Source organism: Nitrosomonas mobilis (assembly GCF_900103035.1).
Taxonomy (GTDB): domain Bacteria; phylum Pseudomonadota; class Gammaproteobacteria; order Burkholderiales; family Nitrosomonadaceae; genus Nitrosomonas; species Nitrosomonas mobilis.
Genome location: NZ_FMWO01000057.1, coordinates 1 through 56,590, shown reverse-complemented (window position 1 = coordinate 56,590; position 56,590 = coordinate 1). Strand labels below are relative to the sequence as shown.

Here is a 56,590-nt window from a genome sequence, read left to right as displayed (position 1 = left end):
TAGCGATCTGGCGCCCGGCATGTTACTCGAAGGGGTGGTCACCAATGTCACCAACTTCGGCGCCTTCGTCGATGTGGGCGTGCATCAGGACGGACTGGTGCATGTGTCCGCGCTTGCCGAGCGCTTCGTCAAGGATCCGCATGCCATCGTCAGCGCGGGCGATGTGGTCAAGGTGAAGGTGCTGGAGGTGGACGTTCAGCGAAAACGCGTGGCGCTCACTATGCGACTCGGCGACACGCCAGCCAAGTGCGTCGAAGGCGGGAACCGCCCGTCGGCCCCTCCACGCCGCGCGCCGCAGAAGCAGAAGCTGGCCCACAAATCCAGTGAATCGGGCAAAACCGGTTCGCTTGGCGATGCGCTGACGCGCGCGCTGAAAAAGTGAGGCATAACATGATCCGCATCTATGGCATTCGCAACTGCGACAGCATGAAAAAGGCGTTTGCGTGGCTGGACGCACATGATGTGACGTATGAATTTCATGATTACAAGAAACACGGCATTGAGCCAGCGACACTGACTCGATGGCTCACACGCGCCGCGCGCAGCGAACTGATCAATACCCGCGGCACCACCTGGCGCAAACTTAACGATACGGATAAAACTATCGACAACGATGCCGACGCCGTGGCCCTTATGGCGGCACACCCCAGCCTCATCAAACGCCCCGTCATCGACACCGAAGAAGGCGTCTTGCTCGTCGGTTTTGACGCTGCGCGTTACGCCACCGCCTTGCGCGGAGGCCAAGGCGAATGAGCACGCACGACAGTTTCGTCCAGCGATTCTTTTTTGAAGCGCTCGATATCCGTGGCGCTTTCGTTCAGCTCAACGATGTGTGGCGAGAGATGCAGCGCGATCGTGCCTACGCGCCGCGTGTGCGTGATGTTCTCGGTGAACTGGCGGCGATCTCCGCGATCATGACCGGCAATCTGAAGCAACCCGGACGGCTGACCTTCCAGCTGCAAGGCAACGGGCGGCTCAAACTGTTGGTGGTCGACTGCACCGAAGCCCTCAACCTGCGCGGCTACGCCAAGGCCGACGAGACGCTGTCGACAGCCAGCGAGGCGGCGCTGCTGGGCTCGGGCCGACTACTGCTTACGCTCGACGCGCCCGGCCTGCAACAGCCCTACCAAAGTTTTGTGCCACTTGAAGGCGACACCATTGCCGCAATATTCCAGCACTACCTCGTGCAGTCCGAACAACAACCCGCTGCGTTGTGGTTGTCCGCCAATGCGCATGGCGCCGCTGGTCTGTTTTTGCAAAAGCTGCCCGATGCCGACCGGCGAGATCCTGATGGCTGGTCACGTATCAACCAGCTCGCTGACACGGTTTCAGGCGATGAGTTGCGCACACTCGACGCCACTACTCTGCTCACGCGACTGTTCCATGAAGAAGAGGTCCGGGTGTTTGAAGCGCGTCCGGTCGTTCATCGCTGGCCGGTCGATCCCGAAAAGATCGATACCATGCTGCGCAGCCTAGGGCGCGCGGAGGTCGAATCGATACTGGCCGCCGAAGGCGTTGTCGAGATTCACGACGACCTATCCAATCACACGTATCGCTACGATGCCGACGCGGTACGCAAGCTGTTTGAGGAAACCGCCGTGCCGCCGCTTCGACACTGACCCAATGATGGTGTGTAAATGGTTCGAATTCACACGTAATCTTGCTCCAACACGTTGACACCAGTAGACTCGCAGGATTTAATCGAGCAATGCCTGAATGAAGGGAATTTCCGTTTCGTCCAAGCCGATTGATTTCAAGGGCGCTACGCCACCTGTTAGCCGCTCATCCGCGCTTAATCGCACCGGTATTGCAGGTGATTCACCGTGCCACCTCAATTTTTCTGAACAAGCAGGCTGGATTGAAACGATCCAAAGCACAGACTGGTGCGATTACACTTATTCACCGTTTCGGTTCGGCTGCTAATCTCAATATTCATCTGCATTGTCTCGTGCTTGACGGCGTTTACCGTGTCTAGAATGGTGCGACGGAATTCCACGGCGCACGGTCACCGCCGGCTGAGCAGTAGCAAAGCCTGCTCAGCCGGATCATCCAGCGCATCATGGAAGCATTGACCCGCCACGCCGCGTTTATAGAGGGGGAGGGGATGACCTGCCTGGCCGAGATGGGAACGGATACAGCGTTGGCGCCACTGTAATCGGCGGTTGGCCGCGTTAGTTCCCAGGCCAAGGCTCAACCTCATTCGTTTCCATAGCGTGCTCGCTCCTATCAGTTTTCTTCATCACTGGAGCTGACCTTTGCTCTTGAGTATCTTTCACGCAAATATCGGAAAAGAGCCTCAAACCAACACTTTTTGCTGCTTATTAAAAATAAATTTAAGAATTTCGGGTGACTTCCCGGTCAGATTGACGACCAAATCGTTTCCCGGTACATTCATTCGGTTCCTATGAAGAAGGGCGCTTGTTTTTCCTATACCCGTTAAAGCTCATTACGCCAAACCTGATCATCACTGTCAAACAATCGGTTGGCTTCAGCCGGCCCCCAGCTGCCGGCAGGATAAGTCGGAATATATTCACGCTCGACTGTCCAGAATTTCAGGATCGGATCAATGACTCGCCATGCCCATTCGGCCTCATCAAAGCGAATAAACAATGAACGGTCGCCTTCAATTACATCCAGCAGCAAGGTTTCATAGGCACCAAGCGTTTGCTCATCCGTCCTGAGGAAACTTGCATTCATTTGTATTACGCGGGTATTCATATCCAAACCTGGTTGTTTAACGTGAATTTCCATATGCATGGATTCCTCCGGTTGAATCGACAACAATACCCAGTTAGGATCGATTGATTCCAGTGGTGTTTCGCGAAAAAGTTGCTGCGGAGGGTGTTTGAAACGAATCGCAATCATTGAATGCCGCCTGGGCATACGTTTTCCTGTTCGCAGATAAAATGGAACACCGCGCCAACGCCAATTATCAATATAGAATTTGGCTGCAGCAAAAGTTTCAGTAATTGAATCCGGCTCAACGTTTTCTTCCTGTTGATAACTCACCACTGGCTGTCTGTCAATATTGCCATGTGTATATTGTGCGCGTACTGCATGTGCATGCACCGCGCGTTTAGCAATCGGGCGAATCGAACGCAACACCTTGACCTTTTCATCACGCAACGCATCTGCTTCCAGGGCAGGCGGAGGCTCCATTGCTACCACAGTTAACAGTTGCATGAGATGATTCTGCAACATATCACGTAATGCTCCTGCGCGATCATAATAGCCTGCGCGTTTTTCAATACCAATTGACTCCGCAACCGTAATTTGCACATGGTCGATAAAATTGCGATTCCACAATGGCTCGATTATTGTATTGGCAAACCGGAAAACCAGCAGATTTTGTACTGTTTCCTTACCCAGAAAGTGATCAATACGATAAATCTGTTCTTCATCAAAATACTGGTGTAATACGCGGTTCAGCACTTGTGCCGATTCCAGATCTTCCCCAAATGGTTTTTCGATGACCACTCGATTCATACCGCGTGGCTCATTCAAACCAGCAACTTTGAGATTTTTAATTGCCGTTACAAAATCAGCTGGACGGATTGCCAGATAAAACACTGTGCGAGAACAGGCTGATCCAGGTGCTATGTCCGCAGCAAGTGCGTGATAGGAATCTACGTCTTTAAGATCCCCTCGCAAGTAACGAAAGCGCGCCAGAAAACGTTCCAGTAACGCTTGGCAAGACGGCTGATCAAGTTTGTTTTTCAGTATCGAACGTACATATTCAAGCCAATCGTCCGTTGTCCATTCCCGCCGTGAAAAAGCAATGATGGAAAGGTTATCAGCCAAGCGACCGGCATGCTCCAGATCAAACAAGGCTGGTAACAATTTATGTGCCGCAAGATCCCCTGTTGCTCCAAAAATAACAAACGAGCAAGGTAAATTTTGGGATTGATCCATTTTTGCACCATCCATCATTTAATCCTTTTTAACAGCATGACCACCAAAGCCATGACGCATTTTCGCTAGCATTTTAGCGGCATAATCATTTTTTCCCTGTGAGGCAAAACGCATCATCAGTGCAAGCGTGATCACGGGCACAGGAATTCCTTGCTCCAGGGAAGCAAGTGCCGTCCAACGCCCTTCACCGGAATCCGCCACGAAAGGAGCAATATCATCAAGAGCCTGGTCTTCCACCAGGAAGTCCGCAGACAAATCAAGTAGCCATGAACGCACCACACTGCCATGTCGCCACAATTCGGCGATTGCAGCAAGGTCAAGATCAAATCCAGGTTTATCTTTCATCAGAGCAAACCCTTCGGCCAAGGACTGCATCATGCCGTATTCGATTCCGTTATGTACCATCTTCACGTAATGCCCCGATCCAACCGGCCCGGTATGTAGCCAGCCGGTCATCGGGGTTGGCGCCAATGCTTCCATATAGGGTTTCAGGCGTGCCGCGGCAGCATTTGATCCACCAAACATGATGCAATAGCCGTTTTCCAGCCCCCATACCCCCCCGGAAACTCCGGCATCGGCAAATTCGACACTCTGTTCTGCGCAGCGTGCCGCACGAAGCGCATCGTCCTGATAATGCGCATTGGCACCATCCACGATCAGATCACCCGGCGACAATAACGGCAATAATGTAGAAAGTGCTGTTTCAGTTACTTCACCCGCAGGCAGCATCAGCCAGATGATGCGGGGTTTTTCAAGTGAAGCAACCAGGTCAGCATAGCTTTTGCACGCCATGTGTCCCGTGTCTCTGGCCAATGCTTCGGTTACATTAAAGCTGCGATTCATTATTGCGATTTTTTTATTTTTCTGGGCGAGACGGCGTGCCATGTTGCCACCCATTCGCCCTAAACCCACTATACCGAATTCCATGTTTTTCTCCTTTGAGCAGATACAATCACAATCAGGAATACTGGTTTATCAGATACGGAATCAAGAACGCCAGTCTCAGGTTGAATCCGCCATGGCTGCAAGTTCCATTGCTAATTTACCAAGTGTTGCTGAATCGTCGAGTCCATCCAGAAAACGTTGCGGGATACCGGACAAGCCGGTCTGCGCGCCTACGAGTGCCCCGGTCAACATGGCTCGCGACAAATTTTGCCCACCACCATTAATTGCATGTAAAACAGCCGATTCAAAATCATCATGAAACCGGGCAGCCAGATAATAAGCAGCAGGTAGTAAGTGATAAATTGCGCACGGCATGCCGTACACAATGGATACCTTCCAGGCTGGCTCAATCCGAATATCAGGATCCACTGCCGCCGCAGCCATATAAGAAGGAGTAAGCAATGCATCTGGAGAAGCAAAACGCCCGGCACGTGGTGGATCTGGATCACCAGGGCGTGGCGGTTGCAGATTGTTACCCGTCACGGCGTGAAATGGCAACGCACCACTCTTCACGAGATTCATGAGCTTTCCAGATAAGCTGGTATCCAGCGCATGCCCCTGAATCAACAGTCCCAACACAGCACCGTAAGCTACAGTCATCGCTGCCACCATCTCATCAGACTGGGTCAGTGTCGTATTGTCTGCGATGGCTGCTGCGAGTTTGTCTGGCCGGAACGCATAACGAACAGCAATGGCCAGCGTACGTTCTGCTGCCTCGGTGGTATCGGCATGACCGCCGGTCTGCCCCCAATGCAGCTTCTGCTGTACGCGTCGCCGCCAGGCTTCACGGATTGACTGGCTGGTGTAACCACCCGGGCCATTGACGGGTGTACCGTCAAGCAATGGAAAAAATGTTTCATCCATACGACGGCAGAAGTCCTCTGCCTCGTAACCACCCCGCTCGACCAACGACTGAACCATTAGCTTCAGGATGAAACCCGCCTGCGATAGCTGTCCCGCTTTTAATCCGGCATGGTAGCGATTTGGTTTGGGGTCAGCATAGTCGGCAATCCAGTCACCATAATCACGTCGCAGCTCGGAGAGATCATAGTACCAATGCGGCCCCAGCCCCAATGCATCCCCGATGAACGCACCCATAATGGCTCCGGCGGCACGATCCTGTATATTTTTGTCTGACATAAAACCTCCTCTTTCATATCCTGAAGAAATAAACTCTGCAAGCTCGAAATTCAGGCCGGCCTCACTTGAAAACACTATGTTACGCCCGACAAAACAAACATTGGGTACAACTGCAGATTATTCGGCTCTTATTTCGTTGAACAATACTTCGGGGTCATTAACCGACTGGTAGATCTCGACGACTTTATGCCGGGATTGCGCACCCCGTTTCAGGGTGACGCGCTTCAGGGGGACATTGAAGCGTTTTGCCGAAAATTCTGCTAAAGCGCGATTAGCTTTGCCATCCACCGGGGGAGCCGCCAGTTTTATTTTCAGCTCCTCGCCATGCACACCGATTGCTTCAGTCTGCCCTGCATCCGGCTGGACATAGAATCGGGTGTTCTTTTTTACTCCGTACAGCATGGGCTTGCGCCTTGGGGAAGGATTGCAGCCGCAGGTGGGCGATCTCGATGCACAAGCGGTTGCGGGTACATGTTCGCGATGCCAACGGCAACCGGGATCGGCTGGTGCCGCTGCCCACCCACACGCCGGAAGTGTTGCGCGAGTTCTGGAAAGAACACCACAACCCGGTGCTGTTGTTTCCCAGTCGCCCAAAAGGCCTCGCAGGCGCAGCCAGCGCCATGACGCACATGGATCGTGGTGGAGTGCAACGAGCGTTGCACCATGAATCAGCGCAAGGAACGGGAGCACCTGTGTCGTTACATCACGTGACCGGCAATTTGCCAATGAGCGTCTGGCGCTAAATGATGCTGGACAGTTGGTGTTGACACTAAAAAATCCTTATCGGGATGCACCACGAATATCGTCATGTCGCCGCTGGAGTTCATGCAGCGACTGGCCGCGTTAGTTCCCAAGCCAAGGCTCAACCTCATTCCTTTCCATGGCGTGTTTGCTCCTATCAGTTTTCTTCATCACTGGGCTGTCCTTTGTCCTTGGACGTCTTTCACGCAAATAACGACAAAGAGCTTCAAATCAACATTTTTTGCTGCTGATCAAAAACAAATTTAAGGATTTCGGGTGACTTCCCGGTCAGGTTGACGACCAAACCGTTTCCCGGTACATTTGGTTCCTATGAAGAAGAGCGTTTATTTTTCCTATACCCCCTTTACGAAATCGGAGAGTCCGTGTGATGAACCGACTTTATCTTCGATCACTTGTTAGTTTTCTGCTTAACTACCTGTTTGTTTTTAACGCACAGGCAGTACCAATACTATCAAGCCAAATCAACACACCGGGATACTTTTTCTACAGTGCAGAAGGCAATTCAATAACATCAGCCAGTCGACCGCTGGAGGTCAGCACTTCGTCACTTGGGTTGCCTTGGGGCGTCGATTTCATAATCATTGAGACGCCAGGTTTTAGTGGGGGTGACGAGCTGACCATCGTATTTGGCGCAAAACATCAGATAAAACTACACAGTGTCGATGGTAGCGACGGCGGCGGTCTTTTCGATGGCGACCTATTCGTTATGGGCGAGGACCACAAGGACCAAAACAACGTCGATTTTTCCATGACCGGTCGACTTAGCCATGGCGGCCACTATGATGAGTTTGACGTCACTGCTACTATCAGTAGGTTCAGTGTGCTAGGCGATATCAGCAGTAACCCACCGGATCAGATCGCGTATCGTTTTAACTTCCAAGGAGTCCATCTACCAGAGCCTTCACCGTTGGTATTGTTCGCTCTACCCGTAGCGGGCATGTTGCTTCAATTTAAAAAACGAAGCCTGCTCAATTCGGCAACGACTGACTCGTAATCGTTCGAGTCGGTATAACCCAGCATAGAATGCCGCTTTCGACCATTATAAAACGTCACAATGTAACCCAGAATGTCCTGTTGCACCTTACGTGCCTGGGAGGCAGAAACGACAAGCAACTCGCCGAGCTTTGTACGCACGGCCTCTCCCCCTCGCACAGCTTCACGATGGGCACTTAATTCGGTTGGTATTAATAAACCGTAACCGTCCGGCGCTATGGAACGTTATCACTTGATGGGATGGCTAAATTTCATCGCAACCGAGATCCGCAAAACACTGGAGATACTGTTTAATCCGGCCATTTCACCGGGCTGGAAGAATGCCCAGCTTGCCACCTTTGGCAAGCGCTGTGAGATTTTCGCCACGCGACTTGCTGGCAAACACTATTTGCTCGCCGACCGCTTCACTATTGCAGATGCGTATCTGTTTACGCTGCTGGGCTGGACCGGTTTTCTCCAGGTCAATATCAGCAAATGGCCGGCGCTCACTGATTATATGGGCCGAGTTGTCGAACGCCCGACGGTCATCGAAGCTATACGTAAGGAAGAACTGATCAAGTGGTTCGAGCGCAGGCAACGACAAACACGGCTAGCAGTTAACAAAACGTTAGCTGCTATTTATTCACCCAGTTCAAGCGCAATAAGCGGTTTGATAATGCTTTATTTATAATCCGCTGAAAAAAATGATCGCCTAACACTGCCTGTATACCCTCACATCACCAATGTAGTTAAGCGTCCTGACCTGCTCCTGCAAGCGCTGGCTTAATTGCTCAACCCTGGCATTGTCAGTATCGGCAACACGCACCAGATCCACATGCACTTTGCCGTCCAAATAGTGCAAAGTTGCCTCGCTCAACTCGAATAAATCAATATCTTGAGCCCATACGTTGCGCAAGTCCCTCAACACTTCCCGTCGCAACGGCAAGTCGGCGCACGAAACCGCCACGGAGTCATCCTCAGGGTCAATATGCACTAGGGCGTTAGTAATATTCTCATGCGAATCGATCAGTTTTAAGCGGACATACTCGGCAATCTTGTGACCTTCCGAAACACTTAATCGATCGTTCACTACAATATGCACATCAATCAAATAAGCACCACCCATACGCCGGCTGCGCAGCATGTGCACACCTCGCACACAGTCAATCGTCTTGATGATGCGCTCGAGTGCGGCGGCCGTTTTCGGCTCCATACCGGTATCCACCAGCTCTTGAATCGAGCTCCAGGCTTGCTCCCAGCCAATTTTGGCAATCAATATTGCCACCCCCAGGGCAGCAAAGGCATCCAGGTAAGGGAAGCCCATCAAGCTGCCTGTCACACCGACGAGCACCACAATCGAGGAGATTGCATCGGAGCGGTGATGCCACGCATTGGCTGTTAACAGGCTTGAATTACACTGGCGTGCGATCCGTAAGGTGTAGTGAAAGAGTCCCTCGTTGGCCAGAATCGACAATGCGGCAATCAATAATACAATGGGCGTGGGATGCATCAGGGTTTCCGGGTTGAGCAGGCGTTGCGCTGAATCAAGCACGATTCCAACCGCCGTAGCGATTAACACCACACCGAGCCCAACGGTGAAGGCGGTTTCAATCCGGGCATGCCCGTAAGGGTGCTCCTTGTCAGCGGGCCGGTTGCTGTACTTGGCCGCAAACCACACCATCAGGTCAGTGATTAAGTCCGCCAGGGAATGCACACCGTCGGCGATCAAGGCGTGCGACTGCCCGATAATGCCAAACACCACTTTGATGATGGTTAAGCCCAAATTAACAATAGCACCGACCATGCTCGTAGTGCGCATCGCTTTATCGCGCACTTGGGCCGCCTGCTTTCTATCCATTAAAAGCGCTCCAATTTATACCAGGGATCATTAATCTACGCTTGCAAGCCGGCAAGGATATCAAATGAACGCAAACGATCTTTGTGCTCATACAAATCGCAGGTAAAAATTAATTCGTCCGCCTGGGTATGCTGCAACAATATCTGTATTTTCTGCTCAATCGTTGCGGCGCTACCTATCATGCCCATACTTAAAAATTCATTCACCGCCTGCTCTTCATGCGGCTGCCAGAGGCCTTGCATACTCTCAACGGGTGGGCGCATCAGCATGTTTTGGCCACGAATCAAGGCCAGGATACGCTGGAAGGTAGTGGTCGCTAAAAATTCTGCCTGCGCATCGGTATCGGCTGCGACCAAAGGGACTCCAAGCATCACATAGGGCTTATCCAGCACCGCTGATGGTTTAAAGTGACGGCGATACTGCTCGATGGCCGGTATCATCATGCGCGGGGCAAAATGCGAAGCGAAGGCGTAAGGCAACCCTTTTTCTGCGGCTAATTGTGCACTGAACAGACTGGACCCTAACAACCAGATTGGCACGTTACTGTCCACACCTGGCATCGCAATGACTTGCTGTCCAGCGCCGCGTGGCCCTAAATACTTTTGTAGTTCAGCTACATCTTCAGGAAAGTCATCGGAGCTACCACTGCGATGCTTGCGTAAAGCCCGCGCGGTTATCGGATCAGTACCCGGTGCTCGGCCAAGACCCAAATCAATTCGCCCGGGATACATAGCCTCCAGGGTGCCAAACTGCTCAGCAATGACTAAAGGGGCATGATTGGGCAGCATCACCCCTCCGGCGCCTACTCGAATACGTTGCGTACCTGCCGCGAGATAAGCAATCAACACCGCCGTTGCCGAGCTGACAATAGCATCCATATTATGGTGCTCTGCCACCCAAAAGCGGGTGAACCCCAAACGTTCAACATGTTGAATTAAGGCCAGCGAGCGCTGTAGTGCTGGCGCAGGGCCCTGGTCTGTGTCTCTACGCGAGGCTAAATCCAATACAGAAAAAGCCACTTTTTGTTGATCACTCATACTGCTACTTCTCTTACCTGCGTTAATTGAATGCTACTCCAGCAGCATCATATAAACACCCCAGGAGTGCTACCATAGCAGCTCAAAGACACACTCGTTCAGAGCAAGTCATCAGGACAGGCACTCCATCATTAAGTCACTGCCATGTTACCCGTTATTTTTGAATAGATACGGAATTGCCTTATGAGCTACCTATTACAAGTTGATTTTCCCTATTCAGGCCCCTGGGGACAAGCCATGACCGACGTCATGGAGGATCTCGCACGCTCGATTGCCGAACAGCCGGGGTTACTCTGGAAGATATGGACGGAAAACGAGGCGGCTGGCGAAGCCGGTGGCATCTATCTTTTCGAGGACATCGCCAGTGCCGAAGCCTATCTGGCAATGCACACGGCGCGGCTCAAAGGCTTTGGAATTGCCCATGTAAATGGAAAGATCTTTGCTGTGAACAAAGCGTTGTCACAGCTGGATCGTGGGCCCGTTTGAAACAGCACGACTCTCAACAGCGACAAGGCCACAGCCTCGAAGCCGGGTGGGCGCTGCAGATTCCAGCCACCACCCGACATCCGCGCCACCACGATACCGGTACAAAACCCGCCACGCCACGTTAATCGAAGGGAGCCTGTTCAAATACCTGCTGTTCCATGCTCAAGGCGTGTGGCCGACTAACCGGACGCAGGCGCCACCAGTTTCCCCTGTTGAAAATCGCGAATGGCCTGCTCAATTTCCTCGGGCTGGTTCATCACAAAAGGACCATGCTGGGCAATCGGTTCACGCAAGGCCTTGCCCGATAACACCAGCGCTTCAAATCCCTGCGCTCCCGCGCGCAGTGTCAACTGATCACCTTTGCCGTAAACGCCGAGCCCACTGGTATCGATCTCGCTGTTGACACCGGCATAAACAAACACCAATACCTGCTCGTATTCAGCGATTTCCAGAACTATGTCCGCACCGGGCGCCACCGACAAATCCGCCAGTAATGGCCGGGTGGCCATGGCAGGTAAACCGCCACTGATGCGGGTGCCGTCGATGCCAATCTCACCGGCGATTACCCGCAGCTCACTGCCATGCGCATCCTTATAGCTGGCAATCTCGGTACTGGGAATATCGCGATAAGCCGCCGGTTTCATTTTTTCCGCCGCGGGCAGATTCAACCACAGCTGAAAACCGTGCATCAGGCCCTCCTTTTGCTCGGGCATCTCCGAGTGCAAAACACCTCGCCCCGCCGTCATCCACTGCACATCACCGGGGCCGATCACCCCTTCGTTGCCCATGTGGTCGCGATGGCGCATGCGACCGGCTTTCATATACGTTATGGTTTCAAAACCACGGTGTGGGTGCTCCGGAAAGCCTCCCAAGTAATCAGCCGCCAAATCCGCGTGGATCTCGTCGATCATCAAAAATGGATCCAGTACCCGGTTCATTTGCGCGCCGGCAATGCGATTGATCTTGACCCCATCGCCATCGCGCGATGGCCGCGCCCGATACACCTGCGTTAATACCCTATTCATGTAGAACCTCCAAAATTGGGGACTCGATATACGCTCATTCTAACCGGCCCCGGTTATGCGGCAACGTAAAATCCTGATCCGGCCCCAGCGGCACCTCCTGCATCGGGTTGATAGTGATGTAGCTGCCGTAGTCATGTTGTTTGATATGCTCAAAGTTTACCGTTTGCGCAATCCCTGACACTTGCAACAATTCGCCCAGGTCATTACTGATGGCCGGGAAATTGGCGATACGCTGGCGGTTGGTTTTAAAATTCCCGTATGTAAACCGTTTCAATAAGCTTGCACGCATTCATTTTTCAGTACCGCCAGGCGATTATCGCCTGCTACTTAAATAAATGCATCATCAGGCTCAATTTAGCACTGAGCACTTGCTTGCTACCAGGGCAGCTCTGAATACAGGCAAAAACGTGGACTCGCGATTAGTGCAGTGCGGCGAATAAAGCACCTATTCCTAGCTGCCCATCTTGCCCGCCACAGAGGAATAACTATCGATGCCTGGCACGCTTAATTTTTGATAATACCTTTTTGGTGAAAGAATACGTCGGAACTTTCTTTGCACAGGTTGAGACGGAAGCCGGTTCAGGGCCGCCTGATTTTGTTAAATATGAATTTGAGGCATTGCTTGAATGTGGCATTCCGGCCCTTGGGTTCTCACGCCTGCGTTGTACAAGCTGCGCCCACACAACATCTGGAACAGTCAGGCCAGGGGGCACTGTGCCAACACCCACAGCCTTAGCCTGCATGCGTTGCGCCATGAATCAGCGCAAGGAACTGGAACACCTGTGTTGTTACATCACGCGACCACCAGTTGTCAATGAGCGTCTGGCGCTAAATGATGCTGGGCAGGTGGTGTTGACACCAAAAACGCCTTATCGGGATGGCACCACGCATATCGTCATGCCGCCGCTGGAATTCATGCAGCGACTGGCCACGTTAGTTCCCAGGCCAAGGCTTGACCTATTCGTTTCCATGGCGTGCTCGCTCCTATCAGTTCTCTTCAACACTTTTTGCTGCGAATCAAAAATAAATTTAAGAATTTCGGGTGACTTCCCGGTCAGGTTGACGACCAAACCGTTTCTCGGTACATTGGGTTCTTATGAAAAAGGGCGTTTATTTTGCCTATACCCCTCCTGCACCCTGATGATCACTTTACTTTACAAGGGACGTAAACCTTATGGATTTACTGCGCATTCTCATTGCAATTTTGCTGCCACCGCTGGGCGTATTTTTGCAGGCTGGTATTGGCAAGCATTTTTGAATCAATATTGTGCTTACGCTGCTCGGTTATATCCCTGGTATTGTTCATGCCGTTTGGATCATCGCAAAAAAGTAAGTCCTGCCATTATTCCGGAGCTGATGATGGTGTTTCCATCAGCTCTAGTTTTTATAGTAACCGCCATTGAACTTCAGTCTGCGCGACCACATGTTCTTGCTCCAGCTTGAACAAGTGAGCAAGTAATGGGCTCTGTGCTAGTGGATGTATAGCGGGAGGCGCACCATCGTAAGTCGCTTTAGTAATTTCACCGCTGCTGGCAGGGCCAGCGACTTCCATGGCTTTGATGATTCTACGCTCTCATGAGAGGCGGTGAGTCACCAGATGATCAATCGCAATGTGTGAGTGGCGACCGTGGCCGGGCGTAAAATCAAGGTGCTCTGTGTGCAGCCCATTCAGCGAGTTCAGGCAGGCTTTCATATCGCCGTCTGGCGGGTTTATGACCGCCGTGGAGTCCTGATATGCCCAGCCAGATTTCTGATCGTCTGCGTGCGGTGAACGAGTAGTTGCAGGTCTACGCAGACCTGAACAGCGCCATTTGGTATGCTGCAATGTACAATCTCGTACCAAGATCAGATTCGAGCTGCGCATCAGGCAGGTGTCTGGCGCGACAGTCTCGAGTAAAAGAACCTGGAATTCCATATGCGTCATGTCATCTTCAATCAAAAAAGTGGAGTGGGAAAGTCCACGTTGACCTGCAACCTGGCTGCCGTCAGCGTCTGGCAGGGCCTGAAAATCCTGGTTGTCGACCTTGATCCACAAGACAACTCGACCCGTTATCTGCTGGGCGAAGCTGCTGATGAGCCGCTGGCCAATGTGACCGAATTGTTTGAGCAGACCTTGAAGTTTCTGGCCCGACCCAAACCGACCGCCGAATTCATTTACGAAACCCGGTTCGAGGGTTTGCACCTGATGCCGTCTTTGCCTGGCTTCGAAGAAATGCAGAGCAAGCTTGATCCGTGCCACAAGCTGACCCTGGAGCTGGTTGCGCTCCACGACGCCTTGCCGTGCAAATGAAGATGCCGCCGGCGCACGGGCCGGTATTCATTGTTCTGAATGCCGGCTCCGGTCGACAGGGTGAGCAGGCGCGTCAGGATTCGATCGTCAAGGCAATGGACAGCGCCAGCCGCTGCTACCAGTTGTTTTTGTTCGACCGGCGGCGACCGATCACGGCAGTTGCCAAAGAGGCGGTGCAGGCAGCGGTGTCGGTCAACGGTGTCGTTGTTGCGGCAGGAGGCGATGGAACAATTAACGCAGTCGCCCAAGAGGCAATCGGCAGCGGCTGTGCTTTCGGTGTATTGCCACAGGGCACGTTCAATTATTTTGGGCGCAGCCATGCCATCCCGGAGGATACCGACGCGGCTCTTGAACTGCTGCTCAGCGGGACACCGACCGCAGTCCAGGTTGGCTGCGTCAACAACAAGATCTTCCTCGTCAATGCCAGCCTGGGTCTTTATCCGGACTTGCTGGAAGATCGTGAAGCCTTTAAGAACCGCTTTGGTCGGAGTCGACTGATGGCGGTGTTTTCGGCCATCATCAGCCTGCTGGGTGAACATCGCCAGTTGTTGCTGAACGTCCATTGGAGCAATGCAGCGGGCCCGGCTGTTGGCGCAGGCGAAGGCGCTGAAAATGCCGGCGGGCTGCATCAATTGCGAACGCCTACGCTATTTGTCGGCAACAACCGCCTGCAGCTAGAGCAGATCGGCGTCGCCGAGGCGGGCGAGCTGGGGCACGGTCGATTGGTCGCGCTGGCTCCCCGTGCAATCGGAACGGCGGCCCTGTTTAGTTTGGCGTTGCAAGGTGCAATCGGTCAGCTCGGTGAAGCCGATTCGGTGCGCAGCCTGGCCTTCGAGCGGCTGAGTGTCGCGCCTGCCGGACGGTTTGGCCGGCGGCGCTTCAGAATCGCCACCGACGGCGAATTGGCATGGATGAGGCCGCCGTTCGAGTTCAAGGTGTTCGAGAAACCCTTGTGGCTGATCAAAAAAACCGAGGTTGCCAACGCTGTGGCCACTGCAGGCGGGCCATCATGACGGTGTTGTTGCAGATTTCAGATCCCCACTTTGGCACTGAACGACCGTCAGTGCTTGAAGCGCTGATCCGGCTGGCTCGGCAGAAAAGTCCAGACCTGTTAGTGTTGTCGGGTGACATCACGCAGCGTGCGACGCGGGCACAGTTCAGCGCCGCACGCCGCTTTGTCGACCGCCTTGCCGTGCCACGATTTGTTGCCATTCCCGGCAACCACGACATTTCGCTGTTCAATCCATTTGCCCGGCTGTTCTGGCCTTATGCAAACTACCTTCGTTGTTTCGGCCCCGAACTGGAAACCGAGATCGATCTGCCTGATCTGCTGTTGCTGGCACTGAATACGACGCGGCCTTGGCGGCACATCGACGGCGAGCTGTCGCTGCAGCAGATCGAGCAAGTCGCGCAGCGCCTGAACAAGGCTTCGCCACGGCAATTGCGCATAGTCGTCACCCACCAGCCGGTCGCGGTCAGCAGGGTGCAGGACAAACACAATCTGCTGCATCGCCACAATCAGGCGATCAATCGGTGGGCGGACGCCGGCGCTGATCTGATACTGGGCGGTCATATCCATCTGCCATTTGTGCAGGCTTTGCATGAAAGTCACAGCGGCTTGACCCGGCCGATGTGGGCGGTTCAGGCCGGCACGGCGCTCTCGACGCGAATTCGTCACAAAACCGAAAATTCGGTCAATCTGATCAAGACAATCACTGTCGACGGCGCCGTGCCGGCCTCGGAGCGCCACAACGGGCAGATTGAGCGCTGGGACTTTCAGCCCGATATTGGCGAGTTTGCCGCTGTTGGCCGACAAATGCTGCAGTTAGGCGATGTGTTGGCGTGTGTTGACGTATCTGATTGAGTCCTATGGAGCTGTTTGCGGATTCAAACGGTCGGCCACGGCGGCAATTGGGGATTCGCACCGTACTGGCATTGGCGCTGACTACAATGGTCGCAGGCGCGGCGACGCTGCTGCTGGCGTGGGCTTGGCGCAATTCGCCTGATGGTCTGCAGATCGACCGCTGGGCTGCTGCGCTGGTCGGGCAGGGCTGGTCCGCACCGTTTGCACATTTCATGCAGGCCGTGACTCACCTCGGCGATCCAGCAACATTGGCCGGGATCGGCGCGGCGGTTGCAGTGTTTCTGCTGTGGCGCCGGGAACCTGTCTTTTTGCTCGGTTGGCTGGGTGCGCTGGCCGGCAATGCCTGGTTGAATCTGACGCTGAAAGATATCTTCATGCGCCTTCGTCCAAGCAACGATATCGGCGTTTCTACAGCCTTGGGTTACAGTTTCCCCAGCGGTCATTCTTCCGGCGCGATGGTCATTTACGGCATGCTCGCCTATCTGGTCTGGTGCGTGGCAGCGCGGCGCTGGGCAGTGGCGATGCCAGTGTTGGCACTGATCACAATACTTGCAGTTGGTGCCAGTCGAGTCTATCTGCAGGCGCATTTCATCAGCGATGTATTGGCCGGCTACGCATCAGGCGCGGCTTGGCTGGCGCTGGTCGTCGCCGCTGTAGAAATCTGGCGCGCAACACAAAAAAGTCTTTCGCCTTGACCAAGAATTGCAATCAACGACGACAATCCGTGTCTAAAAACGGATTGCGACACGATTTTTTATCTCTAGAATTTTCTCCCATGTTATTGCCCACAGCAGGTTTGCCCCTTGCCCGCACCGGTTTTCCGGTGCGCCCTGCCTCTTTGTGCGAGGCCAAAGCGATCGCCGAAATCCACGCTACCGCCTGGCAAGCCGTCGTTGGCCCGGCTGGGCCCGGGTGACTTCCCGGTCAGGTTGACGACCAAACCGTTTTCCGGTACATGTGGTTCTTATGAAAAAGTGCGTTTATTTTTCCTATACCCTGACCCTGACATTACTTGAGATTTTATAAATTACCGTATGAGGAACACTATTAACGAACTCTACGATTCAGAGCTGGAACGGCTAATTGTCTTTGGCGCGGAGTATGACGGTGGCTTTTCCAACCATGGCCCGATGGCGCTTGAGGCATTGGCGTCGCTTGAATTACCAGACGCGTTTGGTCCTTATGTGACCGAAGTATCGAAGAAACTTGAACTCACCGAAGACGTCTATATTGGTCGGGCCGATTGGCAGTCGCAACTACAAGAAGAGCTTCCTCAGATAGTTTACAAAGCTGGGTCTCAAGCAGGTCACGGACTCCTCCGAGTTGCCCACGCCACCCGAGCGTTAGGTCGTCACGAGTCTGAGATTCGCCGACGGGAATTGACTGCGGCCCTGGGTTACTGGTCACGAGGTACTGCGCTGAAATCTCCCGAGGCACTCAGCGGTACTCTTGAACTGAGCGACCTGCTCGCCAGGCTTCCCCGTTTGGATGCGGCTCAGAGGCCAGATGGACTACTCGTTTATGGTTTACGAATGGCGATGGACGAGCCCGGTGTGTTCGACCTTGTTGCATCAACCCGCCCGGCTGAAGATCTGCCTGCCGCCTTCGACCGACTGGCATTGGCGGCATGTGCGGCGCAGGTGCGAAACACCGGCCTGAACAACTTTGCGTTACTGCACGGTGTCACGGTTTCGATGATGGCAGCCGAGCTTCTGCCTTACCTCCATGAGGCCGCCCAACGCAGACTCGAATCGGCTGTTATCGGTTTCGTAGTGGCTGCAGTGGTCGCCTTCGACGATAACTCGGCCTCGCCCGACCTGCTCAAGATCGAAGCAGGGTCAGAACTCGATATCCTTCACGAGCTAGCGCAGAAAGCGGCTGCCGGACTCAATGACCACGACATCAAATTCGCCGACGCCTGCACCCGGCTCTACAAGCGGACGGGCTCGAGCCTGCCCATCCAGGCGCTCGCGCTCAATCTCGAAGCCTGACCGACCACCACAACAGTGAAGTATTTCAAGCAGATAGATTTGATGTGTTGAAGCTGGACTTGTATCCCGACCGCTATGCGTGGGCGTTCCTGCCCGTTAGTGAGGAATCCCTACTTGATGCAGGGACAGGTTCCTGTGCCGGATCCACGAGGAATGTTCCTGAAGGAGAGGGGGGAAGTGGTCCAGTGACGGGCAAAGCAAAAGTTTTTACAATAGGATGACCGTGGCCATCCAACTCTTTGGTCACCCATCCTTTTCCAAGATAGTGGCCCGACACTTAGCTATAATATGATCATGGAATATGATAAAGATTTTTCTGTTTAATCAGCTTATGAATCCCGGAGGCTTAACAGAGAATAAATTGTAGCGTGGTAACCTGTCCTGAGGACGCTCGAAGAGCTTGCCCTGAGCTTTGCCGAAGGGAAGGCCGCAGCCGCTTGGACGGACGGAGCGTACAGATGTGTACGTGAGCAGGGCCAAGGGGCGACCTGCCTGCACGTCCGGTGTGGTCTGGTCTGTGCGGTCGCTATCTGAATAAGGTCGCTGACGATGAGTGTCGCGACTCGCATGATCCTTTTGCGCTGCTCACTCCAGGAAATATGCAGGTGACCGGCAATGGCTCCTCCTGATAGAATGCGGCTCGTGTCCATGGGCCACGTCACGATCATCTCATAGATTTTATGATTTCATTTTTGGGCATCATTCAGCGTTGGTTCGACCGCACCGTGCTCCAGCTCGGACGCGAGCTGCGAGTTTCCTATCTGCCACCGCTCATGGTCTACGTGGCGGCGGGCATTTCCGGGCTCACCGGCATCGTCGGGACATTCTTCGTTAAAGACTATCTGGGGCTGTCGGCGGAATTCCTGGCGGCACTGGGATTCTGGGCTGGCATTCCCTGGGCGTTAAAGATGCCGCTCGGCCATCTTGTCGACCTCATCTGGCGGCACAAGGCGGGACTCGTGTACGTCGGCGCCACGCTGATCGCCAGCAGTCTCCTCATCATGATCGGCTTGATCGCGCACACCGATGCCATGCGCACAATCATGCCGGTTGAGGCCTGGTTCGTACTGAGCACGTTGCTCGCGCCGGTGGGCTATGTGGTTCAGGACGTAGTGGCGGACGCGATGACCGTGGAGGCCGTTCCTCGTATTGACGAGAACGGACAACCGGTAGAGGCGGAACGGCGCCGGCTGATGCATACCACCATGCAAACCCTGGGGCGGGTCGCGATCATCGGCGGGAGCGTCGCCGTAGCGCTGCTCAACGTGGCCTTGTTCAACGGCGTGGAAGCCATGTCCGATGACATGAAAGCCGAAGTATATGTCCAGATCTATCAGCTCGCGCTGTTGATTCCAGTCGTGTCCGTGCTTGGTGTCCTGCTCGGCGGGTATCTGAAACGACGCGACAGGAAGCGGCTCGAAATCCAGGGCTACGCTGCGAGCGAAGCCAGAGACCTGATCGAGGGGCATATAGCGCCAACGCGACCGAACTGGTGGATTCTCGGGGGCAGCATTATCTTTGCGATATTCACCCTCTCTACCGGTCTCAGCGGCGTACCCTACAATCAGGAGATCATATTCTTCGGTTCACTCGCCATCATCTTATTCTTGATGTCGCGGCTGGTGAGCGCGCTGGACACCGAGGCCAGTCGCACTTTGGTGGGTACTGCGATCATCATCTTCGTGTACCGCGCCATCCCAACGCCCGGTGCGGGCTCGACCTGGTGGATGATCGACGAACTGGGTTTCGATCAACAATTTCTCTCGGTGCTGTCGCTGATCGCAAGCACCATCACGCTGTTCGGCATGTTCATGTTCAGGCGTTTCATGGCGGAGAGATCCATCGCCTATATTGTGGTGTTTCTCACCGTAGTGAGCACCTGCCTGAGCCTGCCGATCATCGGCATGTTCTATGGTCTCCACGAGTGGACCGCAGCTCACACCGGTGGTCTGGTGGACGCGCGATTTATTGCTCTGGTCGATACCGCCCTTGAGTCGCCGCTCGGTCAGGTCGCCATGATCCCGATGCTCGCCTGGATCGCAAACTCCGCCCCCGAGAACTTGAAGGCCACCTTCTTTGCGGTCATGGCGTCGTTCACCAATCTTGCTCTTTCGGCGAGTCAATTGGGAACAAAATACTTGAATCAGATTTTCAAGGTCACGCGCGAGGTGAAAGATCCCGTGACCGGCAATTTATCCGTACCGGCGGATTACAGTGAGCTTGGCACGCTGCTCATGGTTGTGACCGCAGTCGGGTTTGTACTTCCATTACTGGCCATCCTGCTGGTACGACTTTCGCGGCTGCGCAGTGTCTGACCCATGCATGTGGTTCGGGGAATAGGAATGGTAATTAACCATGAGGAGAAATTGAATGAATAACAGGTGGTAGCGCTGAACGCTTACAAAAGTCTCCGGAAATATCGGGACGATTTATATAACAATTAATTGCTGATTGACACCCATAGAATTTGAAAAATGTACGTTAGAAATGTGTCCGGTTTTACTGGGCCATAACAATCTATAACGGTTCATTGGAAGAAACATCACAGTAAGTGGTATCTCCCAAGCGCTGAGTATAATTATTAAGAATTCGTGTTCCTTCTGCAGGCTTGATACGTCCAGCATTTATCTGTCTGCGGATAAACTCCGACATACGGCGACCCAGGTCATTGGGAAAATACTGCACTTGGCTTAGCATCTCCTTAACACTAATTCCCTTCAGCAGTGTCTCGATCCAAAAACCGTTTGCTTCTTCTGCTCTTGCATAAACGTGAACCTCGTCCACACGTCCGAAAAGATTGTGAGCGTCTCCCAGTATCTCTTGATAAGCCCCGACGAGAAAAATACCCAGATAATAGGATTCATCTTGACGAAAATTATGCAAAGGCAAACAATCACTGGTGCCGGACGATGTTACATACTGACTTACTTTGCCATCCGAGTCGCAGGTTAAATCAACCAGTTGACCGCGTCGTTCAGGTTTATCCTGCAACCGATGGAGAGGCATCACGGGGAATACCTGTCCGATGGCCCAGTGGTCGATAATCGAATGAAATACGGAAAAGTCTCCCAGATACATGTCCGTAAGCTGCTTCTCCAACTCAATCTGCTCAGCTGTGACTGGAATCGACCCAATCGCCGTTAGCTTGCGCAGCACTTCACGGCAAATACTCCAGTACAAACTATCCGATTGCGCCATGTGTTCAACAGACAGATAACCCAACCGCGCCATCTGTTCGGTTTCCTGACGGATTTCTTGAGCATCGTGATAACATTCCAGCAACATACTCATTTTCTCCGCAGATTGCGCATCGCTATATACCGACGTCATTCGCAGCACCACGGCAGGTGGTTCAGCCGGAAATTCGGCCATGTACGGGCTGTCCGGCCTGTGTACACCCAAAACAGGAACCACCAGCAAGGAGTGATGCGCAGTGAGTGCGCGACCACTTTCTGACAAAAGGTGCGGCATGGGTACTTGCCGCTCGTCACAAATTTCTTTAACTGTATAAACTACAACATTGGCATATTCGCGCAATCCGTAATTAATGGATGATTCCGGGCTGTCGTAATCACCACCGTAATTCACTCCGAGTCCCCCACCGACATCCAGATATTTGATCTGCATCCCCCGCAACATCAAATCAGCATAAACCTGCATGATTTCTCTGACTGCACTTCGCAGTACCTGAATATCAGCAATTTGACTTCCCAGATGAAAATGCAGCAGCTCCAATTGCCCGGCCATCTCCCGATTTTCCAATGTCCGTATCAGTTGTACCAGTTCTGGAATAGTCAGTCCAAACTTGGAACTTGCACCGCCGGACTCAAACCATCGCCCCGATCCTTTGGTGTTCAACTTTAACCGCACACCCAGCCGCGGTTTCATCTGGCGTACCTCTGCCAAATTCATCAACTGCTCAAACTCCGAGTATTTTTCAATGATGGGCATCACTTGCTGTCCGATTTGCTGCGCATTCAGCATTAGGGTCAACATCGTACGGTCTTTTACGCCATTGCAAAGCAGCAGTGTTTCATCGGCAACCAGTGGCAGCATGGCTAATAACTCGGCTTTGGAACCGCATTCCAGTCCAATGTTAAATTCTTGACCAGCTTCCAGTACCTCTGCCACCACTTCTTGTAGCTGATTCACTTTAATAGGAAAAATACTGCGGTATGTCCCCTCATAACCACTTTCCTGAATCGCCTTCCGAAACGTTTGATTCAGGCGCCGCACGCGCGAACTTATCACATCCTGAAAACGAATCAGCAGTGGTAGAGAAGCACCTTCGGAGCGAGCCGAGTGAATTACATCTATGATATCTATGTGCAGATCCTGACCTTCTATAGGACGAACGGAAACATGCCCCATCTTGTTCACCGAAAAGAAGCCATCTGCCCATTTACTCATGGCATAAAGTACCTGTGAATCCTCACAGGACCAATCGTGTTTTGCTACTGCTTCATTGGCATTGGTCATCGATTACTCTTTCAATTTCGTTGTCTGTGACTCTCAGCGTAAAGGCATAACAATTCAACTGCTATCTGTGCAGCCGCTAGCGCAGTAATCTCAGCATGATCATATGCGGGCGCCACTTCGACAACATCCATGCCTACCAGATTGATGCCTTTTAGTTCACGAATAATACTCAGTGCCTGGAAGGATGACAGCCCACCCGGTACAGGTGTGCCAGTGCCGGGTGCAAAAGCTGGGTCCAAGCAATCGATATCAAAGGTGATATACACCGGTTTTCCACCAACTCGCGCGCGTATCTGGCTGGCTATGTCGCGACCGGTCGTTTGATGCACATCTGCTGCGGAAACAATATGGAAACCCAGTGTGTCATCATTAGTGGTGCGAATGCCAATTTGTGTGGATGATGCGGGATTTACAATTCCCTCATGTGCTGCCTGATAAAACATGGTGCCGTGATTAATACCATTGCCGGAGGAAGGCCAGGTATCAGTATGCGCATCAAAATGAATCAGGCTGATAGGGCCATGTACAGCGGCGTGTGCCCGCAGGCTTGGGTAAGCGACAAAATGATCTCCACCGAGCACCAGGGCTGCTGCTCCTGCCCCGATAATATTGGCGATATGCGCCTCGATATGAGCTACGCTCAACAAATCGTCGGTAACGGGCTCGCAATCACCACAATCAATTACACGCAACGCAGTCATCGGATCTATATTCCAAGGCCAAGGACGCTCCCATGCCAGCGATAACGATGCATTACGAATAGCGCGAGGTCCCAATCGCGCGCCGGATCGATTGGTGGTGGCGATATCCAACGGCACCCCGGTTACAACCACATCAACTCCTGTCATATCTGTCTGGTAAGGCACGCGAAAAAAACTCGCTGCACCTCCGAAACTTAGAGTATGCGACATCCCCTGTCCGGGTTTGCCACGAAACCCGTTATCCCAAGTATTCATAAATCTCCTTGCTATAGCGTATTCGCGGTACTTCCATCTTTGTTTTCGATATCATGTTTTTATTTTATGAAACTTCGGACTCCCAGCTAACCGGTTTCACCGCACCGGATTCAAGTTGCGTGAACCGGCGCTCTGCGATTTGAAACCACGCTTCATCAAGATGTTCCGCGTTGAATTCCATATTCCCGATCTTGACTGATTGTAGCAGCTCAAGGCCTGGCAAGAGAGGTCGATACTTTGAGAACGAAAACATTCGTTCTCAAAGATCATGTCGACGGCCACCTCCCGCGCCCAATTCCACCAAAAGAACCTGCACCAACCAGCTCCACGATGAACGGCACCGACCGGAAGAAGCCACTCTGTATCGGTTGGTACAAGAGCACATCGGAATTTTTTTTGCACAGGTTGAGACGGAAGCCGGCTCAGGGTTACTTGACTTTGTTAAAGACGAATTTGAGGCATTGCTTGAATGTGGCATTCCGGCTCATGGGTTCTTACGCCAGCGTTGTACAAATTGTGCCCACGCCCACGGCTTTAGCCTGCATGCTTGGGTGCGTTGCGCCATGAATCAGCGCAAGGAGCTGGAACACCTGTGTCGTTGCATCGCGCGACCGCAATTGACAATGAGCGTCTGGCGCTTCAAAAATGCCTTATTGGATGGCACCACACATATCGTCATGTCGTCGCTGGAATTCATGCAGCGACTTAGTTCCCAGGCCAAGGCTCAACACCATTCGTTTCCATGGCGTGCTCGCGCCCAACGCGAAGCTTCGTTCTGAGATTATTCTCGGCGGCAGGAAAAACAAAAGTAGTCCATCCTAGCTTGTCCTCCCGAGCGCCGCCTGGAGCACCTGCGCAAATTTTTGATTTATTCGAGCCAACCTGATCCCGCGCTTGCTCCTATCAGTTCTCTTCATCACTGGGCTGATCTTTACCCTTGGGTGTCTTTCACGCAAATAGCGAAAAAGAGCGTCAAACCAACACTTTTTGCTGCCGACCAAAAACAAATTTAAGAATTTCGGGTAACTTCCCGGTCAGTTTGACGACCAAACCGTTTCCCGGTACATTTGGTTCTTATGAAAAAGGCGTTTATTTTTTCTAGAACCGCAAGAGACGGCAAAGACATTCATTGATGAGCCATCGAAAATTGAAACTGCTGATGCTCACCCGAGTAGTCGATTCAGACGATCAGCGATTTTTATGGTGGGGAAAACAGTCCATACGAATGAGGTGGCTTAATGGCTTTTCCAACAACACGAATGTCGGGTTATATTGATCTCAACGCTCGGATCTCCCTCGCCTTAAGCCGGTGCCAGGAACAACCTTGGCCTAAGCTTTGCTGGCGGTTGCTAAAAACGATCATGGGAATGGCAAACCTACGGGATGGCGGTCTAATTCTGATCGGAGTCGGCGAGAAAGGAACGACTTGGGAGCTTACCGGGATTGACCCCGCACATCTCACCACCTTCGACTACGACAACATTATTGATCAACTCAGTAAATATGCCTCGCCGCAAATCAACATGGACATCGTGCTTCACGACCACGACGACGGAAAACGCTACTTAACGTTCCATGTTCACCAATTCAATGACTCGCCAGTGGTCTGCCGCAAAAATTCCCCTAACGATCTGAAGCCAAAGGACCAATTTTCTGCCGGAGATGTGTATGTACGCCCAACAATAGGCAAACCGCAAACTGTGAGAGTAACAGACGCAGCAAGACTTCACGATCTTCTTGAATTGGCTTCGGAGTTTCGGGCAAGAAGAATGCTTGAAGTTGGGAAACGAGTCGGATTGGTGCCAGCGGAATCTTCTAAAACGAAATACGAAGCGGAACTCGCCACCGTAGAAGGCGACCCGGTTCCCATAAAAACCTATCCTTTTTGGCGTGTCCAATATCACCCAGAATTCTACGACTCTGATTTGATACCCACCCTGTCTGATTGCTTCCGACTAGTTGAAAAATCAAGGGTGCAGTTTCGAGGATGGGATTTCCCTCATCTAGCAAGGTCATCGGATTCAAGCCACGGAGTAGTCCGTGGTTCACAATCGATTGGTTCTTGGGCGAACTTCATGGGCAGCATGGAATATTGGTATCTATTTCAGAGTGGCCAGTTCGTTCACTTCTCCGCCTTACGTGAGGCGACGGAGACCGAGTGGCGAGACAAGTTGCAACAAGCCACAAAGAGTCATCTCGGAAGACTAGGTAGTGTTGATTGGGATACGGTCCCTGGTTACATCTCCTTGGTAAACTTGATCTACACAGTTACGGAATACTTTGAGTTTGCTGCACGCATATGCCAGGCAGGCGTGTACAAGGGAAATCTCGACATTGATATCGGACTGACTGGCGTAAAGGGGTATATGCTCACAACTGATTGGGATCGCATGTGGAGCCAAAATTGTGTCGCAAGCGAGGACAATTTATCCAAGACATGGAAAGTATCTAGTGAAAGCCTGGTTTCTGAGAGTTTGGAGCACTCTTTGAAAGCTATTGTTTGGCTCGTCGAATGTCTGGGATGGCTATCACCGAATGAAGAATCCATTCGAAGCGACCAGAAAAAGCTCATTTCGGGAAGGCTCTAATTATATCTGATCCCACTATTCGTGAACCCGATCAAATCCGCCAAGACGCTGCACGCAAGTTGCTGGCAGCCCAGGTCAGCGAACACTTCCAAGCTATCTTGGGATATTTGCTGGATGAAGACTGGACCACGCCACGATTAATCGAAATGGTCACCACACCAGATTGACAAATGCTTGGTCGATGCGACGGCAGCCCGTCGTTCAAAGCATTCCTGGGTGCCTCCGAAGATTTCATCAAGAACATTCACGGCGTTGCTGCTGCAGTATTCAGCGCAGGATCGGTTCGGGTATGCCCATTCGAGCCAACCTGATCCCGTGCTCGCTCCTATCAGTTCTCTTCATCCCCGGGCTGACCTATACCCCTTAACGTCTTTCGCCCGAAGCACTAAAACGCGGCACATTCTTTAATTTTTTTGTGGAAACTGAACCAGAATATCGGCATTGTTCGATCGATTAGCACCGTGTTTGACATCCTTGGAAGTTTTTATTACCTTCAGAGTTCATGGAAAAGGTGGTTTATTTTTTCCTCGACCCAAATGCTAAGTGTGAAAGAGCAGTGAGAGTTGTTGAATTGGATAATCCGGAAATAGAGATGGTCGGGGAGCATTGATGGCAGATGCCAGGTTATTGAATTTAAGCCTATGAGACGTTCTTGCTTATGTCGTATCCGGAGCTATTGAATTATGAGCAATCAAGTGGTCACAGATGTTCACGTGAAATAAAAATCGATCAAACAATCATTGAAAACCTATTCGCCGAGATGTTTGATTACTTTGAAACGTTTCCGGCATACCAAATTTTCACATCAACGCGAAGAGACGTAATTGGCATGTGGAAGGAATAAATAGTGGAAATTTACAAAGAAAGCGGGCTATCTAAAAAAATTGACAGTCTGTCGTTAATGGGCACACTCAATGGAAAATTTTATTTTAGGGGAGGGGCATTATGAGTCAGACAAAAGGTAGTTCAAACTCGAAGGTCGAGGAATTTCTTAAGGGTACAAAACGGATGTTTATTAACGGGAAATTTGTCAAAAGCCAATCGGGAAAAACGTTTGAAACGTATAACCCTGCAACGGGAGAAGTCTTGGCAACGGTATTTGAAGGAGGACCAGAAGATGTTGATATTGCCGTCAAAGCGGCTCGTGAGGCTTTTGATAACGGTCCATGGCTAAAAATGAGTGCGGCTGAACGAGGCAGAGTGATGTATAAACTCGCGGATCTGATGGAAGAGCATGCAGAAGAATTAGCACTACTTGAAACATTAGATAATGGAAAGCCCATCCGTGAGTCTAGAAATATGGATGTGCCACTTTCGGTCGAACATATGCGGTATTACGCTGGTTGGCCTACAAAAATTGTCGGCCAAACGATTCCAGTCAGTGGTCCATATTTCAATTATTCACGTCATGAACCATTGGGAGTCGTAGGGCAAATTGTTCCATGGAATTTACCACTGCTTATGGCGATGTATAAAATGGGAGCGGCATTTGCCATGGGATGCACGATGGTTCTTAAGCCTTCAGAACTCACACCCCTATCAACTCTATACCTGGCAGAATTAACGGACAAAGCCGGGTTTCCTCCGGGTGTATTTAATGTCGTTCCTGGTTTTGGTGGGCCGGTTGGAGCACAGTTAGTCGAACATCCGCTTGTTGATAAAATTGGATTTACGGGTTCGACACAGACCGGAATAGTGATTATGCAAAATGCCGCAAAAACGTTAAAAAATATTACATTAGAGCTTGGTGGCAAATCCCCGAATATCATCATGCCAGATGCTGATTTATCCAAGGCCATCCCAGGCGCATTGAATGGAGTCATGGCGAATCAAGGTCAAAACTGTACAGCAGGTTCCCGCGTCTTCGTTCATAAGAAACATTACGATAAAGTTGTGGCAGAAATGATTGATTATGCCAAAAAAATTAAACAAGGACCCGGAATCAATGCGGATACTGAAATAGGACCTCTCATATCAACTGCTCAGCAAGAAAAGGTATTAGGGTATATTGAAAAAGGGGTAAGTGAAGGGGCAGAGCTGGTGGCTGGTGGGAAAAGGCCTCAGGAGGAAGGATACTTTGTCAAGCCAACCGTGTTTGCCAATGTACGAGACGAAATGGTTATTGCTCAGGAAGAGATCTTTGGACCCGTGCTTGCGGCAATTCCGTTTGATAACTTGGATGACGTAATTAAACGGGCGAACGATACGCCATATGGCCTGGCCGCCGGATTGTGGACACAGGATGTGAAACATGCACATTATATTGCCGCAAGACTCCGTGCTGGCACCGTGTGGGTGAACTGCTATAACGTCTTTGATGTTGCGACACCATTTGGTGGTTTTAAGCAGTCCGGGATTGGACGCGAATTAGGTTCATATGCCCTGGATACTTATACTGCAGTGAAGAGTGTGTGGATTGCGATGGATTAAGGCCGATTGAGTTGGACAAATTTCAGCGTAATCGTTTGTAATTCAAGGAGATGGGGAGTTAAATCCCTGGTTCATTTCAATCGTTTGGGAAATAATCACCTGTCTAGACTTTCCTTTCCCATAAGGCATTCCTTGTATGAATTACGTTGTCCTCCTAGAGCACCTGCACAAATCCACGATCTTTTCGAGCCAACCTGACCCTGTGCTCGCTCCTTTCAATCCTCTTCGTCAGGGGGGTGACCTCTGCCCCTGGGCGTTTTTCGCCTGAAGCGCCAAAATGCAGCAAAATTTTTAACTTTTTGTGCTAACTGAACCGGAATATAGTCATTTTTCGATAGATTATCATCGTGTTTGACAGTTGAGCCAGCTTTCAGTACATTAGAAACCCATGGAAAAGGTGGTTTATTTTTCCTATACCCGCCCCATCGCGAATCTGCGGAACACCTCAATCAGCCGCATCCAGCGCCTGAGCTATATCCTCAATGATGTCATCAATGTGCTCGATGCCTACGGATATTCTGATCAGGCCTTCTGAAACTCCCGCCTCTTCCAACTCTTCCGGGCTCAACTGCCGATGTGTGGTGGATGCGGGATGGCAAGCGAGTGACTTCGCATCGCCGATATTGACAAGGCGTAAAATCATCTTCAGGGCGTCGATAAACTGCGCCCCGGCAGCAGTACCGCCCCTGATTCCGAAGCTCAGCAAACCTGAGGATTTTCCCTTGCTTAACCGGTTACACAGGTCATGATACCGGCTGCTCGGCAATGCCGCGTAGTTGACCCACTCCACTTTTGGATGTTGCTCCAGAAATTGAGCGACCTTCAATGCGTTTTCGCAGTGCCTATCCATCCTCAGACCCAGTGTTTCCAAGCCTTGCAGCAGCAAAAAAGCGCTGTGCGGCGACAGAGCTGCACCAGTATTGCGTAGCGGCACAACCCGGCAACGACCGATGTACGCTGCGTTTTCGAAAGCCTCGGTGTACACGACCCCATGATAAGACGGGTCGGGCTCATTCAGAAGCCGAAAACGTGCTTTGTGCTTCACCCAGTCAAACTTCCCTGAATCGACTATCGCTCCACCCACAGTCGTGCCATGGCCACCGATGTATTTTGTGAGCGAGTGTACAACGATATCACCGCCAAACTTGAACGGCTGGCAGAGGTATGGAGTAGAAACGGTACTGTCCACAATGAGTGGCAAACCATGTTTATGCGCGATATTCGCCAATTTTTCAATATCGACGACATTACCGGCGGGATTGCCGATTGATTCGCAAAAAATCGCCTTGGTATTGTCATCTATCCGTTTCTCCACCGCGCCGTAGTCATCGTGCGAAGCCATGCGCACATCAATGCCTTGCCGAGGAAACGTATGGGCAAACAGATTGTAAGTGCCACCATAAAGCTGGGTAGTGCTGATGATATTATCCCCAGCGCTGGTAATGCACTGGATGGCATAAGTGATCGCAGCCATGCCCGAAGCCACGGCCAGTGCGCCGACCCCGCCCTCCATCTCAGCGATGCGCTTCTCCAGCACGGCGGTAGTGGGATTCATGATGCGTGTATAAATATTCCCCGCTACCTTCAGATCGAACAGGTCGGCGCCGTGCTGGGTATTGTCGAAAGTGTAGGAGGTTGTCTGATATATGGGGACCGCCGCTGCCTTCGTCGTCGCTTCTGATTCATACCCATAATGCAATGCCAGCGATTCTAACTTCATATTGGTCCTCTTTTTATCTGGATACGCGATACGCTGCCATATGGCTAAGCGACTTGACTATGAGTCGGGATTCTACCAAATCTGTCGGATGTCATCATCCTGCGGGAAGAAAAGCCGGAAGAGACACACACGACACCCGGCACGCTGACTTCGCGCTTCTCTACTGCCATTTCGGGCGGCACGCGCGGTGAGTTCTATTGCTGGCGTGACAAAGATAGTGGTCAGTGATCTTGCGAAAAGGCATTTTTTTCGAAGACGGGCGTGAAACGTTTCGGGACAAAATAATATTCGATTATATAGGCGGCAGTTGTATATAGGCGGCAGTTGTAACTGAGCAATCAGGCCCCGCTCCGCCAGTTCCACGGGCAACGCCTTTTTCCGTCACCGATTCGGCAGACTCTACAGCCTTGGCTGTGAATTGAGCTCATCCGAAGGGACGAGTGCTTATCGCGAGATTGAAGTTACATCTTTTTCATACGCATGTCCGTGACGTTGGCTGGGTTACATTGACCGAGGCGGCTCAATCGCCCTTTCAAAATGTTGACGAGCGGCAACCGTTTCAACGAATTGCGGCAGGATATCGTCAAGGTTCCCGCCCTGGATGTAAAGAATTCCAGGATCGGGTTCGCCAGATGGGAGTGTCAATTTTACACCCGCGCTTTCGATCATGCTCTTGCCAGTTCCCCGTACTAGGATGGGCTTGCAGTGGCGATACTGCTCGTGGATAAATTGGACCGCGTCCGCTGAATGAGACGAGACCGTACCATGGCGAAAATCGGGCACTACAAGGGCATCAAAAAGAACGGCCGGCATTGTTTCAAAGGTGGTGTCAACTTCGATCGCATTGCTACCGCTGGCCTGTACGACACCAAGGCGGGTTCCAACAAACCGCGACACGGCCTACTCGCTCGAGAGACTGACATTCAGCGCCACCACGGGCTTCCCATCTACCCAATCCGCGACCAGAATTGCGATTCTGCGTGTGCGGATGCTTCTCTCGCCCGGCTGGGAAAAAAGCGAAAGTGCAGGCGATAATGTTACCTCCGGCACTGGCGGATTTTGTAGGTGCTCGTGAAAAGAGGGGACGCTACCCTATATTATTCTTTCTCGCCGATTTCCTCGCTGTGTGATGTGATGCGGTATCCCGGAAAATACAGCTCTGCTTGGTCTTGGCATTCATGGATTGTAACTAAATCCAATAAGATAGGGCAGCGCCCCCTTTTTTGAAAATCACCTCAATCGGGAATCGCATTCCTTTCACAACCAGCATGTAGCCTCACCATTTTTTCTATGTCGACAGTCTACACGAAGGTATCGATGATTTCGCTTAATGCGACAGAGCCGTTTTTCCTGCCAATGGGCAGCTTACAGATCAGGCTATAGCGCTGCTTCAACATGCGCCAAATCAAGAAGCAGCGTTGGCAGCGATAGTTCGCGGTGTGCGACACATAAACTGGTCTAGCAATCACTCCGAGATTCTCAACGCACGCAAGCAAGGTCTTGAGGGGCTACAGAATGCTGAGTTCATGTCAGCATCTGCCGCTCTTGAGGACCACATCCGACAGCTTGAGAAGGACATTTTCCTTGAGCGTGAACGGGAAAAAAATCGCGATGAAAAAAGCGAACAACGTTTCGAGTGAGCGATAATTTCTATGGGCACCCGTTCGGGCCAGGCTGTCGTGAACCGGGCCTGCCTGTAGCAGTTCCGGCCATTCGGCTTCCATCCCTTGCACTTCTATTTGAAATGGTTTGGGTGGAAGCTAGGGTAGAGAGCTATTCGCACTCGGGTCGAGTCATCATCGTTCAACGCTGCCCTTGGTGCTGTCATAGAATTGTAACAAAAGCTTAATAAGACGGTCATCTTTTTTCCCTATTCTTGCCCCAGTTTTACAAAAAAACATCACAACTGGGAGCATAGTTTTGAAATTTTCGAAACTTATTTTGGCAGCCGCAGCTGTCTTGGGAACAAGCACATCATCCAAAGCTTTTGCGCTTGACCTTTATATGGACACCAAAACCAAGCAGATATACGGAGAGCCCGGGTCTGACCGGCAACCTATAGGTAATTTTGAGAGAGCTGAACGTGCTCCATCGAACAATGCAACGCCAGCGCCGAAGACGGAAAGAACCGGCCAGTCAACGTCCGGCGACAGAGGCGCGAGATTAAAAGAAATGGCGGAACGTGCTCAGCTCGTCGGCAAGATTGAGTCCATTGAAGAACGTGTCAAAGAAAGAGAAAAGCAACTCACTTTGGATAAAAACGGCTTGCAATTCGAAACTGCAGACAAGAATTTCAGGTTCAAGATCGGTGGCCGGATTCACACGGATTACACCCATAGCGGTAATGATAATTTCTTCTTTAGTGACGGCTCTCCAATTCAAGCTAATGATGGCACAGAGCTGCGCAGAGGGCGCCTGGAGTTTTCAGGTACTTTCTTTAAGGATTGGGATTTTAAGAGCCAGATCGACTTTGCTGATAACAGCGTCGGCGTTAAAGACATGTTTATCTCATATAGAGAGGGCTTCGCGAAGGTCAACGTAGGCCACCAGAAGCAGGCTTTTAGTCGTGAATTACAAGAAAGCTCCAACGATCTCATGTTTATGGAAAGATCGTTAATGAATGTGCTTAACGCACCGCTCGTCGATCGCGCTATTGGTCTAAATGTGTCAAAAAGCGATAAAAACTGGACTGGACAGGTTGGACTTTATGGTGAGTCAATCGACTCTAATAACAACAGCATGGATGAAAGCTGGGGAACCAATTCGCGTGTCACTTTTGCACCCATTAACGAAAAGGCCAGAATTGTCCATTTAGGTGTGGCGGGAAACTATCGCAAACCGAGTGGCAGCGGCCAACTATTCGGTCCCTCTAATGGCATGAGGTTCAGGCATGAAACGTCGCATATAACTAACCTGTTTCCGACTGATTCGGGCACCATAGGAAATATCGAGGACATCAAGATGCTTGGCCTGGAGGCCAGCGGCGTATATGGTCCGTTCAGCGCGGGAGGCGAGTATACCCATAGTTGGATTGGCCGTAGAAACGGTCTGGATTCACTGAGCTTCCAGGGCTGGTACGGAGAAGCTGCATGGACGCTCACAGGAGAATCGCGTAAATACAAAGAAGGAAAGTTTCACAGAGTGGAGCCAACCCAAAACTTCAGCTTTTCCAAGGGGGGATGGGGTGCATGGGAGCTGGCAGCACGTGTCGCCGGAGTAGATATGAACTATGGCGCCTTCAGGGGAGGTAAGATGAAAAACTTTACCGTTGCCCTGAACTGGTATGTGAACAACAACGTTCGCTTCATGTTTAACTATGACAAAATCCTGGAAATCAAGGATTCGCCGCTAGTCACGGCAAGTGGTGGAAAGCCGGATGGCCTGCATACTTTCATGTTCCGTAGTCAGATAGCCTTCTAATTCTGGTTCTGTCGCATTAAGCGCAAAAACGCATATTTCGGATGAGCTGACATGCCATTTCTTTAAGCCAGGCGGATTTATTCTGCCAACACATAAAATTGCTCAGCAAAAGACATTTTGTCCGCTCCCTCCATCATCATCTGACCTTTGCGAATCATGTGCATTAGCTCGATGCCAGCCAAGATGTTTTTAGCTGATTGAAAAGATTTGAATCCGAGCATTGGTTTCGTCACTCGCTTCACTGCTCGATGATCTTGTTCCATGATACTGCTAAGGTATTTGACCTGTCTGACGACAATGGAAGTGTCATTATCCTTGTTGATCTTATCAATAGCTGCTTTATCACGCTTGGCTGTCAATAGAAAATCAATTGTGTTTCTCTCTTTGTCGATAGCACGATAAAGGTATTTCCAGGCACCTTTGACTTGATATAAGTCTCGTCCTCCATGCGTCAGCTTTTACCAATCGAGCGTTTATACTTTCTTCTGAAAATATTTTCCAATAACGATAGAAACCGGATCGCCCAACGGCTCACTGTAGAATAGTCAAGTGCAACACCACGCTCCTCAAGGCGCTTGGATTCAGAACTTCGTTTGAGGTATTCTTCGGGAAGACGGTGCGCTACACCAAACCATCGTTAGGCGTTGCACTTCGAAATTGAATCCGCGGTACATTAGAAACTCATGGAAAAGGTGGTTCATTTTCCTTATACTCCGTTATGAATAATACAAGACAAGTTCCCACCTTGTCGTTTTGCAAGAGGAATATGCATGCGTCACTTTCAAATCGGTCGAGCGTACCGTACACAGTCGCTTATACTAGGCTTAGCCGTCGTATTGGCGCTGGTGCTGTTGGGTTGTAGCGGCGAGCAGGCGGGTGACGGGCAGGCGCTACCTCCGCCGGAAGTCAGCATCGCCCAAGTGCTCTCGAGATCGGTACAACAGTGGGACGAATACACTGGCCGTGTCAGCGCAATCGATACTATTGAACTGCGAGCCCGCGTGAGCGGCTATGTGCAGCGCTTTGCGTACCAGGAAGGCCAGGAGGTGAAGCAGGGCGATTTGCTTTTCCTTATCGATCAGCGTCCCTATCGGATGGCACTGGACAATGCGCAGGCACAGCTTGATCGAGCCCGCGAGGCAAAACGGCTCGCGAGCATGCGGGACAAGAGCGCCCGGCTGCTGATTGAAGCAGAAGCGATCTCACAGGAAGAGCTGGACATGCGCAGTACCACGCTCACGCAGAGCGCCGCAGATATTGATGCTGCAAAGGCAGTGGTAGCCAACGCGAAGCTCCAATTGGAATTTACTGAAGTACGCGCGCCAATTGCCGGAAAAACGAGTCGTGCCCGAATAACCGCTGGCAATCTGGCCGTTGCCGACCAGACCATTCTGACCACGATAGTGTCGCAGGATCCGATGTATGTATACTTTGACGTCGACGAGAGTAGCTACTTGCGCTACGGCGAACAGGAACGCGATAGCGGAGGCGAGCCGGCAGGCACCTCCGTACGTGTTGGCCTGGCCAATGAGGAAGGCTATCCCCACACAGGCACGATCAACTTCTTCGACAACCAGGTTAATGCCGACGTTGGGACCATACGCGTTCGCGCCGTACTTCCCAATGCCGATCGTATTTTTACCCCCGGCTTGTTCGTACGCGTGCAATTCACTAGCGATAGGAAGGAAAATGTACTGCTAATCGATGACAAGGCTGTGATGACAGATCAGGACCGCAAGTACGTCTACGTGGTGGGCAAGGATAATAAAATTCAACGCAAGGATATCGTACCCGGCCGCATGGCGGAGGGATTGCGCGTAATACAGTCCGGCCTTGCGCCTGACGACAAGGTTGTAGTCGCTGGCCAGCAGAAAATCTATCCCGGTGTGCTGGTCAAACCTAATGAAACCCCGATGGCAAAACTGTAAAGTACGGTGAGGTAGCCTTCGTGGATTTCTCCAGATTCTTTATCGACCGACCGATCTTCGCCGCAGTGCTGTCGATCGTGATTTTTGCCGCCGGCTTGATTGCGATTCCCTTGCTGCCGAGTGGTGAATATCCTGAAGTTGTCCCGCCGTCCGTTCTAGTACGTGCCAACTACCCGGGCGCCAACCCGAAAGAGATTGCTGAATCGGTAGCTGTGCCGCTAGAAGAAGCCATTAATGGCGTTGAAGGCATCATGTACCTGAAGTCTGTCGCCAGTTCTGACGGCACCCTGCAGATAGTGATTACCTTCACACCTGGCGTGGATCCGGATATCGCTGCAGTGCGCGTACTGAACCGGGTGAGCCAGGCGCTACCGCGTCTGCCGGAGGCGGTTCGGCAATATGGCGTGACCACACAAAAGCAATCCCCGACGCCGTTGATGTACATGAACCTGACTTCGACGGATGGGCGCTACGACTCGCTCTACTTGCGCAACTACCTGGTACTGCATGTCAAGGATGAATTATCCCGCCTGAACGGTATCGGCGATGTGCAGCTGTTCGGCTCGGGCGATTACGCCATGCGCATTTGGCTCGATCCGGATAAAGTTGCCTCGCGTGGCCTGACCGGCAACGACGTGCTTAAGGCACTGCGCGAACAGAGTGTGCAAGTGTCGGCTGGCCAGCTCGGTGCCGAACCTTCGCCAAACAAACCGGATTTCCTGGTTTCCATCAATGTGCGCGGCCGGCTGAGCACGGAAGCCGAATTCGGGGATATCATTCTGAAGAGCGGCCCGAATGGGGAAATGGTGCGCCTGTCAAACGTAGCGCGCGTGGAACTCGGTTCCGGCAATTATACGGTGCGTGCGTATAGCGATAATATGCCTACCGCCGCGACAGGCATCTTCCTTTCGCCAGGCGCCAACGCCCTGGCAGTAGCGGACTCGGTGTACGCGAAGATGGAAGAGTTATCCACGCGCTTCCCGCCAGGTGTCGCCTACGATCCGGTATGGGACCCAACAGTTTTTGTGCGCGATTCGATTCGCGCCGTGCAGATTACGCTGCTGGAAGCAATTTTACTTGTTGTGATTGTCGTGATTCTTTTCCTGCAAACCTGGCGTGCTTCGATCATTCCCCTGATTGCAGTACCTGTGTCGATAGTGGGCACCTTTGCCGTGTTATACGTACTCGGTTTTTCGATCAATACCTTGACCTTGTTTGGTCTTGTGCTCGCGATTGGCATCGTCGTCGACGATGCGATTGTCGTCGTCGAGAACGTCGAGCGCAATATCGAAGAAGGGCTGACACCGCTGGCTGCCGCGCACCAGGCGATGAGGGAAGTATCGGGTCCCATCATAGCCATTGCGCTGGTGCTGTGTGCGGTATTCGTGCCGATGGCATTCCTGACGGGTGTAACCGGCCAATTTTACAAGCAGTTCGCCGTGACAATTGCGGTTTCCACGGTGATTTCGGCCATCAATTCATTAACCCTGTCGCCGGCCTTGGCGGCCTTGCTGCTTAAAAGCCACGATGCGCCCAAAGATGCGCTATCGCGCGTGATGGAGAGTTTGCTTGGCTGGGTATTCCGTCCCTTCAACAGCTTCTTCCGGCATAGCGCCGATCGCTATCATCGTAACGTCGGGTTCGCCTTGAAAAGACGCGGACTCGTGTTTGGCATTTACCTCATGCTGCTGGCCTGCACTGTAATGCTGTTTCGCACGGTGCCGGATGGTTTTATCCCGACACAGGATAAACTCTACCTCTTCACTGGCGCCAAGCTGCCCGAGGGCGCCTCGCTCGCTCGCACGGACGAGGTCGTGCACAAGATGGTCGATATCGCACTTGGCACCGACGGTGTGGACAAAGTTGCACCCTACGCGGGCCTCAACGCCTTGCAGCTTACCAACACACCTAATTTCAGCGTGGCCTATGTCATCCTCAAGCCGTTCGATCAGCGCAGCCGTAGCGCCAAAGCTATCGTCGCCGAGCTCAATGAAAAACTTTCTTCTATTGAGGAGGGTGTCACCTTCGCGTTAATGCCACCGCCGATCCAGGGGCTGGGCAATGGTTCCGGTTACTCGCTGTACGTGGAGGATCGCGCCGGTCTTGGTTATGGCGCACTGCAGGATGCGACTCTCAAGTTCCAGAGCGCGATCGCGCAGACGCCGGGGTTTACTTATCCGATCAGCGCTTATCAGGCAAATATCCCTCAGCTTGAAATCAAGGTTGATCGTACCAAAGCCAAAGCGCAGAGCGTACCACTGAGCGAACTGTTCGATACGCTACAAATCTACCTGGGCTCAGCCTATGTGAATGACTTCAATCTGTTCGGCCGCGTCTATCGCGTTTTTGTCCAGGCGGAAGCAGCGAAACGTCAACGCATTGAAGATATAGAGAAATTGCGCGTACGCAATGATAATGGCGACATGATACCCATGAGCGCGATGACGACAATCACGCCGACCTATGGTCCCGATCCGGTGTTACGTTACAACGGTTATCCCGCTGCTGATCTCATTGGCGATTCGGATCCACGTCAGTTATCCTCGGGAGAGGCGATCATCAAACTCAAAGAAAAAGCCAGCGAAATACTGCCGGACGGCATGATGCTCGAATGGACGGACCTGAGCTATCAACAAGTGACACAAAGCAACGCAAAGCTGATTGTATTTCCGCTTGCCGTCCTGCTCGCCTTCCTCGTGCTCGCCGCACTCTACGAAAGCTGGACGTTGCCGCTTGCCGTCATCCTGATAGTGCCGGTATGTATGTGTGCCGCCTTGCTCGGCGTATGGCTGACCGGTGGCGACAACAATATATTCGTGCAGGTGGGGCTGGTCGTGCTGATGGGCCTGGCCTGCAAGAATGCGATCCTGATTGTCGAATTCGCGCGTGAACTGGAATTCCAGGGCAGGGGGATCGTTGAAGCGGCGCTGGAAGCTTGTCGCCTCCGCTTGCGACCGATCATCATGACATCCATTGCCTTTCTTGCTGGCTCCGTACCGCTGGTGCTCTCAACTGGTGCTGGCGCGGAGGTGCGCTCAGTCACGGGGATTACCGTGTTCGCAGGCATGATCGGCGTAACTCTGTTCGGACTGTTCCTTACACCAGTGTTCTATGTCGCCCTACGCAAATTGTCGGGACGTGCGCTTATCAAACACGACCCGAAAGCGCATGGTGTTTCGGAGAATACTCAAGGCTAGCCTGAATTCCTCAAAATAAAAGATGTGCTGTTGACCCGCTCCCAATAGAATTCTTTACTGACGACATCCGTAATCCGAATACCCGTAACATGGACGCTTGGGTGTGGGGGGCTCCGCAACCTGGTGCGAAACTAACGGACTGACCGAACCTTGCGACATCGAACCGGCTCATGCTGCACAACTCCACTAGAGCAGTGCTTATAGACGCCCTTCGTGCGGTGATCCGCATGGGTGGGCGGTACCCGAGACTGGCTCCATCGCATCACAAGCCGAACAATCAGCGAGCACCCAACACCCGCGAGTGCCGCTTGGAGCACCTGCACAAATCTTTGATCCGTTCGAGCTAACCTGATCCCGTGCTCGCTCCTATGAGTTCTCTCCATTACTGGACTGACCTTTACTCTCGGGTATCTTTCACGCAAATAGCGAAAAAAGTCTCAAATCAACACTTTTTGCTGCTGATCAAAAACAAATTTAAGAATTTCGGGTGACTTACTGGTCAAGTTGACGACCAAACCGTTTCCCGGTACATTGGGTTCTTATGAAAAGAAAAAGGGCGTTTATTTTTCCTATACACGAATGTATTCGGAATTCGAGTGCATTCGTGTTCTGCTAGCCATCATAAAATAGAATAGCGATATGAAAAAGGGAAAAGAAGAATATCAGGACAGCCTCCAAACCAAAAAGGGAAAATTGAGCATTGTAAGTCTTGAGAAAGTGGCCAACGCTTTTCCACAAGTCAAAAAACTCCCTTTTTCGATTCGCATTTTATTGGAAAATGCGCTCCGTAATTTCGATGGTTTCCTAGTGAATGAGGAGCATCTTGATACCTTAATTAATTGGAACCCAAAGGGGAGTGACAAATCTATCCCCTACAAACCGAGCAGAGTGTTGATGCAGGACTTTACTGGCGTGCCCGCCGTGGTGGACATTGCAAGCATTCGTTCAGAAGCAATCAAGAAGGGAAAAGACGGTTCTAAAATTAATCCCAAGGTGCCGGTCGATTTGATTATTGACCACTCCGTTCAAGTTGATTATTTTGGGACGGACTACGCCTATAAGAAGAATGTCGAATACGAATACAAGCGCAATAGCGAGCGCTACGAATTTTTGAAATGGGCGCAAAATGCCTTTGAAGATTTTACGGTGGTTCCTCCTGGCATGGGGATTTGCCATCAGGTGAACCTGGAGTACTTGGCGAAAGGCGTTGTCGAAAAGGATAATTGGGCATTTCCCGATACTTTGGTCGGTTTGGATTCGCATACCCCGATGGTCAATGGCATTGGTGTGCTGGGCTGGGGAGTTGGCGGGATCGAGGCTGAGGCCGCACTGCTGGGGCAACCCATTTATTTTTCTTGCCCGAAAGTCATTGGTCTGAAATTGACGGGCAAACTTCCGGAAGGCATTACTGCCACGGATATGGTCCTGGAAATTACCAAACAACTACGCGCATACGGTGTCGTAAATGACTTCGTAGAAGTATTTGGTGATGGCCTCGACCATTTATCTGTGCCCGACCGTGCGACGATTGCCAATATGTCTCCCGAGTTTGGTTGTACGGTTACTTATTTCCCGATTGATGATCAGACGATCCGGTATATGGAAAAAACCAACCGGACAAAAGCGCAATTGGACCTGGTCGAAGAATACTGCAAGCAGAATATGCTATGGCGAGAAAACGAGGAAGCGATCGAATATTCCGATGTCATCTCGGTAGACCTGTCCAAACTGGAGCCTTCAGTTGCAGGCCCGAAACGACCACAGGATAAAATCCTGGTAAAAGACCTGAAAGGACAATTTGGTAACTTAATGGACAAAGTCCACGGGAGGACTTATGTGTCCGTGGAAGACCGGGAAGACTGGTATGCAGAGGGCGGTTCGGGGACAGCCCGGACTGAAAACCTGAAATCTGAAAGCAAGCGGAAGGATGTCGAGGTGACGGTAGAAGACCATAACATGAAGTCTGTCCGTGTGCGAAAAGGCAACCAGGAATATGTACTAAGTGATGGTTCGATTGTGATGGCGGCGATTACCTCCTGCACCAACACTTCCAATCCTTCGGTGATGTTGGGGGCGGGCCTGGTGGCACGCAAAGCGGTTGCCCGAGGAATTGATGTCAAGCCTTGGGTCAAAACCTCAATGGCGCCTGGTTCCAAAGTGGTCACCAACTATCTGGAGCGAGCGGGCTTGCTAAAAGATTTGGAAGCATTGCGATTCCACGTGGTCGGTTATGGGTGTACAACCTGTATTGGCAACTCTGGCCCCTTGCCACCGCATATCGAAGAAGCGGTTGACAACAGCAATTTGGTGGTGTCAGCAGTATTGAGTGGCAACCGCAATTTTGAAGCGCGGATTCATCCTAAGATACAGATGAACTTTTTGGCATCGCCGATGCTCGTCGTCGCTTATGCCATTGCAGGGCGGGTAGACATCAATTTGCTGGAAGACCCGCTCACCAAAGATGCCAATGGCCTCGAAGTATATTTGAAAGACATCTGGCCCACACAAGATGAAATTCAGCAAGTCATTGAATCATCGACCACCAAAGATGATTACGCAAAAGAATATGGTGTAATTTTTGACGGGGATGCGCAATGGCAAAATTTGCCGGCACCGACGGGCCTGGACTATCAATGGAGGGGCGATTCCACCTATATCAAGGAAATCCCATTTTTCAAAAACATTAGCACCGAACCCCAGCCGCTCGTCAATATTGAAAATGCGCGGGTTTTGGTAAAGTTGGGTGATTCTGTCACGACCGACCATATCTCTCCTGCTGGTTCTTTCTCTGAAGATAGTCCGGCTGGTCAGTATCTGATATCAGAAGGGATTGAACGGAATATGTTCAACTCTTATGGTTCACGGCGTGGCAATCACGAAGTGATGATGCGTGGCACTTTCGCCAACGTGTTTATCCAAAATGAAATTGTTTCAAGGCAAGGCGGTTATACCAATTATTTTCCCGACAATACAGAGATGACGGTTTTTGATGCCGCCATGAAGTATGTTGAAAATAAGATACCGCTGGTGGTGCTTGCCGGCTCAGACTTTGGTTCTGGTTCATCAAGGGATTGGGCGGCAAAAGGGGCTAGTTTGCTTGGTGTCAAAGCGGTTATTGCCACCTCCTACGAGCGCATCTATCGTTCAAATTTGATCGGGATGGGTGTTTTGCCATTGATATTTGAAGCAGGCGAAAATGCGAATTCGCTCGGTTTATCGGGTCAGGAGGTCATCAGTATCATTGGCATCGAATCAGGCTTGGAGCCGAATAAAAAACTAGATGTCATCGCGACGAAATCGGATGGGACAACCATTCAATTCAAAGCCATAGCGCGCCTGGATTCGCCTGTTGAAGTAGCGTATGTGAAACACGGTGGTATATTGCAGTATGTGCTTCGGCAGTTTTTGGAAGAATAGAAAAATGACGCTTGGCCCACTGGAGTAAGGAGGCTTGCAGTCGCAATATGACAGCAAGCCCTAAGTGGGGAAAAGCTGATATTTGTATCGCCTGGACTTTAATCAACGGAAAAACCATATACTCGCCAATATTCCTATCAATTGATTTTCACGGCAAAGTAACCGGGAAAGCAGCTACCGGCGCTCCCGCCTCTGAGAAAATATCCACTTGGGCGATGCCGTCACTTCCTATAGTTTCCCAGTACATCCTTTTGGTGTTGAAACGCATTGTGTAATTTCCTTTTTTATCCAATACAATCAAACCGAGATCGCCGCCAATAGCAGCAATTTTCTCCAGTGTATTATCCGTCCCTCAGTTATACACGGATGTGTTGCATTTGCACCTGTTCCGTCAGCATGGGCTTGCGCCTTGATGGTTCTTGCCGATTACGGTGTCGCCCTCCCAGTCGCCTATGCGGTTCTTCTGATCCACAATCTCTGGACATTCGTCAATGCTGGTCCGATTTTTGATCATACCCCGGCGCTTGTCTGCATAAATGCGCAAGTAGATCGTCTCATGACTAATTTGCAACACACTTTCCAAAGCAAGTCGCCGAACCAATCGCTCCAGACTCATGTCCAGCCGAACCAATCGCTCGACTTCTGTCCAGCCCAGCAATGATAAACGCTGGGCGTTGGCGCATTGCTTTCGACGCTCGTCCCGTAATTCCTGAGTTTGCTTCGGATGCCAGTCACGCAAACCTTTGTTCCGCCTGAATTCCCGCGAAATAGTCGATTTGTTCACGCCCACTTCATCCGCTATTCACGATTGATTCAAACCCGCCTTTTTTAAACCAGAAATCTGATATCGTTGCTCCTTGGTGAGCTGCTTGTAGTGTTTCATCTATGCTCCTTCTACTTGGTAGTTTAAGAAGCTCCGATACTACCTACCGCAACTTGCCTCCTGAACTTCCTTACAAAGGTTGCACTTCAAAGTTGAATCCGCCCCCTGAGAAGCATCGCCGCCATCCTGGAATCTGGCTCAATCACTAAAATTCTTGACCATCCTGGCTTGTTCTCCCGAGTGCCGCCTGGAGAACCTGCGTAAATCTTTGATCCGTTCGAGCCAACCTGATCCCGTGCTTGCTCCTATCAGTTCTCTTCATCACTGGGCTGATCTTTACCCTTGAGTGTCTTTCACATAAATAGCGAAAAGTGCCTGAAACCAACACTTTTTGCTGCTGATCAAAAACAAATTTAAGGATTTTGGGTGACTTCCTGGTCAAGTTGACGACCAAACCGTTTCCCAGTACATGTGGTTCTTATGAAAAAAGGCGTTGATATTTCCTATACTCTCCGACTCCATGACCTTTAAACTTGTTGAATATGCTAATTATTTAGACTTACATGATAGGCATCATGGATCTTCCTGAAAACTTCGTCTTCAAGGATCTCTCCAGACGTAATCTTACGCAAGGACTCTTGAAATTTAGCTGTAATTGAACGTCTGAATGGCCACATGAAGTAATAATCGGAGCCTGTGAAGCTGTTGATAATCATTGGTAGGTGTTCGATTCCTATTCCGCCAGTTTCCCAATATCTGCAAGCAAGGGTCATTGTATATCCTCTCCATTCCAGATGTGACCTTCCGGGGACGGCCAAGGGAGCCCGGAAACCAGGAACGCAAGAAACCAGATCATGGATGGGAACCATATAGTTCCGATGGCTAGCGGTGCCAGTAGGACTAGACATTGTGGGAAGAGGTAGGCGATGGAGTATGGGATTGAGCCGTACTTTTCCATGTCTGATATGTGGACGAACTCGTGGGCGATAGTCCACCAGTACCGTCTTCTGGTCAGAATGCTTATATCAGTGACGTACATTCCGTAACCCATGGTGGTGGTGAATTCCGTCATGAATGTGCTCGACCACTTTCTCTTTCCGTTCTCATTTTTTGGCCATCTCCACATCCAAAACATGAGGTATCCAAGGGCTACTTGGTGCCACACCTTGCTCTTCTCTGTGATATGGAATTTTGGGAAGTCCGTTTTAATCACGTCAATGATTCGGCCGTTTAAGCCTGTGATGTCGAGATCTTCATTCATCATAATGCTCCGCTGATAGGTCATGGTCTGAATAAAGATCAGTTGACCGATTATTTTGACATGTAGTTTTTATGAAAAAGGGCGTTTATTTTTCCTATGCCCAGACAAGTTTTCTTAGGGACAAGCGCATTTTTGGATTGCTCCGACGCTGCCTGCCGGTTGCCGGTAGTGTTGATGAGTCAAAAATGGAGGCTTTACTTGAAAAGGGTGTCCTGAGTATTCGTTTACCCAAGAATGAAGAGTCCCAGGTGAAGCCAAAGCAAATTATGGTAAGAGCAGTCGACAAATCACATTAGCAACGTCTCATGCGAATTATTGTGGTCGAGTACCAGGAATACTCTTCCACTCCGCAGGTTTCCAAGCGGGTTGCCTCCGGCATCGCTGGCAGACTCTAAACGCCGAAGGGGAACGTATCCAGTGTTCCTTTTGTGGTTTTTCTGGTTACGGGTTCAACCGCTCGGGTTTCGTCAAACCAGATATATTCGTCAAACTGATGCGGTAGTGAAGCGTAGAAATAGTGGCTTTGCAACTCCGCTTCAGGCCGGTAGATAACACCGATAGCACGCTGCAATCGCTCCTGAAGCAATTTTTGACGTGTGATTTCCTGTAGCGGGTAACGCAATGGCAACAGAAAGTTGTCGGTGTTGACGTCGTGGAAGATACGTTCATAGCTGTCGATGTGCGCTGGCTGCACCTGCTTGATTTCCATAGGGCCACCCCATTCTGAGGCGGCCGCGACTGTGCCGTGATCGGTACCAAAACCTATAATATACGCAGCATCACCATACTGCTTCCGCACTAATTCACCAACGTTGAACTCACCGCGCGCACTCATTTCGGTTGCCCGCGCATCGCCAATATGCGAGTTGTGTGCCCAGATTACCGCTTTTGACTGCGGGCCTCGGAACTTCATCACCGATTGCAGCGTCTCGAACATATGCCGGTCGCGCTGATTCCACGAGTTGTTTTCGGCGTAGTACAGGGTGCGGTAATAGCGCTCGGCATTGGCTATCAGGCGGGCATTCTGTTTGGCGTCGAAGAATTGTTTGCAGTTCGCTATTGAATAATCCAGGCGTTTCTTCATCAAGTCCTGCAGGGTCGCTAACACTCCGGCTTCACACGCCCGGTACTCTTTGGTCCTGGTCATCCGGCCGTACAAAGCAGGGTCATTGGCCCACGGTGTGAGGCAGCCATAGCGCACTCTCGCCACTTCCGCTGTTTCGGGGTCCACTGTATCCAGGTAGGATAAAACGGCTTCTATAGAAGAACTCAGGCTGTACAGATCCAAACCGTAGAATCCTACCTTGTTTTCAGTTGAGCGGACTTTTTCGTTGTGAGCCCTGAGCCAGTCAATGAATTCAAGCACCGACGTATTCGACCACATCCAGGTCGGAAATCGGGAAAACGGTGTGCTCTCTAGCATCGGGTCCGGGGCGGTGTCGTGAATATAATGATCGAGGTGTGCCGCATCGGGCCAGTCGGCTTCCACAGCAACGATGGTAAAGCCTTTCTTTTCGATTAACTCCCGGGTGATCCGCGCCCGCATTTCATAAAACTCGGCCGTGCCGTGTGAAGCCTCATCCAGCAGTACGAGGCGGCTGTCACCGATGCGCGCCAGTAGCTTGTCCAGATTGACATGATCAATTGAAGCAAAGTGCTCACTGGATTTAAAAATCAGTTCAGGCAGGGATGCTTCACTATTTCCCGTCGCAACTGCGGTAGCGGTCTCATCCTCCCAGCCCGCGGCGCCGATCAGCGGTACAAAACGGACGCTTCCCATATCCTCTTCGATGTACTCTTGCTCTGTGATACGCCGTACGCGCAGTAGTTTCTGCGTTTGCAAGCTGGTGCCTACCGGGATCACAAGGCGCCCGCCAATAGCCAATTGCTGTTTGAGTGTCTCGGGCACTTCGGGACCACCCGCAGCGACGATGATGGCATTAAAAGGGGCGTGGTTGGGCCAGCCCAGCGTGCCGTCGCCATGCAGAACCTGAATATTCTTATAGCCGAGATCGGCAAGCCTGTTGCGGGCTGAATCGGCTAGAATTTTGTTCCGTTCTACCGTGTAAACCTCGGCAGCTATTTCTGCCAGAACGGCAGCCGCATACCCTGAACCGGTGCCTATTTCCAACACGCGGTCCCCCGTCTGCAGGTTGAGCGCGGCAGTCATAAGGGCCACGATATACGGTTGCGAGATGGTCTGGCTGGCGCCGATGGGCAGGGGAGAGTCGTTATAGGCAAACTCCACCAGTTCTGTCGGAACAAAATCTTCGCGCGGTACCGCAGTCACTGCGTTCAAAACCGTTTCATCGTGCAGTCCGCGTGCAGATAACTGGGTATCGATCATCTGCTTTCTAAGGTATTCAAACTGGCTCATAACAATTTCCTGTGGTCACTTGCGCCAATGAGAGACGCCGGGTGAAATTGAGACCGTTGATTATGAGAATAAGCACTCTAAGCTGGCTATAGGGGATACTCCTTACTGCACGCAATCAGGGTGCACATCATGGTGTTGATAAGCCCGGTTTCTTCAGCCAGCGGAATAAAGGGACCTGACATAACCATGCCCATAACGAGATTGTTCCAGCGCAGAAGCGCTTCCACAGCACGCAATTCGCTGTGGCAGTATTCACAATGGGCTGGAAATAGAGCTCAAACAATCCTTTTGCCTGTTGTTCATACCAGACGACCGATTCACGCATATCGCGCGCAACTTCAGGATGAAAGTAAAACGTTTGCACAACTCACGGTTCAGTTTCAGCTTTATTTCTTCCCAGCTAACCGGTTTCACCGCACCGGGATTCAAGTTGCGCGAACCGGCGCTCTGTGATTTGAAACCACGCCTCATCAACATGCTCCGCGTTGAATTCCATATTCCCGATCTTGACTGATTGTAGCAGCTCGAGGCCCGGCAAGAGAAGTCGAGATTTTGAGAGCGAAAACATCCGTTCTCAAAGATCATGTCGACGGCCGTACCCCGCGCTCAATTCCACTAAAAGAGCCTGCGCCAACCAGCTCAACACGCAGCGGTTGAAAATCAGCTCCACAATGAACGGCATCGACCGGAAGAAACCACCCTGTATCGGTTGTGCAAGAGCACATCGGAACTTTCTTTGCACAAGTTGAGACGGAAGCCTGTTCAGGGTTACCTGACTTTGTTAAAGACGAGTTTGATGTATTTCTTGAATGTGGCATCATGGCCCATGGGTTCTTACGCCTGCGTTGTACAAGCTGCGCCCATGAGAAACTGGTGACTTTTTCCTGCAATCGGCGTAAATTTTGCCTCTTGTGCGGTGGGCGGCAGCAGCGCATACGGCTGTTCACCTGGTTCCATCTCTGATTGTGCTTCTGGTACTGGTGGCGTATCGAGCCACGCTATTACTATTCAGAATTTAGTTGAAACAACGAAAACTGGAGGATTGAGTGTTTCCCCTTCTGGCCCAACGATGCTTGCCGAGTTCAGACCCAATTTTGGTGCCACTCTTGAGCAGGTGGCGAATATCGGAGGATTTGATCATTTTAACTGGGCGCAATACGTTCTTGAGTACCCTGGATTCTTGATTGGTGCGAATGGTGCAATTATCGATGACCCTTTTTTGACTCTCCAAATGGAGGGTTCCTTCGGGAACCAGCGAACGATCTACCGTTCTATCTAGATGAGGTTAGAGTGGGAAGCGATTTTTATATAGAGGATAATATTTTTGATGGGAAAGCATTAAATTTCGATGGCACACCAAATAGCTATTTTATTCCCCTATTTGGAGCCAGCATGAAATTTATGACATCGTTGGTTGGTGTATACGACGATAATAGTTGGAAAACACTACGTACATTTACATGGGAGAGTGATTCCAGCGAGGTTGATTTGACTGGTCTTGGTCTGTCTACGGTGAGAAATCGGTTGTCTGAGAATGATCGTCAATTTCTTATAAATGAGGGCCTTTACTGTGATGCGATATTTAATATCAATGTCATTGATCCTAATTGTTTGCCACTAGATATTATTGCTTTGATGAATGCGAATGGTTGGAAGGGTCAACATGAGGACGTATCCACATTATTATCTCTGCCAACCAACAATATATCTCCGAACCCACCTCGCTCTCGTTATTCGGCATTGTCCTAATTGGCCTTGGTTTCGCGGCATGGCGTCACAAGATAAATTATATGGCATAATTAGGCGCATATCTGGGTTATTCTGCATAAAGGTACGTAACGTGCCATAGTATTTTTTGCAAATCCTTTCCTGATTAGCTACCTGTTTCAGAAATTCTCAATATACCGAGTGGAAGAGTTTCTGTCGTTGCGGCGGCGCGCAGCAATCGCGGCACCATGGCAGCCAAATCAAAACGGCGGTTGAAGCGATAGGAGAATTCTGCAAGATAGCACTCTGTACAACTTGGCGTGATTGAATGCATGGTAGGTTCCGCTGAAGGCAGTCTTGAGATTGCCAAGAAGCGTATTGACCCAGCGAAACTCGGCACGCTGCACAGCAAGTTCGCCACTTCCCACAATATGGCGCTCATGCTGCGCGGCTGTATGTGTAACCGCCCCGAAACACCCCAAACCATCAGATACGATTCGTGCAGTAGATGACAGACATTCAGCCGACCATTCATTGTTTGAGGGCTTCATATGTAAAACCCGCTACGGGAGTCAAGCGTATATAAAGTGGCTTGTTCTCGCTGTTTGTTTATTATTGTCGCTGCAAATGGCGTCTTACTTGCGTACCATCCTACTTGATTTCCTCATTACCTGCCCGGGAGCTACCTCATAGCTGAGCTCATCCTTTTCAATAAGCCGTTTCATGTACTCAGCCAGTTTACAGATAAACGCACGGCGGCCGAGCCAGAACTCCGATCTACCCTCGCAGACTGGATCGAGATTCCTGGCGCCTATCCGGCCGGGCGACTGGATTACGATTCCGAGGGCCTCCTTCTACTGACCGATGACGGTTCCTTGCAGCATCGCATTGCGTCGCCGACCCAAAAAATGTCGAAAACTTACTGGGTGCAGGTAGAGGGCAATATTTCTGCAAGTGCTATAGTAGCGCTTTCGGCCGGCGTAACGCTTAAAGATGGGCGCACCCGGCCAGCTAAAGCGCGCGCAATGGAAGAGCCGGCTCTGTGGCCCAGAGTTCCGCCGGTGCGCTGGCGCAATTCGGTCCCTACCAGCTGGCTGGAACTGATCATAACGGAGGGCCGTAACAGACAGGTGCGACGAATGACGGCCGCCGTCGGCTTTCCAGCGTTGCGACTGATCCGCTATCGTATTGGCGACTGGTCGCTGGAAGGGCTGGAACCGGGGGATTACCGTAGAATCCGCATCAATCTGCCCGCGGCCTCACCTTCGGGAAATCGACCTGCATCTACCCGGTCTGCAAAACTACCAAAGAGGACCCGAAGATCATGACCTGGAGACACACCCCACGCCACGGTAGCTGTGGTCGTTGAAGACGCACACAGCCGATTCGACGCGCTTGTAGAGGAGAAGGGGGGCTACCTGGCCGAGATGGGAACGGATGCAGTATTGGCGCCACTGCAATCGGCGGCTTGCACCTACCGGATTGCGCTTGATCGTCGCACAGGTACAAAAAGTACTGACGTTGAAAACTGCGCCCACACAACACCTGGAACACTCATACCAGGAGTGCCGTACCAACGTCCAACCTCATTCGTTTCCATGGCGTGCTCGCGCCCAACGCGAAGCTTCGCTCTGAGATTATTTTCGGCAGAAGGAAAAAAAGTGATCCATCCTGCACGAATGATGCTGTGCCATCTTTCTCGGCTTCCGTACGTATCAGTTGGGCGCGTTGGCTCAAGCGGGTGTTCGATATTGACATTGAGTCATTGCCCGCATTGCAGGGGAACCCTGAAAATCATCGCCGCCCTAGAGCGCCTGCGCAGATCTTTGACCCGTTCTAGTCAACCTGATCCCGTGCTCGCTCCTATCAGTTCTCTTCATCACAGGGCTGATTTTTACCCTGGAGTGTCTTTCACGCAAATAGCGAAAAAGAGCCTCAGGCCAACACTTTTTGCTGCTGATCAAAAACAAATTTAAGAATTTCGAGTGACGTCCCGGTCAGGTTGACGACCAAACCGTTTCCCGGTACATTTGGTTCTTATGAAAAAAGGCGTTTATTTTTCCTATACCCTAACACGAGCCTGACTCATCACGGTGACGTGGGTTGCCGATTAATAGCAGATGAGCCAGGCCCAGCACATTGATGTCCTGGAACTTACTCTGGCTGCCGTCGTCAGTATTGCTGCTGACTCCATATTGATTGTCACACCGTGCTTCCTGCCCAGTCGAGAACTTATTTCCAGGTTCATGTCAGCGTCTATGCGGGGCGTTAAGGTATGTGTTGTTTTGTCCGCAAAACCAACCTTACCTATATGAACTGGGCGAACCGGAATACCCTGATTGAACTGATCCGGTGGGGTATCAGGATCTATTATCAACCGGCTCCGTTTTCTCACTCCAAGTTTCTGCGTGTTGATGAAACGTATATATAGTTTTGTAGGTTCTGCAAACTTGAACCTCAGGAGTCTGAGACTGAACTTCGAGCTGGGGGCAGAGATATTCTCCGAGACCGTCAACGAAGAGCTGCGCGCGTATACGGCAATGAACTGATCACCCAGAGCAGCGTAATGACTTACCAAGAGCTTTCTGATCGCTCTCTTCTGGTTCGGTCAAGGGATGCTGTAGCAGCTTTAATGACACCGTACTTGTAAATAATTACTTTCACCAATTCACAAATAACCTGGATTCGGCACCTGATAATGAGCAGTTCAACTGTTAATCATCCCCGCTCAGCTATCCTCGGGCTAATCGGTTTGATGCTGGTGGCTTTAAATTTACGGCCGGCATTAACCAGCGTTGGGCCCTTACTGCGGACTATTGGTGACAGCCTGGCACTGTCGTCCACCGAGCAGGGCGTACTCACGACATTACCGGTGTTGTTCCTTGGACTGGCTGCGCCACTTGCACCGAGACTGGCCCGCACGCTTGGTATTGAGAGAGCTGTGCTAGCTGTTCTATTAGTGCTGGCCCTGGCATTACTCGTACGGCCTTACACAGGGGTTGCCGGGTTGTTTATTGGGACCGTTTTTGCCGGTGGCTGCATTGGTATTGCTGGCGTCCTGCTTCCGGGATTGGTGAAGCGAGATTACCCAAGCCATGCCAGCCTGTTAACCGGCGTGTACACCGCAGCTTTGTGCCTGGGTGCGGCACTTGCTGCCGGTACCTCCGAGCCTTTACGCCAGCTTCTGACCAGTGATTGGCGGCCCGCGTTGGCATTCTGGCTGATACCAGCGGTTATTGCGGCCATAGCTTGGTGGGCACAACTGAATGGTAAGCAAGTACCAAAAGAGCCCGCCAGTGTACCTGCTAAGTCCCTTTACCGAGATAAGCTGGCATGGCAAATCGCCTTTTATATGGGGCTGCAATCATCGCTTGCTTACACTGTGTTTGGCTGGTTGCCAACCATTCTCCAAGACCGGGGGTTTGATGCGGTCGATGCAGGTCTGGCGGTTTCCGTATCCATCATGGCTCAGGTTATTACCGCAATCACCGCGCCTTGGGTTGCCAGCTATATGCGCGACCAGCGGGCAATGATCCTTCTGGTAATGACGCTGACACTGGCAGGTTTGGGCGGCAGCATTTATGGCAGGAGCGAGGACGTGTGGATATGGGTAGTGGCATTGGGTCTTGGCCAGGGCGGAGGCTTCAGTATGGCGCTCACGTTACTGGCTATTCGTGCCCGCGATGCGGATACCGCCGCACGATTGTCCAGCATGGCACAGAGTTTCGGGTACAGCATGGCGGCACTTGGCCCGTTGTTTCTTGGCGTGCTGCATGGCATGACGGGCGACTGGCAGGTTGCAGGCATATTTCTGATGTTGGTTGGTCTAGGCGCCGTGGTTGCCGGCATGGGAGCCGGGCGTAATTTGTATGTGTTGGATGACTGAAAGACGGAATGAACTTAACTATGCAGACTATTGATTATAATCAAACCCACGCACGAGGAGTCCCTATGATAAAGCGACTGACCCAGGGAACACCCCCTATCATCGCGACCCTTGACGATCTCGCAAAATTGGCAAATTATTCGTTCATGGATTTTCTCAACTGCGACCCTGACGCGAAAGTAAACGGATGCAACCACACGCCGCGGCAAGTCTTTACGGGCCACTATGTCCCGGTAACGCCCACGCCGATTGAAGACCCCGAGTACGTGGCGCACAGCAAAAATTTTTTTCGTGAACTGGGCTTTGCAGACAGCATGGCGAAGTCGGCCGACTTCATCCGCGTGTTCTCCGGCGACCTTACCCATGTTCCGGAGCCGATGCGCAAGATCGGTTGGGCGTGTGGCTATGCACTTTCCATCTTTGGAACCGAATATTACCAGCAATGTCCGTTCCAAACCGGCAACGGATACGGCGACGGGCGCGCAATTTCAGTGCTTGAAGCCGTCATCAACGGTCAGCGCTGGGAAATGCAGCTAAAAGGTGGTGGCCGGACACCCTACTGCCGTGGTGCCGACGGACGAGCCGTTCTGCGGTCGAGTGTTCGGGAGTTCCTAGCGCAGGAACACATGCACGCGCTCGGAGTGCCAACGTCACGGTCTTTGAGTCTGTACGTCTCAAAAACGGAGAGGGTTCGGCGGCCATGGTACTCGGAGGGCTCACGCTCACTGGATCCGGACATGCTTGTATTGGAGGCAGTGGCCATCTCAACGCGCGTGGCACCGTCGTTCATTCGGGTTGGTCAACTCGAGCTCTTCGGTCGCCGTGCCCGTAAGATGGAACACCCACGAGCGATGGAGGAGCTCGCGCAGATTGTATTGCATTTGATCGATCGTGAGTACGATGACGTCATCGACCAGAAACTGGCGACCACCGAAAAAGTGGTGTTGCTTGCCCGTGAATTCCTCAACCGACTCACGTCACTTGTGGCGAACTGGATCCGCGTCGGCTACTGCCAGGGTAATTTCAACAGCGACAACTGTGCGGCCGGCGGTTTCACACTCGACTACGGCCCATTCGGATTCTGCGATGTGTTCAATTCGCATTACCAACCATGGACGGGCGGCGGGCATCATTACTCGTTCCTGAACCAACCCGTGGCGGCAGAACGCAACTTCCACATGTTTTGTTCGGCATTACGGCCGTTGTTGACAGCGCATCAGGACTGCCTGGAGCAACTCGACGAGATCGAAAGTGATTTTCCGAAGGCAATGCAAACGCAAATGGAGGAGATGTGGGCTGCCAAACTTGGTCTTGGCGTTTTTCACCCGGCGTTGTTCAACGAACTCATAACGCTGATGGAGCTAACGCCTGTTGATTACAGCATGTTCTTCCGTGAGCTCTCGATGGTGCCCGACGATATTAGCTTACTCAAACAAAGCTTCTACAAGAACTCGACATATCATGCAGACTCGGAAAGGATGGACAAACGATGGTCAGCGTGGCTCACAAAATGGAAGTCGCTCACTCAACCATGCTCTCGTGAGGAGCTTTCTCGTCAGATGAAACTCGTCAACCCAAAATACAGTTTGCGGGAATGGTTCATGGTGCCTGCGTATCAGCAAGCGGATACGGGGAACTACTCTTTAATTCAAGAGCTGCAGGAGGTCATGACACAGCCATACGCCGAGCAATCGAAGGGCGTGGATGAGAAATACTATAGACCCAAGCCACTGGAGTTGTTTGGCGTCGGTGGGTCGTCGTATTTAAGCTGTTCGTCGTGACTTTTCGAGAACCGATTGGAGTTATGGGCGTGGCCACACCAATGTTGGAAGCGCCACTGGGACTAGAGGACAGCACCGCAAGGCATACAAGCCCGGGCAAGAATTCCTCGTCATCGAAGGCGCAGCCTTGCTGCTTTACCGTCTCAATTTCCAGTTCCAATGCCTGATGATCGGTGAGGGTATTTTTTGTGAACTGCTGCAGTGGCATGCTGGCCAGCAAAAACGCGCGCCATCGGCTTTCCGCTGGAGCATTCAGCGCAGGATCTGTTTTGGTATACCCGTTCGAGCCAACCTAATCCCGTGCTCGCTCCTATCAGTTCTCTTCATCACTGGGCTGATCTTTTCCCTTGGGTGTCTTTCACGAAAATAGCGAAAAAAAGCCTTAAACCAACACTTTTTGCTGCTGATCAAAAACAAATTTAAGAATTTCGGGTGACTTCCCGGCACATTCGGTTCTTATGAAAAAGGGCGATTATTTTTCCTATACCCCTAAGAACTGCTCCCGTGTTGGAACTCCTGTTCTCGCAATAAAATTCAAAATGCAATAAAAATTGATGATTAACCTGAATTTATTGCCAACCAGTCACCTCGTAGCCTCTTTCACGTAAGCAACGGTTTACGAAATTCATGTAGGCGGGAGCAGGCCGTGACGTACCTGAGCCAAACACGCCTGACAATAATCCATAGGTAGCGCCACTAGCGGCACCAACCATAGCACCACGCCCAGCTGAGCCGGCAATGGCTCCACCAACTGCACCACTGGCTGCACCGGCTCCTGCGCCCACAACTGTTCTTCTTGCCGTATTGCCAGTACTCCCACTTCCTCGCCTGGCTCCAGCTGATTCAGCCAGCTGCCTGCATTCATTGATATCTCGATCTGCAATGGTTCTTCCAACAGATTGATAATACGTATTGGGATACAGAATAGGTTGATGGTTTGCACAGGCAGATAAGCCTAGCAACACTATTCCAATTCCCGCTGTTTTTCCTGGTTTGTTGATCATATTATTCCTTCCATCTCTTAGTGTATAAGCTATTGAGAACAAAAGTAGCTATTCTGCCAGTGCATGCCGCGGAAACAGTGTGTCAACATGATCCGAAACAAAAGTTAGATCGTCTTTTTGTAAGATACGCTGTGTTAATGGCGAGTGGATCACAGGCCGTTGCCCTTTATCAATATTGTTGAGCCCATTTTTTTCAGACACCAACTATATTTACGGTAATGTGGCAGCTTTCTAGCCAATTCTCCGATAGCTGCGGACTGATCAGCTGCTATCCACAGTAACGTTAAATCCGGGTGAGTTGAGTTGGTTGGCGTGCTCGCTCTGTAACCAGGTTTTATCACTTAATTGCCCCCTTCCTCTTTCCTGGCGACATCTTGTTCCGCCAATGAACCAATTTGTGTTTTCTACCAATTGGTTGCCAGTGATTGATAAGCTTGCATCAACGCCTTACTGACATTGGCAGGCAAGATTAACAAAGGATTTTCATACCAGACGACCGATTTACGCATATCGGGCGCAACTTCAGGATGAAAGTAAAATGTTTGCACAACTCACGGTTCAGTTTCAGCTTTATTTGTTCCCAGCTAGCTGGTTTCACCGCACCGGATTCAAGTTACGCGCACCGGCGCTCTGCGATTTGAGACCAGGCCTCATCAACATGTTCCGCGTTGAATTCCATATTCCCTATCCTGACTGATTGTAGCAGCTCAAGGCCTGGCAAGAGAAGTCGAGATTTTGAGAGCGAAAACATTCGTTCTCAAAGATCATGTCGACGGCCATACCCCGCGCCCAATTCCATCAAAAGAACCTGTGCCAACCAGCTCAACACGCAGTGGTTGAAAATCAGCCCCACAATGAATGGCACCGACCGGAAGAAACCACCCTGTATCGGTTGGTGCAAGAGTACATCGGAACTTTCTTTGCACAGGTTGAGACGGAAAGCCGGTTCAGGGTTGCCCGACTTTGTTAAAGACGAATTTGAGGCATTGCTTGAATGTGGCTTCTGGCCCATGGGTTCTTACGCCTGCGTTATACAACAAGCTGCGCCCACGCCCACGGCTTTAGCCTGCATGCCTCTGGGTGCGTTGCGCCATGAATCAGCGCAAGGAACGGAAGCACCTGTGACGTTACATTACGCGACCGGCAATTGCCAATGAGCGGCTGGCCGCGGCAGTTCTCAGGCCAAGGCTCAGCCTCATTCGTTTCCATGGCGTGCTCGTGCCCAACGCGCAGCTTCGTTCTGAGATTATTCTCGACAGCAGGAAAAACAAAAGTGATCCATCCTGCACGAATGATGCTGTGCCACCTTCCTCGGCTTCCGTGCGTATCAGTTG

59 protein-coding genes and 2 pseudogenes (1 of these 61 cut by a window edge) are annotated in these 56,590 nt (G+C 51.4%); 32 read left to right on the top strand and 29 right to left on the bottom strand.

Going from position 1 to position 56,590, the window contains the following annotated elements; translation table 11 throughout:
- The 3 genes in view from NSMM_RS09910 to hslO are tightly spaced (at most 8 nt apart) and all read left to right on the top strand, a layout consistent with a single transcriptional unit that may run on beyond the window.
- Positions 1-382 carry the 3' portion of a Tex family protein gene (locus NSMM_RS09910; protein WP_090287070.1) on the top strand. The gene continues 1,934 nt to the left of window position 1, outside the view, so the window shows 382 of its 2,316 coding nt (coding positions 1,935-2,316); the start codon falls outside the window, past its left edge; it ends in the stop codon at positions 380-382.
- Positions 383-390: 8 nt separating this feature from the next.
- On the top strand, positions 391-753 hold the full coding sequence (locus NSMM_RS09905) for an ArsC family reductase (protein WP_090287051.1): 363 nt from the start codon (positions 391-393) through the stop codon (positions 751-753).
- Positions 750-1,619: an Hsp33 family molecular chaperone HslO gene (hslO, locus tag NSMM_RS09900; RefSeq protein WP_090287049.1), complete on the top strand. Its 870-nt coding sequence runs from the start codon at positions 750-752 to the stop codon at positions 1,617-1,619. Before NSMM_RS09905 ends, hslO begins: the two co-directional genes overlap by 4 nt.
- Positions 1,620-1,697: 78 nt before the next feature.
- On the opposite strand, the gene NSMM_RS16135 is transcribed toward hslO, so the two are convergent.
- Positions 1,698-1,835: a hypothetical protein gene (locus NSMM_RS16135; protein ID WP_218121078.1), complete on the bottom strand. Its 138-nt coding sequence runs from the start codon at positions 1,833-1,835 to the stop codon at positions 1,698-1,700.
- Positions 1,836-1,858: 23 nt separating this feature from the next.
- On the opposite strand from NSMM_RS16135, the gene NSMM_RS15710 reads away from it, so the two are divergent.
- On the top strand, positions 1,859-1,975 hold the full coding sequence (locus tag NSMM_RS15710; RefSeq protein WP_176753932.1) for a transposase: 117 nt from the start codon (positions 1,859-1,861) through the stop codon (positions 1,973-1,975).
- A 30-nt stretch (positions 1,976-2,005) separates the two neighbouring features.
- Here NSMM_RS15710 and NSMM_RS09890 read toward each other — a convergent pair whose 3' ends face one another.
- The 5 genes from NSMM_RS09890 to NSMM_RS09870 all read right to left on the bottom strand — a co-directional run bounded on the left by NSMM_RS09890 (position 2,006) and on the right by NSMM_RS09870 (position 6,399).
- On the bottom strand, positions 2,006-2,200 hold the full coding sequence (locus NSMM_RS09890; protein WP_090287045.1) for a hypothetical protein: 195 nt from the start codon (positions 2,198-2,200) through the stop codon (positions 2,006-2,008).
- A 236-nt stretch (positions 2,201-2,436) separates the two neighbouring features.
- Positions 2,437-3,927 carry a glucose-6-phosphate dehydrogenase gene (gene zwf, locus NSMM_RS09885; protein ID WP_245654761.1) on the bottom strand — a complete coding sequence of 497 codons (1,491 nt, stop codon included), beginning with the start codon at positions 3,925-3,927 and terminating at the stop codon, positions 2,437-2,439.
- A gap of 3 nt (positions 3,928-3,930) precedes the next feature.
- Entirely contained in the window at positions 3,931-4,839 is a 909-nt protein-coding gene (gene gnd, locus NSMM_RS09880) for a phosphogluconate dehydrogenase (NAD(+)-dependent, decarboxylating) (protein ID WP_090287044.1), read from the bottom strand.
- A 75-nt stretch (positions 4,840-4,914) separates the two neighbouring features.
- Entirely contained in the window at positions 4,915-5,997 is a 1,083-nt protein-coding gene (locus tag NSMM_RS09875; RefSeq protein ID WP_090287042.1) for an ADP-ribosylglycohydrolase family protein, read from the bottom strand.
- 117 nt (positions 5,998-6,114) lie between these two features.
- On the bottom strand, positions 6,115-6,399 hold the full coding sequence (locus NSMM_RS09870) for a DUF167 domain-containing protein (protein WP_090287040.1): 285 nt from the start codon (positions 6,397-6,399) through the stop codon (positions 6,115-6,117).
- A gap of 59 nt (positions 6,400-6,458) precedes the next feature.
- Here NSMM_RS09870 and NSMM_RS09865 point away from each other — a divergent pair, with 59 nt between their 5' ends.
- From NSMM_RS09865 to NSMM_RS09850, 4 genes and pseudogenes are all read left to right on the top strand, one after another.
- Complete coding sequence (locus tag NSMM_RS09865; RefSeq protein ID WP_143001918.1) at positions 6,459-6,740, top strand: site-specific integrase; 282 nt, start codon at positions 6,459-6,461, stop codon at positions 6,738-6,740.
- A 40-nt stretch (positions 6,741-6,780) separates the two neighbouring features.
- A pseudogene (locus NSMM_RS09860) lies at positions 6,781-7,005 on the top strand (transposase); the annotation flags it as partial.
- A gap of 121 nt (positions 7,006-7,126) precedes the next feature.
- The gene (locus NSMM_RS09855; protein WP_090287034.1) at positions 7,127-7,753 is read left to right on the top strand and encodes a hypothetical protein; all 627 of its coding nucleotides are present in this window, start codon (positions 7,127-7,129) and stop codon (positions 7,751-7,753) included.
- Between the two features lie 216 nt (positions 7,754-7,969).
- Positions 7,970-8,422 carry a glutathione binding-like protein gene (locus tag NSMM_RS09850; protein ID WP_090287033.1) on the top strand — a complete coding sequence of 151 codons (453 nt, stop codon included), beginning with the start codon at positions 7,970-7,972 and terminating at the stop codon, positions 8,420-8,422.
- Positions 8,423-8,443: 21 nt separating this feature from the next.
- Here NSMM_RS09850 and NSMM_RS09845 read toward each other — a convergent pair whose 3' ends face one another.
- Both NSMM_RS09845 and NSMM_RS09840 read right to left on the bottom strand, forming a co-directional pair.
- Complete coding sequence (locus NSMM_RS09845) at positions 8,444-9,589, bottom strand: cation diffusion facilitator family transporter (protein WP_090287032.1); 1,146 nt, start codon at positions 9,587-9,589, stop codon at positions 8,444-8,446.
- Positions 9,590-9,624: 35 nt separating this feature from the next.
- Positions 9,625-10,626 carry an LLM class flavin-dependent oxidoreductase gene (locus NSMM_RS09840; protein WP_090287030.1) on the bottom strand — a complete coding sequence of 334 codons (1,002 nt, stop codon included), beginning with the start codon at positions 10,624-10,626 and terminating at the stop codon, positions 9,625-9,627.
- A 183-nt stretch (positions 10,627-10,809) separates the two neighbouring features.
- Between NSMM_RS09840 and NSMM_RS09835 the strand changes: the two genes are divergently transcribed.
- The gene (locus NSMM_RS09835) at positions 10,810-11,112 is read left to right on the top strand and encodes a monooxygenase (RefSeq protein ID WP_090287028.1); all 303 of its coding nucleotides are present in this window, start codon (positions 10,810-10,812) and stop codon (positions 11,110-11,112) included.
- A 179-nt stretch (positions 11,113-11,291) separates the two neighbouring features.
- Here NSMM_RS09835 and NSMM_RS09830 read toward each other — a convergent pair whose 3' ends face one another.
- Both NSMM_RS09830 and NSMM_RS09825 read right to left on the bottom strand, forming a co-directional pair.
- The gene (locus NSMM_RS09830) at positions 11,292-12,137 is read right to left on the bottom strand and encodes a pirin family protein (protein WP_090287026.1); all 846 of its coding nucleotides are present in this window, start codon (positions 12,135-12,137) and stop codon (positions 11,292-11,294) included.
- A 34-nt stretch (positions 12,138-12,171) separates the two neighbouring features.
- On the bottom strand, positions 12,172-12,426 hold the full coding sequence (locus NSMM_RS09825; protein WP_176753931.1) for a glutathione S-transferase family protein: 255 nt from the start codon (positions 12,424-12,426) through the stop codon (positions 12,172-12,174).
- Between the two features lie 452 nt (positions 12,427-12,878).
- On the opposite strand from NSMM_RS09825, the gene NSMM_RS17120 reads away from it, so the two are divergent.
- Positions 12,879-13,580, top strand: a complete 702-nt coding sequence (locus NSMM_RS17120; protein ID WP_425412372.1) for a transposase — start codon at positions 12,879-12,881, stop codon at positions 13,578-13,580.
- On the opposite strand, the gene NSMM_RS17115 is transcribed toward NSMM_RS17120, so the two are convergent.
- Both NSMM_RS17115 and NSMM_RS09805 read right to left on the bottom strand, forming a co-directional pair.
- On the bottom strand, positions 13,522-13,689 hold the full coding sequence (locus NSMM_RS17115; protein WP_176753930.1) for a hypothetical protein: 168 nt from the start codon (positions 13,687-13,689) through the stop codon (positions 13,522-13,524). The genes NSMM_RS17120 and NSMM_RS17115 overlap by 59 nt on opposite strands.
- A 21-nt stretch (positions 13,690-13,710) precedes the next feature.
- Complete coding sequence (locus tag NSMM_RS09805; RefSeq protein WP_090287021.1) at positions 13,711-14,061, bottom strand: hypothetical protein; 351 nt, start codon at positions 14,059-14,061, stop codon at positions 13,711-13,713.
- On the opposite strand from NSMM_RS09805, the gene NSMM_RS09800 reads away from it, so the two are divergent.
- The 6 genes from NSMM_RS09800 (at position 14,053) to NSMM_RS09775 (ending at position 20,597) form a co-directional block, all read left to right on the top strand.
- A complete protein-coding gene (locus NSMM_RS09800) occupies positions 14,053-14,427 on the top strand; it encodes a ParA family protein (protein WP_090287019.1) in 375 nt (124 codons plus the stop codon). The genes NSMM_RS09805 and NSMM_RS09800 overlap by 9 nt on opposite strands.
- Complete coding sequence (locus NSMM_RS09795; RefSeq protein WP_090287017.1) at positions 14,424-15,440, top strand: diacylglycerol/lipid kinase family protein; 1,017 nt, start codon at positions 14,424-14,426, stop codon at positions 15,438-15,440. Before NSMM_RS09800 ends, NSMM_RS09795 begins: the two co-directional genes overlap by 4 nt.
- Positions 15,437-16,291, top strand: coding sequence for a metallophosphoesterase family protein (locus tag NSMM_RS09790; RefSeq protein ID WP_090287016.1), 855 nt, complete (start codon positions 15,437-15,439; stop codon positions 16,289-16,291). Before NSMM_RS09795 ends, NSMM_RS09790 begins: the two co-directional genes overlap by 4 nt.
- A 5-nt stretch (positions 16,292-16,296) precedes the next feature.
- On the top strand, positions 16,297-16,986 hold the full coding sequence (locus tag NSMM_RS09785) for a phosphatase PAP2 family protein (RefSeq protein ID WP_090287013.1): 690 nt from the start codon (positions 16,297-16,299) through the stop codon (positions 16,984-16,986).
- 339 nt (positions 16,987-17,325) lie between these two features.
- Positions 17,326-18,282 (top strand): hypothetical protein, encoded by a 957-nt coding sequence (locus NSMM_RS09780; RefSeq protein ID WP_090287011.1) that lies wholly within the window; start codon positions 17,326-17,328, stop codon positions 18,280-18,282.
- A 680-nt stretch (positions 18,283-18,962) separates the two neighbouring features.
- Positions 18,963-20,597, top strand: a complete 1,635-nt coding sequence (locus tag NSMM_RS09775; RefSeq protein ID WP_090287009.1) for an MFS transporter — start codon at positions 18,963-18,965, stop codon at positions 20,595-20,597.
- Positions 20,598-20,799: 202 nt separating this feature from the next.
- On the opposite strand, the gene speA is transcribed toward NSMM_RS09775, so the two are convergent.
- From speA to NSMM_RS17110, 3 genes are all read right to left on the bottom strand, one after another.
- On the bottom strand, positions 20,800-22,761 hold the full coding sequence (gene speA / locus NSMM_RS09770; protein WP_090287007.1) for a biosynthetic arginine decarboxylase: 1,962 nt from the start codon (positions 22,759-22,761) through the stop codon (positions 20,800-20,802).
- Positions 22,762-22,772: 11 nt separating this feature from the next.
- Positions 22,773-23,717, bottom strand: a complete 945-nt coding sequence (gene speB, locus NSMM_RS09765) for an agmatinase (RefSeq protein WP_090287005.1) — start codon at positions 23,715-23,717, stop codon at positions 22,773-22,775.
- A gap of 64 nt (positions 23,718-23,781) precedes the next feature.
- A complete protein-coding gene (locus NSMM_RS17110) occupies positions 23,782-23,898 on the bottom strand; it encodes an addiction module protein (protein WP_218121077.1) in 117 nt (38 codons plus the stop codon).
- Positions 23,899-23,908: 10 nt separating this feature from the next.
- On the opposite strand from NSMM_RS17110, the gene NSMM_RS09755 reads away from it, so the two are divergent.
- The 3 genes from NSMM_RS09755 (at position 23,909) to NSMM_RS09740 (ending at position 28,735) form a co-directional block, all read left to right on the top strand.
- The gene (locus tag NSMM_RS09755; protein ID WP_218121076.1) at positions 23,909-24,496 is read left to right on the top strand and encodes a hypothetical protein; all 588 of its coding nucleotides are present in this window, start codon (positions 23,909-23,911) and stop codon (positions 24,494-24,496) included.
- Between the two features lie 459 nt (positions 24,497-24,955).
- Positions 24,956-26,305 carry an AlbA family DNA-binding domain-containing protein gene (locus tag NSMM_RS09750; protein WP_090286999.1) on the top strand — a complete coding sequence of 450 codons (1,350 nt, stop codon included), beginning with the start codon at positions 24,956-24,958 and terminating at the stop codon, positions 26,303-26,305.
- Between the two features lie 945 nt (positions 26,306-27,250).
- Complete coding sequence (locus NSMM_RS09740) at positions 27,251-28,735, top strand: aldehyde dehydrogenase family protein (protein ID WP_090286995.1); 1,485 nt, start codon at positions 27,251-27,253, stop codon at positions 28,733-28,735.
- Between the two features lie 445 nt (positions 28,736-29,180).
- Here NSMM_RS09740 and NSMM_RS09735 read toward each other — a convergent pair whose 3' ends face one another.
- Positions 29,181-30,455 (bottom strand): O-acetylhomoserine aminocarboxypropyltransferase/cysteine synthase family protein, encoded by a 1,275-nt coding sequence (locus NSMM_RS09735; protein WP_090286993.1) that lies wholly within the window; start codon positions 30,453-30,455, stop codon positions 29,181-29,183.
- Positions 30,456-30,956: 501 nt separating this feature from the next.
- Positions 30,957-31,268: a type 1 glutamine amidotransferase family protein gene (locus NSMM_RS15700; protein WP_245654763.1), complete on the bottom strand. Its 312-nt coding sequence runs from the start codon at positions 31,266-31,268 to the stop codon at positions 30,957-30,959.
- Between NSMM_RS15700 and NSMM_RS16500 the strand changes: the two genes are divergently transcribed.
- A complete protein-coding gene (locus NSMM_RS16500; protein WP_143001916.1) occupies positions 31,203-31,490 on the top strand; it encodes a hypothetical protein in 288 nt (95 codons plus the stop codon). The two genes, NSMM_RS15700 and NSMM_RS16500, sit on opposite strands and share 66 nt — an antisense overlap.
- 494 nt (positions 31,491-31,984) lie before the next feature.
- Here NSMM_RS16500 and NSMM_RS15210 read toward each other — a convergent pair whose 3' ends face one another.
- Positions 31,985-32,179 carry a hypothetical protein gene (locus NSMM_RS15210; RefSeq protein WP_143001915.1) on the bottom strand — a complete coding sequence of 65 codons (195 nt, stop codon included), beginning with the start codon at positions 32,177-32,179 and terminating at the stop codon, positions 31,985-31,987.
- A gap of 196 nt (positions 32,180-32,375) precedes the next feature.
- Here NSMM_RS15210 and NSMM_RS09720 point away from each other — a divergent pair, with 196 nt between their 5' ends.
- Positions 32,376-33,875, top strand: a complete 1,500-nt coding sequence (locus NSMM_RS09720; protein WP_090286987.1) for an OprO/OprP family phosphate-selective porin — start codon at positions 32,376-32,378, stop codon at positions 33,873-33,875.
- A 77-nt stretch (positions 33,876-33,952) separates the two neighbouring features.
- Here NSMM_RS09720 and NSMM_RS17105 read toward each other — a convergent pair whose 3' ends face one another.
- Positions 33,953-34,246, bottom strand: a complete 294-nt coding sequence (locus NSMM_RS17105) for a DDE-type integrase/transposase/recombinase (RefSeq protein ID WP_425412371.1) — start codon at positions 34,244-34,246, stop codon at positions 33,953-33,955.
- 399 nt (positions 34,247-34,645) lie between these two features.
- Here NSMM_RS17105 and NSMM_RS09710 point away from each other — a divergent pair, with 399 nt between their 5' ends.
- The 3 genes from NSMM_RS09710 to acnA all read left to right on the top strand — a co-directional run bounded on the left by NSMM_RS09710 (position 34,646) and on the right by acnA (position 42,417).
- Positions 34,646-35,803, top strand: coding sequence for an efflux RND transporter periplasmic adaptor subunit (locus NSMM_RS09710; RefSeq protein WP_143001914.1), 1,158 nt, complete (start codon positions 34,646-34,648; stop codon positions 35,801-35,803).
- 20 nt (positions 35,804-35,823) lie between these two features.
- Complete coding sequence (locus NSMM_RS09705) at positions 35,824-39,000, top strand: efflux RND transporter permease subunit (RefSeq protein WP_090286985.1); 3,177 nt, start codon at positions 35,824-35,826, stop codon at positions 38,998-39,000.
- A 639-nt stretch (positions 39,001-39,639) separates the two neighbouring features.
- Positions 39,640-42,417 carry an aconitate hydratase AcnA gene (gene acnA, locus NSMM_RS09700; RefSeq protein WP_090286983.1) on the top strand — a complete coding sequence of 926 codons (2,778 nt, stop codon included), beginning with the start codon at positions 39,640-39,642 and terminating at the stop codon, positions 42,415-42,417.
- A gap of 148 nt (positions 42,418-42,565) precedes the next feature.
- Here the strand turns inward: acnA and NSMM_RS09695 are convergent, their stop codons facing one another.
- From NSMM_RS09695 to NSMM_RS09680, 3 genes and pseudogenes are all read right to left on the bottom strand, one after another.
- Entirely contained in the window at positions 42,566-42,745 is a 180-nt protein-coding gene (locus NSMM_RS09695) for an isoaspartyl peptidase/L-asparaginase (protein ID WP_425412370.1), read from the bottom strand.
- Positions 42,746-42,820: 75 nt separating this feature from the next.
- Positions 42,821-43,300 (bottom strand): annotated as a pseudogene (locus NSMM_RS09690) (transposase); the annotation flags it as partial.
- A gap of 709 nt (positions 43,301-44,009) precedes the next feature.
- Positions 44,010-44,501, bottom strand: a complete 492-nt coding sequence (locus tag NSMM_RS09680; RefSeq protein WP_090286976.1) for a hypothetical protein — start codon at positions 44,499-44,501, stop codon at positions 44,010-44,012.
- A gap of 71 nt (positions 44,502-44,572) precedes the next feature.
- Between NSMM_RS09680 and NSMM_RS09675 the strand changes: the two genes are divergently transcribed.
- Positions 44,573-44,797 carry an Hsp20 family protein gene (locus NSMM_RS09675; protein ID WP_090286974.1) on the top strand — a complete coding sequence of 75 codons (225 nt, stop codon included), beginning with the start codon at positions 44,573-44,575 and terminating at the stop codon, positions 44,795-44,797.
- A 95-nt stretch (positions 44,798-44,892) separates the two neighbouring features.
- Here NSMM_RS09675 and NSMM_RS09670 read toward each other — a convergent pair whose 3' ends face one another.
- Both NSMM_RS09670 and NSMM_RS16125 read right to left on the bottom strand, forming a co-directional pair.
- On the bottom strand, positions 44,893-46,878 hold the full coding sequence (locus NSMM_RS09670) for a protein-L-isoaspartate(D-aspartate) O-methyltransferase (RefSeq protein ID WP_090286972.1): 1,986 nt from the start codon (positions 46,876-46,878) through the stop codon (positions 44,893-44,895).
- Positions 46,879-47,005: 127 nt separating this feature from the next.
- Entirely contained in the window at positions 47,006-47,242 is a 237-nt protein-coding gene (locus NSMM_RS16125; protein WP_218121075.1) for a hypothetical protein, read from the bottom strand.
- A gap of 347 nt (positions 47,243-47,589) precedes the next feature.
- Here NSMM_RS16125 and NSMM_RS17100 point away from each other — a divergent pair, with 347 nt between their 5' ends.
- The 3 genes from NSMM_RS17100 to NSMM_RS17095 all read left to right on the top strand — a co-directional run bounded on the left by NSMM_RS17100 (position 47,590) and on the right by NSMM_RS17095 (position 48,677).
- Positions 47,590-47,841 carry a transposase zinc-binding domain-containing protein gene (locus NSMM_RS17100; protein ID WP_090286970.1) on the top strand — a complete coding sequence of 84 codons (252 nt, stop codon included), beginning with the start codon at positions 47,590-47,592 and terminating at the stop codon, positions 47,839-47,841.
- Between the two features lie 327 nt (positions 47,842-48,168).
- The gene (locus NSMM_RS16495) at positions 48,169-48,627 is read left to right on the top strand and encodes a hypothetical protein (protein WP_090286967.1); all 459 of its coding nucleotides are present in this window, start codon (positions 48,169-48,171) and stop codon (positions 48,625-48,627) included.
- Positions 48,585-48,677: a PEP-CTERM sorting domain-containing protein gene (locus NSMM_RS17095; protein ID WP_425412369.1), complete on the top strand. Its 93-nt coding sequence runs from the start codon at positions 48,585-48,587 to the stop codon at positions 48,675-48,677. The genes NSMM_RS16495 and NSMM_RS17095 overlap by 43 nt, the downstream gene beginning before the upstream one ends.
- A 168-nt stretch (positions 48,678-48,845) precedes the next feature.
- Here the strand turns inward: NSMM_RS17095 and NSMM_RS09650 are convergent, their stop codons facing one another.
- Positions 48,846-49,136: a transposase gene (locus NSMM_RS09650; protein WP_090286965.1), complete on the bottom strand. Its 291-nt coding sequence runs from the start codon at positions 49,134-49,136 to the stop codon at positions 48,846-48,848.
- Between the two features lie 120 nt (positions 49,137-49,256).
- Here NSMM_RS09650 and NSMM_RS09645 point away from each other — a divergent pair, with 120 nt between their 5' ends.
- The 3 genes from NSMM_RS09645 (at position 49,257) to NSMM_RS09625 (ending at position 54,252) form a co-directional block, all read left to right on the top strand.
- On the top strand, positions 49,257-49,913 hold the full coding sequence (locus tag NSMM_RS09645; protein ID WP_425412368.1) for a pseudouridine synthase: 657 nt from the start codon (positions 49,257-49,259) through the stop codon (positions 49,911-49,913).
- 1,370 nt (positions 49,914-51,283) lie between these two features.
- Positions 51,284-52,471 carry a CynX/NimT family MFS transporter gene (locus NSMM_RS09630; RefSeq protein WP_090286957.1) on the top strand — a complete coding sequence of 396 codons (1,188 nt, stop codon included), beginning with the start codon at positions 51,284-51,286 and terminating at the stop codon, positions 52,469-52,471.
- Positions 52,472-52,536: 65 nt separating this feature from the next.
- Positions 52,537-54,252, top strand: coding sequence for a protein adenylyltransferase SelO (locus NSMM_RS09625; protein ID WP_090287064.1), 1,716 nt, complete (start codon positions 52,537-52,539; stop codon positions 54,250-54,252).
- On the opposite strand, the gene NSMM_RS17090 is transcribed toward NSMM_RS09625, so the two are convergent.
- Positions 54,137-54,460 (bottom strand): IclR family transcriptional regulator domain-containing protein, encoded by a 324-nt coding sequence (locus tag NSMM_RS17090; RefSeq protein ID WP_090287062.1) that lies wholly within the window; start codon positions 54,458-54,460, stop codon positions 54,137-54,139. The two genes, NSMM_RS09625 and NSMM_RS17090, sit on opposite strands and share 116 nt — an antisense overlap.
- Here NSMM_RS17090 and NSMM_RS16120 point away from each other — a divergent pair.
- The gene (locus NSMM_RS16120; RefSeq protein WP_218121074.1) at positions 54,454-54,675 is read left to right on the top strand and encodes a hypothetical protein; all 222 of its coding nucleotides are present in this window, start codon (positions 54,454-54,456) and stop codon (positions 54,673-54,675) included. The genes NSMM_RS17090 and NSMM_RS16120 overlap by 7 nt on opposite strands.
- A 146-nt stretch (positions 54,676-54,821) precedes the next feature.
- Here the strand turns inward: NSMM_RS16120 and NSMM_RS09615 are convergent, their stop codons facing one another.
- The 3 genes from NSMM_RS09615 to NSMM_RS16115 form a co-directional block, all read right to left on the bottom strand.
- Positions 54,822-55,256 (bottom strand): glycine zipper family protein, encoded by a 435-nt coding sequence (locus NSMM_RS09615; RefSeq protein WP_090286955.1) that lies wholly within the window; start codon positions 55,254-55,256, stop codon positions 54,822-54,824.
- A gap of 404 nt (positions 55,257-55,660) precedes the next feature.
- Positions 55,661-55,804: a hypothetical protein gene (locus NSMM_RS15690; RefSeq protein WP_176753928.1), complete on the bottom strand. Its 144-nt coding sequence runs from the start codon at positions 55,802-55,804 to the stop codon at positions 55,661-55,663.
- Positions 55,805-56,383: 579 nt separating this feature from the next.
- Positions 56,384-56,590 (bottom strand): hypothetical protein (locus NSMM_RS16115; RefSeq protein ID WP_218121073.1); only part of this gene is annotated, 207 nt, incomplete at its 5' end.

What these genes read in the sequence shown, in the direction of transcription:
- NSMM_RS09905 (WP_090287051.1), top strand. Translation starts at nt 391, where the DNA reads ATGATCCGCATCTATGGCATTCGCAACTGCGACAGCATGAAAAAGGCG.
- hslO (WP_090287049.1), top strand. Translation starts at nt 750, where the DNA reads ATGAGCACGCACGACAGTTTCGTCCAGCGATTCTTTTTTGAAGCGCTC.
- NSMM_RS09890 (WP_090287045.1), bottom strand. Translation starts at nt 2,200, where the DNA reads ATGAGGTTGAGCCTTGGCCTGGGAACTAACGCGGCCAACCGCCGATTA.
- zwf (WP_245654761.1), bottom strand. Translation starts at nt 3,927, where the DNA reads ATGGATGGTGCAAAAATGGATCAATCCCAAAATTTACCTTGCTCGTTT.
- gnd (WP_090287044.1), bottom strand. Translation starts at nt 4,839, where the DNA reads ATGGAATTCGGTATAGTGGGTTTAGGGCGAATGGGTGGCAACATGGCA.
- NSMM_RS09875 (WP_090287042.1), bottom strand. Translation starts at nt 5,997, where the DNA reads ATGTCAGACAAAAATATACAGGATCGTGCCGCCGGAGCCATTATGGGT.
- NSMM_RS09870 (WP_090287040.1), bottom strand. Translation starts at nt 6,399, where the DNA reads ATGCTGTACGGAGTAAAAAAGAACACCCGATTCTATGTCCAGCCGGAT.
- NSMM_RS09855 (WP_090287034.1), top strand. Translation starts at nt 7,127, where the DNA reads ATGAACCGACTTTATCTTCGATCACTTGTTAGTTTTCTGCTTAACTAC.
- NSMM_RS09850 (WP_090287033.1), top strand. Translation starts at nt 7,970, where the DNA reads ATGGAACGTTATCACTTGATGGGATGGCTAAATTTCATCGCAACCGAG.
- NSMM_RS09845 (WP_090287032.1), bottom strand. Translation starts at nt 9,589, where the DNA reads ATGGATAGAAAGCAGGCGGCCCAAGTGCGCGATAAAGCGATGCGCACT.
- NSMM_RS09840 (WP_090287030.1), bottom strand. Translation starts at nt 10,626, where the DNA reads ATGAGTGATCAACAAAAAGTGGCTTTTTCTGTATTGGATTTAGCCTCG.
- NSMM_RS09835 (WP_090287028.1), top strand. Translation starts at nt 10,810, where the DNA reads ATGAGCTACCTATTACAAGTTGATTTTCCCTATTCAGGCCCCTGGGGA.
- NSMM_RS09830 (WP_090287026.1), bottom strand. Translation starts at nt 12,137, where the DNA reads ATGAATAGGGTATTAACGCAGGTGTATCGGGCGCGGCCATCGCGCGAT.
- NSMM_RS09825 (WP_176753931.1), bottom strand. Translation starts at nt 12,426, where the DNA reads ATGCGTGCAAGCTTATTGAAACGGTTTACATACGGGAATTTTAAAACC.
- NSMM_RS17120 (WP_425412372.1), top strand. Translation starts at nt 12,879, where the DNA reads ATGCGTTGCGCCATGAATCAGCGCAAGGAACTGGAACACCTGTGTTGT.
- NSMM_RS17115 (WP_176753930.1), bottom strand. Translation starts at nt 13,689, where the DNA reads ATGGAAGTCGCTGGCCCTGCCAGCAGCGGTGAAATTACTAAAGCGACT.
- NSMM_RS09800 (WP_090287019.1), top strand. Translation starts at nt 14,053, where the DNA reads ATGCGTCATGTCATCTTCAATCAAAAAAGTGGAGTGGGAAAGTCCACG.
- NSMM_RS09805 (WP_090287021.1), bottom strand. Translation starts at nt 14,061, where the DNA reads ATGACGCATATGGAATTCCAGGTTCTTTTACTCGAGACTGTCGCGCCA.
- NSMM_RS09795 (WP_090287017.1), top strand. Translation starts at nt 14,424, where the DNA reads ATGAAGATGCCGCCGGCGCACGGGCCGGTATTCATTGTTCTGAATGCC.
- NSMM_RS09790 (WP_090287016.1), top strand. Translation starts at nt 15,437, where the DNA reads ATGACGGTGTTGTTGCAGATTTCAGATCCCCACTTTGGCACTGAACGA.
- NSMM_RS09785 (WP_090287013.1), top strand. Translation starts at nt 16,297, where the DNA reads ATGGAGCTGTTTGCGGATTCAAACGGTCGGCCACGGCGGCAATTGGGG.
- NSMM_RS09780 (WP_090287011.1), top strand. Translation starts at nt 17,326, where the DNA reads ATGAGGAACACTATTAACGAACTCTACGATTCAGAGCTGGAACGGCTA.
- NSMM_RS09775 (WP_090287009.1), top strand. Translation starts at nt 18,963, where the DNA reads ATGATTTCATTTTTGGGCATCATTCAGCGTTGGTTCGACCGCACCGTG.
- speA (WP_090287007.1), bottom strand. Translation starts at nt 22,761, where the DNA reads ATGACCAATGCCAATGAAGCAGTAGCAAAACACGATTGGTCCTGTGAG.
- speB (WP_090287005.1), bottom strand. Translation starts at nt 23,717, where the DNA reads ATGAATACTTGGGATAACGGGTTTCGTGGCAAACCCGGACAGGGGATG.
- NSMM_RS17110 (WP_218121077.1), bottom strand. Translation starts at nt 23,898, where the DNA reads ATGGAATTCAACGCGGAACATCTTGATGAAGCGTGGTTTCAAATCGCA.
- NSMM_RS09750 (WP_090286999.1), top strand. Translation starts at nt 24,956, where the DNA reads ATGGCTTTTCCAACAACACGAATGTCGGGTTATATTGATCTCAACGCT.
- NSMM_RS09740 (WP_090286995.1), top strand. Translation starts at nt 27,251, where the DNA reads ATGAGTCAGACAAAAGGTAGTTCAAACTCGAAGGTCGAGGAATTTCTT.
- NSMM_RS09735 (WP_090286993.1), bottom strand. Translation starts at nt 30,455, where the DNA reads ATGAAGTTAGAATCGCTGGCATTGCATTATGGGTATGAATCAGAAGCG.
- NSMM_RS16500 (WP_143001916.1), top strand. Translation starts at nt 31,203, where the DNA reads ATGAGACGAGACCGTACCATGGCGAAAATCGGGCACTACAAGGGCATC.
- NSMM_RS15700 (WP_245654763.1), bottom strand. Translation starts at nt 31,268, where the DNA reads ATGCCGGCCGTTCTTTTTGATGCCCTTGTAGTGCCCGATTTTCGCCAT.
- NSMM_RS15210 (WP_143001915.1), bottom strand. Translation starts at nt 32,179, where the DNA reads ATGGAAGCCGAATGGCCGGAACTGCTACAGGCAGGCCCGGTTCACGAC.
- NSMM_RS09710 (WP_143001914.1), top strand. Translation starts at nt 34,646, where the DNA reads ATGCGTCACTTTCAAATCGGTCGAGCGTACCGTACACAGTCGCTTATA.
- acnA (WP_090286983.1), top strand. Translation starts at nt 39,640, where the DNA reads ATGAAAAAGGGAAAAGAAGAATATCAGGACAGCCTCCAAACCAAAAAG.
- NSMM_RS09680 (WP_090286976.1), bottom strand. Translation starts at nt 44,501, where the DNA reads ATGAATGAAGATCTCGACATCACAGGCTTAAACGGCCGAATCATTGAC.
- NSMM_RS09675 (WP_090286974.1), top strand. Translation starts at nt 44,573, where the DNA reads ATGAAAAAGGGCGTTTATTTTTCCTATGCCCAGACAAGTTTTCTTAGG.
- NSMM_RS09670 (WP_090286972.1), bottom strand. Translation starts at nt 46,878, where the DNA reads ATGAGCCAGTTTGAATACCTTAGAAAGCAGATGATCGATACCCAGTTA.
- NSMM_RS09650 (WP_090286965.1), bottom strand. Translation starts at nt 49,136, where the DNA reads ATGAAGCCCTCAAACAATGAATGGTCGGCTGAATGTCTGTCATCTACT.
- NSMM_RS09630 (WP_090286957.1), top strand. Translation starts at nt 51,284, where the DNA reads ATGAGCAGTTCAACTGTTAATCATCCCCGCTCAGCTATCCTCGGGCTA.
- NSMM_RS09625 (WP_090287064.1), top strand. Translation starts at nt 52,537, where the DNA reads ATGATAAAGCGACTGACCCAGGGAACACCCCCTATCATCGCGACCCTT.
- NSMM_RS17090 (WP_090287062.1), bottom strand. Translation starts at nt 54,460, where the DNA reads ATGCCACTGCAGCAGTTCACAAAAAATACCCTCACCGATCATCAGGCA.
- NSMM_RS09615 (WP_090286955.1), bottom strand. Translation starts at nt 55,256, where the DNA reads ATGATCAACAAACCAGGAAAAACAGCGGGAATTGGAATAGTGTTGCTA.